The sequence below is a fragment of the Streptomyces sp. B8-7 genome (genome assembly GCF_058833805.1).
This window is the reverse complement of sequence record NZ_JBYRRL010000001.1, coordinates 1,207,814-1,265,484: the sequence shown is the minus strand read 5'-3', so window position 1 is coordinate 1,265,484 and position 57,671 is coordinate 1,207,814. Positions and strand designations below refer to the sequence as shown.

Sequence of the window (57,671 nt, the reverse complement as noted above, 5' to 3'; positions counted from 1 at the left end):
GGCGTCCTGCTGCACGGCGACGGCCGCCGGTACCGGGTCGGCGCCCCCGCACACCGAGGGAGCGCGAGGGGCGCACTTCACACAGTGCGCGCCTTCGCGAGCGCCCCCCGTCCGCAGCAGCACGGCCATCCCGTGGGCAACGCCGTGGACCAGGCCAGGCTCGGAGCCGCGCTGGCCCGGCTCTCCGCGACACCGGCCGAGCGGCTGCTGGCCCGGCCGGAGCTGACCGCGGACCGGGCCCTGGCCTCCCGCGGCCTGCCGGCCCGCACGGTCGACGGCTTCCTGCGCCCGCTGCTCGCGGCGCTGCTGGGCGATCCGGGCCTGAGCACGTCCAGTCGCTGCGCCGACCTCGCCCTGCAGGCGTTCGCGGCCGGGCGGCTGTGCGTACCGGAGGGCGGCGCCGAGGCGCTGCCGGAACTCCTCGCCCGCACCCTGCCGACCGGCACCCTGCACACCGGGATCCGGGTCACGTCGGTGTCCACCACCTCGGTGACCACGGCCGAGCACGGCGAGTTCCGCTGCCGGGCCGTCCTGCTGGCCACCGACGCCCGCAGCGCCGCCGGTCTGCTGCCCGGCCTGCGGGCGCCGGACTTCCACGCCCTGACGGTCGTGCACCACGCCACGGACGCGCCGCCGCCCGCGGGCGCCGCGCTGCTGCTGGACGCGGACCGGTCGGGCCCGGTCCTGCACACGGCGGTGATCAGCGAGGTCGACCCGACCCGGGCGCCGACGGGCCGGGCGCTGGTCTCGTCGACGGTCGCGGGCCCGCCCGGCCCGGGCCTGGACACCTCGGTGCGGCTGCACCTGGCCCGCCTGTACGGCACGTCCACGACCCGCTGGGAGACCCTGGCCGTGCACCACACCCCCGAGGCGCTGCCCGTCATGCGCCCGCCGCACGACGTCCGCCGGCCGGTCCGGCTGCTGGCGGGCCTGTACGTGTGCGGCGACCACCGGGACACCAGCACGGTGCAGGGGGCGCTCCACTCGGGCCACCGGGCGTCGGCGGCGATCCTCGCGGATCTGGGAGCGGGCGGCTGCCTGCACACGGCGGAACCGGTACGCCAGGCCGCCTGACCGGCCCGCAGCGGCTCCGGCCGGCAGCGGCTCCGGCCGACAGCGGCTCCGGCCGACAGCGGCTCCGGCCGGTCGGCCCGGCCGGAGCGCGGACCCGTCACGCCCGGCCGGCGCCGCAAGGGCGCCGCGGGCGCCCCGTGTGACTCCGCGGGATCCCGCGGGACCGCTCCGGCGCACCGGGCCCGGCGGTCAGCCCAGGGCGGCGATCCTGTCCCGGTAGCCGCGGACCGGGGCGGCGTCGCGGTAGGGCTCCAGGCGGCGTTCGAAGTCGCGGACGTACTCCACCGCCCGGACGGAGCGCATCTCCGCGGCCTGTCCGGCGGCCTCCGCCGCCAGCAGACAGGCCTGGTCCAGCTCGCCGAGCCCCAGCCGGGCGGTCGCGAGCACGACGCGGCAGAGCAGCCTGGAACGGGCGAAGGCGGGCGCGCGCAGCCGCAGGGCCCGTTCGGCGTGCTGCACGGCCGCCCGGTACTGCTGCAGGTCCCGGTGGCAGTGGCCGAACTCGTCGGCGAGCTGCGCCTCGTCGAAGAACCGACCCCAGTACGGCACCTCGTCCCCGGGCCGGGCCGCCTCCAGCGCGCGTTCGGCGCGGACCAGGGACGCCGTGCAGGCCCGCACCTCGCCGAGCACGCCGTGTCCGCGGGCCTCGGCCGCGTGCAGCAGGGACTGCACGGCGGGCGGCGCCGCGCCGCCCACGCCCTGCTGGGCGACCCGGGCCAGCTGCACGGCCTCGCGGCCGTGTCCGAGGTAGACGGCCTGGCGGCTCATGGTGACCAGGACGTACGACCCGTAGGCACGGTCCGCGGCGGCCTGGGCGAGCCGCAGCGCCTGCACGAAGTAGCGCTGCGCGAGCCCGTGCGCGGCGATGTCGTAGGAGGTCCACCCGGCCAGCCGGGTCAGGTCCGCGGCCGCCGCGAACAGCCGGCGGCCGGTCTGCTCCCCGTAGGTGCCGCGCAGCATCGGCTCGCACTCGTGCTCCAGGTAGCGCACCAGGGCCTGCCGGGCGTGACCGCCGCCGTACATGTCGTCCAGCGTGCGGAACAGGTCGCCGACCGAGCGCAGCGCGGCGATGTCGCCGCCGCTGACCCGCTGGCCGGCCCCGCGCTCGGCCCCGCCGCGCTGGCGCGGCACGGCCGGGCGGCCCTGGGCGGGGACGCGGGGCTGCTCGCCGCGGGCGACCCGCTCGTCGGCCCGCCCGATCAGCCAGTCCCGGCTGGGCACCACGAGCCCGGCCGGCGTGAAGGCGATCTTGCGGAGTTCGGCGTGGCTGCCGGAGTCCTTGCGCCAGAGGCCGCTGACGATGTCGACGGCCTCTTCGGGGCCGCCGGCGAACTCCAGCCCCGCGTAGACCGGGGCGCACGCGTCGAGGCCGAGGTCCTGGGCGGTGAGGCGGCGGCCCAGGCGGCGGGTGAACACCTCGGCGATCAGCGCCGGTGTGGTGCCCCGGGGCTGCTGGCCACGCAGCCAGCGGGTGACGGAGGTCTTGTCGTATCTGAGATCGAGCCCGTGTTCCAGGCCCAGCTGGTCCACACGGCGGGCGAGACCTGCGTTGGAGAACCCCGCTTCTGCGATGAGCGCGGCGAGCTGTCGGTTGGGGGTGCGCTGCGCGGGTCGTTCCGTCATGTGCGGTGCGGTCTCCTGCCTTCCCGGGCTTTCCGGAGTGCCGGGCCACGGGATGTGAACCGCGGTGCCTGGACGTTCCGAAGTGCCGGGAATTACCTGTGAGCAGCCCTTATGGCCTTACGAACGGCGCGAATGTAGCGGAGCGTAAGCGGGGCGTCGCACACTTCGACGCCCATTCATCCGATCGTGTGAGGATTGCCCGTAGAGCTGACGTGCGACGGGGAGTCGTACAGTGGCGTGGGCGTGTTGCGCGCCCGGCAGCAGTCTTGCCGGACCGGCCGGACCGGCCGGACCGGCCGCACCCGGCGGCCCTGTCAGCCCTGGCAGTGCCGTCGGACGTGCCGGACCTGGCAGACCTGTCAGCCCTGACCGACCCGTCAGCCCTGGCAGACCAGTCAGATCTGACAGACCCTGACGACATCGAGGAGGCGCTTGCCGTGAGTGAGCTGCGGTTCGTCCGTATGGGATTCGGGACCGAGGCCGTGGAGTACCAGGGGGCGTGGGACGAGCAGCGCCGGGTGCACGCGGCGCGGTTCGCCGACGAGGTCCCGGACACCGTGCTGCTCCTGGAGCACCCCCCGGTGTACACGGCGGGCCGGCGCACCGAGGACGGGGAGCGCCCGCTGGACGGCACCCCGGTCGTCGACGTGGACCGCGGCGGCAAGATCACCTGGCACGGCCCGGGACAGCTCGTGGGCTACCCGATCCTGAAGCTCCCGCGCCCCGTGGACGTGGTCGCGCACGTCCGGCGGCTGGAGGAGGCCCTGATCCGCACCTGCGCGGAGTTCGGCCTGCAGACCTCGCGCGTCGAGGGCCGCAGCGGGGTGTGGGTGCTCGGCGACCCGGTCGAGCGGCGTCCGGCGCTCGGCGGACTCGCCCTGGACTTCGACCCCCGGCTGCACGACGAGGAGTTCGACCCGCGGCTGAACGGCCCGGAGTACGCCCCGTCCAACGCGGGCCAGCGCCGCGAGGACCGCAAGATCGCCGCGATCGGCATCCGCGTGGCCAAGGGCGTCACCATGCACGGCTTCGCCCTGAACGTGAACCCGGACAACGCCTGGTTCGACCGGATCATCCCGTGCGGCATCCGCGACGCCGGCGTCACCTCGCTGGCGAACGAGCTGGGCCGCGACGTCACCCTCGACGACGTCCTGCCGGTCGCCGAGCGGCACCTGCGCGACGTCCTGGAGAACGCCGAGCCCAGGCCGCGCACGATCGAGAAGGCGCCGGCCGCGTAGGCGGGGCGGCACATGGACCACGGCCCCGCGCACCGGAGCCGGCCGCACAGGCCGGGCGGCCACGGAGTCAAGGCCGACGGCACCGTCGGCCGGCAAATCAACGGGCGTACCCTGGGGGACGCCGAGGAATCAATCGCTAGGGAGCCGGTCGTGTCCGCAGTCGCACCCGACGGACGCAAGATGCTGCGCCTGGAGGTCCGCAACAGCCAGACCCCCATCGAGCGCAAGCCCGAGTGGATCAAGACCCGGGCGAAAATGGGCCCCGAGTACCTGAAGATGCAGAACCTCGTGAAGGGCGAGGGTCTGCACACCGTCTGCCAGGAAGCCGGCTGCCCCAACATCTACGAGTGCTGGGAGGACCGCGAGGCGACCTTCCTCATCGGCGGCGACCAGTGCACCCGGCGCTGCGACTTCTGCCAGATCGACACCGGCAGGCCCGAGGCGCTCGACCGCGACGAGCCGCGGCGCGTGGGTGAGTCGGTGGTCACCATGGACCTGAACTACGCCACCATCACCGGCGTCGCCCGCGACGACCTGGAGGACGGCGGCGCCTGGCTGTACGCCGAGACGGTGCGCCAGATCCACGCGCAGACCGCCGGACGCGAGGCCGGCCGCACCAAGGTCGAGCTGCTCGCCCCCGACTTCAACGCGGTCCCCGAGCAGCTCGCCGAGGTCTTCGGCTCCCGCCCCGAGGTGTTCGCGCACAACGTGGAGACGGTCCCGCGGATCTTCAAGCGCATCCGCCCCGGCTTCCGCTACGAGCGCTCCCTGCAGGTCATCACCGCCGCGCGCGACTACGGTCTGGTCACCAAGTCGAACCTGATCCTCGGCATGGGCGAGACCCGCGAGGAGGTCGGCGAGGCGCTGCGCCAGCTGCACGAGGCGGGCTGCGAGCTGATCACCATCACCCAGTACCTGCGGCCCTCGCTGCGCCACCACCCCGTCGACCGCTGGGTGAAGCCGCACGAGTTCGTGGAGCTGAAGGAGGAGGCCGAGCAGATCGGCTTCTCCGGCGTGATGTCCGGCCCGCTGGTGCGCTCCTCGTACCGGGCCGGGCGGCTGTACCGGATGGCCGTGGAGAAGCGGGGCGAGTACGTCGCCGCGCAGGCCGTGTGAGGGGCGGCCCGCCCACGGCGAGCGCCCGACGGTGAACGTGCCCGCGGGGTGAACGTGCCCGCGGGGTGACGTGCCCGCGCACGCCACCGGCGGCAGCGAGTGTGTGAAATCAGGCACAAGTAATTACCGGCCAGTAGTGGCCGGTTGGACGTGGCCCCGGCCGTCCCCGCAGATGGGGCGCACGCCGGGGCCATGCCGTTGTCGGCGCACCTCCGAAAGTCGGCGCAGAAAGGTTTCACTGGTGTTTGACCCCTCGGTCACGCCCTGGTAACACCAGACAGTGACGCTTGACTCACACCACGTACACCCGTACCGAGGGGGCCCTCCACCATGCAGGCCGCGCCCGTACGCGCCACCGCGATCCCGTCCTTCACCGACGCGCTCCGCGCCGTCGAGTCCCTGCTGATGAGCGGCGGCCAGCGGACCGCCCGCCGCAACGCCTGGACCTCCGTCCTGGAGGACCGCCGCCGTGCCAAGGACCGGGTCGAGACACAGCGCTTCCTGGAGCAGGCCACCTCCGGCCGTTCCTGACCGGGCGCGCGCCACGGATGTCCCCGGCCCGCTCCCGGCCGCGGGCGTCCGCGAGCGGCACTGCCGTCGTCCGCACTCAGCCGGACACGTAGACTTCGGGGCATGGCGAGGAAGGAAAGCGCGGCGGAGGCCGCCAACCCCGGGCGACTGAAGCAGATCGCCCTGACCTACAAGATGACCCGCAGGGCCGACAAGAAGATCGGTCTTGTACTCGCGGCTGTCGGAATCGTCACCTTCGGTGTCTTCCTCGCGATCGGTTTCTTGATCGGGCACCCCATCTATCTCGGCATCCTGGGCCTGCTGCTGGCCTTCCTCGCATCGGCGATCGTGTTCGGCCGCCGGGCGGAGCGGGCCGCGTTCGGGCAGATGGAGGGCCAGCCGGGCGCCGCCGCGGCCGTGCTGGACAACATCGGCAAGGGCTGGACGACCACTCCCGCGGTGGCGATGAACCGCAGCCAGGACGTGGTGCACCGGGCGGTCGGCAAGGCCGGCATCGTGCTGGTCGCCGAGGGCAACCCGAACCGGGTGAAGTCCCTTCTGGCCGCCGAGAAGAAGAAGATGAACCGCATCGTGGCGGACGTGCCCGTGCACGACCTCATCGTGGGCAACGGCGAGGGCGAGGTCGAGCTGAAGAAGCTGCGCACGACCATGCTCAAGCTCCCCCGCGTCCTGAACGGCCCGCAGGTCACGGCGACCAACGACCGGCTGCGCGCCCTGGGCGACCTGATGAGCAACATGCCGTTGCCGAAGGGCCCCATGCCCAGAGGCATGAAGCTCCCGAAGGGCGGGGGCCCGAAGGGGCGCTGAGCCCCGGACCCGCGTGGCCGGCCACCGGAAGGACCGCACCCCCGCCGGGAGCGGACCGGACCCGCAGCCCCGCCGGAGCCGCCCGCTCCGCCTCCCTACCGACACCGAGGGGGCGCACGGTATGACACCGCGCGCCCCCTTCTGCGTGTGCGGGGCCCGGACTCACTCCCCCCTGTACCCCCTGTACCCCCCTGTACCCCCGTGTACAGGGCCGCTCACGGGTACGGGATGCGCACGCGTACGGGGCGCCCACGGGTACGGGACGGACGCGTGGGACGGACGGGAGGCGCGGGCCTCGGACGGACAGGACGCGCGGGGCCCCGTCGGGCCCACCCGCCTCACGGAACGCGCGGGCGCCCCGTCGGGCCCACCCGCCTCACGGAACGCACGTGCACCGCTCGCCACGCGCACCCACGAGCGCCACGCGTACCCGCGAGCCCACGAGCGCCGGGGCGAGCCTCAGATACGCACTTCCACCGTGCGGGCGAGGCGGTCGTGGAGGCCGCGGCCGTCGCGGTCCCAGACCAGCGCGGGGATCGCGAGGCAGAGCAGGACACTGCGGAAGAAGGCGCGCGGCGGGCTGACGGTCTTGGTGTCGGCGGCGACCACGCGCAGCCCGAACAGGCGCTTGCCGGGCGTGGAGCCGATCGTGCCGACGGTCAGGACGCTGAGCACGAAGAAGATCAGCAGCGCCCAGTTGCCGGTCGCCTGGCCGTAGCCGTCGGTGATCAGCCCGTATGCGATGAACAGGCACAGCCCCCAGTCGACGGCGAGCGCTCCGAGGCGCCTGCCGGGGCGGGCCACCGAACCGGGGCCCTGACGGGGCAGCCCGAGCTGCTCGCCCGGGTATCCGAGGTCGGCACCCGCTTCCTCCATGGCCGCGCGGGGCCCGGAGAGCCATGATCCGATTGCTTGCCTCTTGTCCACCCGTACACGGTACTGCGAGGGCCTTCCATCGGACGACGTCGGGGTGCGTCGGGGCTACGGTGGACGGTGGGCCGGTTAACTTCGGTGAAACAAACGAGTCACGCCCGAGAAATCACCCGTCCCTAGGGTCGGGACCAGCGTGTGCCACCGCACTGGCCGCACGAACGATCTACCACCCCGGCATGGCGGTCGGGAGTAGGAGGAGCTGGATGTTCCAGAACGCCGACGAGGCCAAGAAGTTCATCGCGGACGAGGACGTCAAGTTCGTCGACGTCCGCTTCTGCGACCTGCCGGGCGTCATGCAGCACTTCACCGTGCCCGTCGAGGCGTTCGACCCGGACGAGGAGCTGGCGTTCGACGGTTCGTCGATCCGCGGCTTCCAGGCCATCCACGAGTCCGACATGGCGCTGCGCGCCGACCTGTCGACGGCACGGGTCGACCCCTTCCGCCGGGACAAGACGCTCAACGTCAACTTCTTCATCCACGACCCGATCACGGGCGAGCAGTACTCCCGCGACCCGCGCAACGTGGCGAAGAAGGCCGAGGCGTACCTGGCGTCCACCGGTATCGCGGACACCGCGTACTTCGGTCCCGAGGCCGAGTTCTACGTCTTCGACTCCGTACGCTTCGCGACCGGGGCCAACGAGTCCTTCTACCACATCGACTCCGAGGCGGGCGCCTGGAACACCGGCGCCATCGAGGACAACCGCGGCTACAAGGTCCGCTACAAGGGCGGCTACTTCCCGGTCCCGCCGGTCGACCACTTCGCCGACCTGCGCGCCGAGATCTCCCTGGAGCTGGACCGGGCCGGCCTGAAGGTCGAGCGCCAGCACCACGAGGTCGGCACCGCCGGCCAGGCCGAGATCAACTACAAGTTCAACACGCTGCTCGCGGCCGCCGACGACCTGCAGCTGTTCAAGTACATCGTGAAGAACGTGGCCTGGCGCAACGGCAAGACCGCGACCTTCATGCCGAAGCCGATCTTCGGTGACAACGGCTCGGGCATGCACGTGCACCAGTCGCTGTGGAGCAACGGCGACCCGCTGTTCTACGACGAGCAGGGCTACGCCGGCCTGTCGGACACCGCCCGCTACTACATCGGCGGCATCCTCCGTCACGCGCCGTCGCTGCTGGCCTTCACCAACCCGACGGTGAACTCGTACCACCGCCTGGTGCCGGGCTTCGAGGCGCCGATCAACCTGGTGTACTCGCAGCGCAACCGCTCCGCCGCGATGCGTATCCCGATCACCGGCTCGAACCCGAAGGCCAAGCGCGTCGAGTTCCGCGCCCCGGACTCCTCCGGCAACCCGTACCTGGCCTTCTCCGCGCTGCTGCTCGCGGGCCTGGACGGCATCAAGAACAAGATCGAGCCGGCCGAGCCGATCGACAAGGACCTCTACGAGCTGGCTCCCGAGGAGCACGCCAACGTGGCGCAGGTCCCGACCTCCCTGCCGGCCGTGCTCGACTCGCTCGAGGCCGACCACGAGTTCCTCCTCCAGGGCGACGTCTTCACGCCGGACCTGATCGAGACGTGGATCGACTTCAAGCGCACCAACGAGATCGCCCCGCTGCAGCTGCGTCCGCACCCGCACGAGTTCGAGCTCTACTTCGACGTGTGATGCTCTCCCGGGCCGGAGCGGTGCTCCGCTGCCCCGGGCCGTCCGCGAGCCGTCGGCCGGCTCTCCCCGCGCGGGAGGGCCGGCCGGCGGCTTTCCGGCTCCGCGCCTGCGGTCCGGTGGAGAGGCGGGCCGGGCCGGTCCCCGCGCCGCCCGGCGCGGCGGGCTGAGTGGAGCCATGGGTTCCGGCGAGGCAGGCTTGGTGCATGAGGTCGCTCTTGCGCTCGCCCCCGGTGCCAGGAGCAGGCGGTCGTGACCGGGTCCTCTTCGTGCTGATGCAGTGCGTGCCCTTCGTGATCGCGCTGGCCGTGCTGGTCGTCGAACTGACGCCCGCGCACTTCATCTACACCGGCCCCTTCCTCACCGCCGTCCCGGCGCTCGCGGCGGTCTCCCTGGGGCCGAAGGGGACCACCGCGGCCGCGGCCCTGGCGGTGGCGATCAGCGCGACCACCGCGACCTACAACGGGGCGTGGGGCACCCTGCAGGTCTACAGCAACTTCCTGGCCCTGATCCTGGTCTCCGTGGCCGGGTTCATCACCAGCCGTGCCATGCAGGAGCGCAGGCAGCGGGAGTTCGACCAGGTGCACCGCATCGCCGTGGCGGCCCAGGACGTCGTGCTGCGGCCCGTGCCCGCGCGCCTGGGCCCGCTGCGGGCGGGCAGCCTGTGCCTCGCGGCCGGGACGGGCGCGCAGGTGGGCGGTGATCTCTACGAGGCGGTGCAGACGCGCTTCGGGGTCCGGATGATCGTCGGGGACGTCCGGGGCAAGGGACTGTCCGCGGTGCGGGCCGTCGCGGTGGTGCTGGGGGCGTTCCGGGAGGCCGTGCACTACGAGAGGGACCTGGTGGAGGTCATGAACCGGTGCGCGGCCGCACAGCGACGGGAACTCGCGGTGCCGGGTGCGTACGGTCAGGAGGTCCTGCTGGAGGGGTTCATCACGGCGCTGATCGCGCAGGTGCCGGAGGAGCCCGTGGTGCAGTTGGTCAACCGTGGGCATCCGCCACCGCTGCTGCTGCACGGCGGCAGGGCCGCACCGCTGGCCCCGGGCCTGCCGTCACCGCCGCTCGGCCTCGAAGACCTCGTCACCGACCTGCCCGACGCGCCGGAGAGCTATGCGTTCCTCCCCGGTGACCGGCTGTTGCTGTACACCGACGGCGTGATCGAGGCCCGCGACCGCGACAGCGCGTTCTTCGCCCTGCCGGAGGCCGTCGAGAGGATCGGCGCCGGCCCCGCCCCCGAGGAGTTCCTGGAGCAGCTGCACCGGGCGTTGACCCGCCACAGCGGCGGCGCCCTGGCGGACGATGTCGCGATGATCATGGTCGACCGGTTCGACGAGACGGACCGGGCTGATCCACCCGCGGTCTGAGCAGGCCGGGGACGGAGCCGGCCGATCCACCCGCGGTCGGACCGGGGTGCCCTGCCGGGCCGAGGTGCCCTGCCGGGCCGGGGCGCCCTGCCGGGCCGGGGACCGGGGTGCCCCGCCGGGCCGGCGCCCCCTCGGCGCGGGGCCGGTCCGTGGCGGGCCGGTGGCCGACCCGGCGGCCGGTGGCCTCCCTGAGCCCGGCCCGCCGTGTCCTCGCGTGGTACGGCCGGTGCCGTGCTGCTTTCCGCAACGGCGGGGCGCGGGCGTATGTTCGACAGAGGAGTCATTCAGCGGAGGCGACCGGCGCGCTCCGCATCCGGCGAGACGGGGGGCCGTATGCCGACGCACGAGCAGGGGCAAGGGCAGGAGCACGACAACGGGCACGGGCACGAGCACGGCCGTGCTCATGACCACGAGCACGGCCGCGGCCACGACGACCAGGCGCGCGAGTTCGACCTGAGCTGGGCGGACGACGCCGAGCACAAGGAGCCCTCGGCCCGCGCCCGGATGCTCGCCGAGCGCTGGAAGCATCAGCCGCCCGGCCCCGTCCCCTTCCGCCCGGACCCCACCCCGTCCCGGTCCCGCCGCGTCCACCGCTCCCCCTGGGTCTCCACGGCGATCGTCCTCGGCTGCGTGGTCCTGGTGATCCTGCTGATCGGCTACCTGAACACCTACTAGGCCGACAACTAGGCCGACAACACCTGCGGGCCGACCGGACCGGCCCGCAGGCGCCCACCCGGTCGTGGCCGGCCCGCCCGCAGGCGCACCGGGCCGCGCACCGCACGGGCGGCGGCCCCGGTGCGGCCGCGTACCGCGCCGGGCCCGGCGGACGCCGTTCCGCGGCGCGGCGCCCCCGCGGAGAACCGGCCCCTCCGCACGGAAGGCGGTCGCTCGCGGGCGGTGGGTGCACACTGGCAGTGGGGCGAGTGCCTGACGACGGGGCGAGGGTCCCCGGGTATGGAGTGATGGGCCATGCACAGTCGGTTTCGTGGTGACCGCCGGTTGACCGTACGGATGTCGGTCACGCTTTTTCTGCTCGGACTGCTGTACGTGGCGTTCGTGGCCGCGCTCGTGGTGCTGCTGAAGTCCTGGGTGCTGGTCGTGGTCGTCGCGGCGGGGCTGCTGGGAGCGCAGTACTGGTTCTCGGACCGGATCGCGCTGTTCGCCATGCGGGGCCGGGTCGTGGAGCGGGAGGAGTACCCCGAGCTGCACGCCGTGGTGGACCGGCTGTGCGCGCTGGCGGACATGCCGAAGCCGGCCGTCGCCGTGTCCGAGATGGACATGCCGAACGCGTTCGCCACGGGACGCAACCCCGACAACGCGGTGGTGTGCGTGACGACCGGGCTGCTGCGCAGGCTGCAGCCGGGCGAGCTGGAGGGCGTGCTCGCGCACGAGCTGTCGCACGTGGCGCACAAGGACGTCGCGGTGATCACCGTCGCGTCGTTCCTGGGCGTGATCGCGGGGCTGATCGTGCGGTTCGCCTTCTACTCGCAGCTGTTCGGCGGCGGGCGCCGCGACCAGAACACCGCCGTGATCTTCATCGCCGTGATGGCGGTGTCCGCCGCCGTGTACGCGATCAGCTTCCTGCTGATCCGGGCGCTGTCCCGGTACCGGGAGCTGGCCGCCGACCGGGCCGCCGCGCTGCTCACCGGGCGGCCCTCGGTGCTGGCGTCGGCGCTGACGAAGGTGAGCGGGGACGTCGCCCGCATCCCGACGAAGGACCTGCGGACCGTGCAGGCCTTCAACGCGTTCTACTTCACCCCGGCGCTCGGCGACGGCCTGGCCCGGATGTTCTCCACCCACCCGAGCCTGGAGCAGCGCCTGGAGCAGCTGGGGCGGATCTCCGGCGAGCTGGGTGAGGCCGCCGAGCCGGGTACGGCCGGCTGAGGCGGGGCCCGGATGAGGCTGCTGGACATTCTGCTGGGCCGCTCCAGGCCGGTCGCGCCGGACCTGGACCGGCTGTTCGGGCTGCCCTCGGCGGCGATCACGCTGGAGGCCGCGACCGGGTTCACCCCCACCGGGCAGGGCGCGGTGTGCTTCGCCACGGTGGAGGGGGCCGCGTTCGAGCAGACCCACCGCGAGGTGCGGGCGCTGCTGGACGCCGACGCGGGACGCGAGGGGCTGCCCGTCGCTCTGGAGGAGGACGCCTACGGCTACTCCTGGCTGGTCTCCCGGCGCTCCCCCGAGGCCCTGCCGCAGCTGGTCAACGACCTGCACGCGGTGAACACGTCCATGGAGGTCAACGGGTTCGGGCCGCAGCTGCTGTGCTCGCTGGCGGGCTTCCGCGACGACAAGGGCCGCGGTCTGGCCCTGGTCTACCTCTACAAGCGCGGCACCTTCTACCCCTTCGCCCCGCTGCCGGGCGAGCGCCGCGACAACGCGCTCGAACTGCGGGTGAAGGCCGCCCTCGTGGACGACCTGCGCATGGAGGAGGACCTGGGCCGCTGGTTCCCGCTGTGGGGCGCCCCCGGGCTGTGATGCCCGGCCGGGCCGCCGCCTGCGGGGCCGGGGTGCGGGACCTCTCCGCCGTGCCCGGCCCCGCGGCGTACGCGGTCCGGCGCAGGACACCCGGCCGCCCGGTGCCCGGCGGTACGCCGCCGCCGGTGCTCCGCGCGCCGCCCGGACCCGCGCGGCCCCGTCGGCGGAGCCCGGCCGCAGCCCGGCCACAGACAGACGGCGGCGAGCGCGGCGAGGACGGCGAGGACGGCGAGGGCGGCGAGGACGGCGCGGGCGACAACGAGCGCCGCGGACAGACGGCGGAGACGGCGGCGAGGGCGGAGACGGCGGCAAGGAGGGCGGCAAGGAGGGCGGCAGACGGACGGGCCGAGCGGCTGCAGAACGGCCACCAGGGGCAGGCAGCGGGCGGCAGGCAGCGGGCGGCGGTTCCGCGGGGCGCGGTGCGTGCCCGCAGGGGCGGGCGCGCACCCCGGCCGGGCCGGGACACGCAGGCGCCCCGGACGGGGCGGGGCGCCCCGCACAGACGTCAGCGGCTGTAGCGCATCAGCGCGCGGACCATGTGGCAGGTCGTGTCGGACGGCGGATGTATGCCGATCTGTTCGGCGGCGCTGCGGATGGTGTCGTTGCGGGCCTGGTTCGGGACGTGGACCCCCGAGTCCAGGAGGGCGATGGCGAGGCGCATCGCCTTCAGACGGCGGTTGTGGGTGATGTACCAGTCGCGCGGCCGGCCCGGCGGCAACGGACGCTTCACCACCGGCTCGTACGGCAGGTCGAGCAGCACGGGGCGCTTGGCGGTGGACTGGGTCGGAAGCGGCTTGGAGCGGGACGTCGACGCCGGCTTCGGTGTCGTCGTCGGGGCGGGCGCCGACATCGGCTTCGGATCTGCGGCGGCAGCGGGCACAGGCATCCTCCTGTCGCGATCAGGGTGGGGCCGAGGCCGTCCGGTGACCTCGGCCCCACCCTCGAACACTGCCTCAATTCTACTGCCCGCCACTGACATCCAGACAGTACGCCGGTCCGTCGGATCCGCAGGTGAAACGGGTCATGACACTGGAGTCACAGCCGCCCCGCGGGACGGACGAGGGCCCTCCGAAATTCGAACACGGCGGGGTTGGCACACACCCGGCGCGCGCGGTCGGGCCACCGCTCACCGCCGGCCGCCGCGTACCGTGTCGGCATGGAGATCTGGATCAACCCGGCCTGCTCCAAGTGCCGCAGCGCCCTCAGCCTGCTCGACTCCGAGGGAGCCGGGTACACCGTCCGCCGCTACCTGGAGGACGTGCCCGGCGAGGACGAGATCAGGGAGGTGCTGGGGCGGCTCGGTCTCGAACCCTGGGACATCACCCGCACCCAGGAGCCGGCCGCCAGGGAGCTGGGCGTGCGCGGGTGGAGCCGGGACGAGGCCGCGCGGGACCGGTGGATCGCGGCGCTCGCGGCACACCCGAAGCTGATCCAGCGGCCGATCATCACCGCACCGGACGGTACCGCCGTGGTCGCCCGGACGGAGGAGGCGGTTCGGGACGCCCTGGGCCGCACCTGACCGGTGGACCGCCTCTGCCCACTTCTGCCCGCTTCCGCCCACCGCGAGGTGGGGCGCAGCGGGTCCGGGGGCGGTCCTCGGCGGATCCCGTCCGGGCGCGGCGGGTCGTGTCCGGCGCTCCGCCCGTACCCCTGGCGGCGCCGCCCGCGCGCCGAAGGTGAAGGTCACTCAACTCCGCTGTGACACAGGTTACTTGGCATCACCGCCGTAACCGCTGAGTAACTCCGTTCGGGAGCCCGTACATAGCGGCGTACTCTTCCCGACTCCCAGGAGGCGCGCATGTCGCGTAGGAGGACTCTCAGCACGAAGAAGAAGGTGGCGCTGCTGGTGAGCGCGGCGACGGTGGCGGGTGGGGGCGCCTTCGTCCTGGCCAGCACCTCGAACGCCGCGCAGCCCTCGGCGGACTCCACGGTCTGCCAGGGGCTGGCCACCGCGCTCGGCAACAACGAGCGGTTCATCGAGGGCCAGCGGGCCGCGCCCGACGCCCAGTCGGAGGCGCGGATCGCCAACCGCGAGGCCGTCATCAAGCAGATCAAGGTGCAGCAGGAAGCGGCCGGCTGCGTCGTTGGGGAGTCGGCTCAGGGCTCCCAGTCGGCGCAGAACGGCCAGCAGGCGGGCGGCGGTCAGCAGATGGGCGGCGGCCAGGCCGGTGAGCAACAGGCCGGAGGCGACGACCAGCAGGCCGGCGACCAGCAGGCGGGGGCCGGCGAGCAGGCCGCCGCCGGGCAGCAGGTCTGCAACGGCTCCACCGTCACGCTCTCCGGCGAGGGCGGCGCCCCGGCGGCGTCCAGCAACCAGTTCCCGGCCGGTACGAAGCTGAAGGTGACCAACCTCGACAACGACAAGTCCACGACCGTCGAGGTCACCTCGGTCTCCGGCAGCTGCGTGCTGCTGAACAACGCCGCCTTCGAACAGGTCCGCGAGCCCGGCAAGTTCCTGATCCGCCGGGCCGTGATCGAGAAGGTGGGGTGAGGCTCAGCCGGACAGGAAGTCCCCGAGGCGGCGCCCCAGGCCGCCGGGCGCCGACTGCGGCAGCGCGTGGTGCGGGACGTCCGTGACCGTCCCGGTCTCCACGCGCGGCAGCAGCCCGGCGGCCCGGGCCGTCACCGTGTACGTGTCCTGGGTCCTGCTGTTCGCGGCCACGAGCAGCAGGACCGGCACGTCGATTCCGCGCGGCGCCTGCGGCGCCGGACGCGGCCCGGTCACCGGCCGGGCGGCGGGGAATCCGGCGGCCGCCTCCCGGAGGCGGAGCGAGGAGGGGTCGAGGGGGACGCCGCCGGTCTCCCACCGGAGGAACGCCCGCACCCGCCGCGGCGACGGCCGCACCGGCAGGGCGCGCAGCAGGTGGCCGGGCCGGAACCCGGCGAAGCGGCCGGTCGGGTCCGGTACGAAGCCGCCCGGCCGGTCCCTCTGCAGCTGCGAAGGTCCCGGGAGCTCGGGCGCCGGGGGCGCGACGGGACCTCACGGCGTGATGTCGGGCACAGCAGCGCCCGGAAACAAGCGGTTCACATGCGAGCAACGGTCGGGAAACCGCCCGTTGACAGGCTGCCGTGCATCGACGGCGGAGCACCGGTGCGGCAGTGCGGCAGCACCCGCGGGGCACGCCTGGACCCACCCCCGAAGGAAGTGGCTCGTGACCTTCAAGGCTGAGTACATCTGGATCGACGGCACCCAGCCGACCGCCAAGCTCCGCTCCAAGACCAAGATCATGCCGGGTTCGCCCGCCGGTCTGGACGCGCTGCCGATCTGGGGCTTCGACGGGTCCTCCACCAACCAGGCCGAGGGCCACGCCTCGGACTGCGTGCTCAAGCCGGTCTTCACCTGCCCGGACCCGATCCGCGGCGGCGACGACGTGCTGGTGCTCTGCGAGGTCCTCACCATCGACATGGCGCCGCACGAGTCCAACACGCGGGCCGCGCTGGCCGAGGTCGCCGAGAGGTTCGCCGCGCAGGAGCCGGTCTTCGGCATCGAGCAGGAGTACACCTTCTTCGACGGCACCCGCCCGCTCGGCTTCCCCGAGGGCGGGTTCCCGGCTCCGCAGGGCGGCTACTACTGCGGCGTCGGCGCCGACGAGATCTTCGGCCGCGACGTCGTCGAGAAGCACCTGGAGAACTGCCTGGCCGCCGGCCTGGGCCTGTCCGGCATCAACGCCGAGGTCATGCCCGGCCAGTGGGAGTTCCAGGTGGGCCCGCTGGCCCCGCTGGAGGTCGCCGACCAGCTGTGGGTGGCCCGCTGGCTGCTCTACCGCACCGCCGAGGACTTCGGCGTCTCCGCCACCCTCGACCCCAAGCCGGTCAAGGGCGACTGGAACGGCGCCGGCGCGCACACCAACTTCTCCACCAAGGCGATGCGCGAGGGCTACGACGCGATCATCACCGCGTGCGAGTCGCTCGGTGAGGGCTCCAAGCCGCTCGACCACGTCAAGAACTACGGCGCCGGCATCGACGACCGCCTGACGGGCCTGCACGAGACCGCCCCCTGGGACAAGTTCTCCTACGGTGTCTCCGACCGCGGTGCCTCGGTGCGCATCCCGTGGCAGGTCGAGAAGGACGGCAAGGGCTACATCGAGGACCGCCGCCCGAACGCCAACGTCGACCCGTACGTGGTGACCCGCCTGCTCGTCGACACCTGCTGCTCCGCCCTGGAGAAGGCCGGCCAGGTCTGATCCCAGGACCGTACGAGGCCCGACGGCCCGGCCTCGCAGCGGCTTCGCAAGGGGGCGTCCACCCGACGGTGGACGCCCCCTTCCGCGTAGGCCGGGCCCCACCGGGTGCGCACCCGCGATCAGCCGACGGGAGTGCGGGACGTACCCGGCTGCCGACGGCGGCGGCAGCCACGCGCCCCCGCCGGAGAGCGGACGAGCACCCCTCCCACCACGGACGGCCCCGCACCGCCTCTGCCCGCCGCAGAACCGCTTCCCCGCGGCGGCACGAACGGCCAGAGTCGACGGCATGAGACTTCTGGTGCTGGGTGGTTCGCAGTTCGTGGGGCGGTCGGTGGCCGAGACGGCGGCCGGGCGCGGCTGGGACGTGACGGTGTTCAACCGGGGACGGCGGGCCCCGGTCCCCGGGGTGCGCTCGCTGACCGGCGACCGCACCACGCCCGGCGGGGTGGCGGCCCTGGCGGAGGGCGAGTGGGACGCCGTCGTGGACACCTGGTCGGCCGAGCCCCGTGCGGTGCGGGACACGGCCCGGCTGCTGCGCGGGCGCGTCGGCCGGTACGCGTACGTGTCGAGCTGCTCGGTGTACGCGTGGCCCGCGCCCGCCGGGTACACCGAGAACGCGCCGCTGGTCGAGGGGGCCGCGGCGGACGCCGGCGCCACCGACTACGCCCGCGACAAGCGGGGCGGCGAGCTGGCGGCACTGGAGGCGTTCGGCGCGGACGCCTCGCTGCTGGTGCGGGCGGGGCTGATCCTCGGCCCGTACGAGAACATCGGCCGGCTGCCCTGGTGGCTGACCCGCATGGCCCGGGGCGGCCAGGTCCTGGCGCCGGGGCCGCGGGAGCTGCCGATCCGGTTCGTGGACGTGCGCGACCTGGCCGTATGGCTGCTGGGCGCGCTGGAGGGCGGGACCGCCGGCCCGTTCAACCTGGTGAGCCCCCCGGGGCACGCCACCATGGGCGGCCTCCTGGACGCGTGCGCCGAGGTGACGGGCGGCACGGCCGGCCTCCGCTGGACCGACCCGGCGGCGGTCCTCGGGGCGGGCATCGAGCCGTGGACCGAGCTGCCGGTGTGGACGCCCCCGGACAGCGAACTGCACGACGCCCTGCACGCACCCGACGTCACCCGCGCCGTCACGGCGGGCCTGCGCTGCCGCCCGCTCACCGAGACGGTCACCGACACCTGGACGTGGCTGCGGACCCTCCCCGGCCCGGCCCCCACCCGCCCGGACCGCCCCCGCGTCGGCCTGGCCCCGGAACGGGAGGCGAAGGTGCTGTCGGACACCAGCTGACGAGGTGCCTCGTCGCGGCGCGCACGGGGCCACGGTGCAGGCGGCGGGGCCGGTGAACGCGCTCCCCGTGCCGTCGTCCACGTCCAGGACCTCGAAGCCTCCGCCCTCGGCGCGGCGCTCCAGTTTCCCGCGGGAACAGCACACGCCTGCGGATCTCGTCGCGGGCCTCGTCGCCCGAGGGGAGCACCCGGTGCCGGGGCTGTCCCTCAGCACGCTGTTCGGGACGGTCTCGCGATCGGAGCCGAGTCCGGCACCGGCGGTACCAGCTCTGTGCCGTGGCCGGTCCGCTGGGCTGGCGCCTGCCCGGTCTGTTCGCGGTCGCCGGTGAGCCGTACTCGGAGGAGCTCCGGCCGGTGCAGCTCTGCCGCCACCTTGGGCGGGTTCTCGTGGCCGCCGTCCTCCCCCTGACCATCGCCCAGTTGATCGAGACCACCGAGGAGGCGAACCGGCTGAGCGCAAGTGAGAGCCACGGCGCGTGGCAGCCCGTCTCGGAGGGCTTCGTCGCGGAGTGCCCGGACTTCCCCTGACGGCCTGGGCCCACTTGCCGAGGCCCGGCGCTCCCAGCATTGAAGGGTGTCCTGCGACAGTGCTCCTTCGTGCGCCTCGAACATGGGCCGCCGCTACCAGACGACGATCCCACCGCCCTCGGCCCTGGCTCGCAGTGCGGCGGCAACGATGTTCCCGAAGCGCTTGGTGACGTAGTCGGCGTCGTAACCGCATCGTCCGGCCAAGTGGTTGAGATGCGGGCGGACGGCCTCACACTCGGTGAGGAAGTCGGCGATCTCGTCCCGTTCCACGTAGAGGTCCCCGCCGTCGAGTCGCGGGAAGAAGCGGGAGCCCAGGGACCGGATCGCCATGGAGCCCCAAAGCCGGGTTCGGGTGCTCTCGAAACCGGCCATCGTGTCGCCGGACTCGGGGTCTTCCAGAAAGTCGCGACCGCCGTCGGCGTCGTAGACGAAGGTGTGTACGAGGAGGCTCATGGGCCGATTCTCCTGACTGCGGCCACGCCACGTCGAACGCATTGATGTCCGAAACATCTGGTTGCCCCTCATGGGCGGTTCGAGCCGGTTCCTGGTGCTCGGAGGTGTCCGTCCGTGGCCTCCTCGGATCGGGGCCCGGTGGTGGGCCACGAGCGCCAGGGGTGATCGGTGGATGTCGGGGTGATGAAGCCAGCGGAGTTCGTCGTCGCGTTCGTCGATGAGGAGTCGGTACGGCGGCGAGAGCCGTTGCGGTCGTGCTGGACGTCGCGGTTCGAGCGGGCTCGACCGGTACGCGCGGTGAGGTCGTACGCCAGCCAGGGATCGGTGACCCGGGACTACTGGTCCGCGACCGCCGGCGGTCAGCTGTCCGGCGGGTTGCCGATCAAAAGGGACGGGACACTGGGGGTCGTAGCGTCGGGGCTGATGGCGATCTGCCGCGGACGACGTCCGTCTCGCCGGCCCTGCTCCGGGATGCCGGGACCGGTGTCCCGGAGTGCCGTGCATCGTGCTGTCTCCGGGGAGACGAGTCCGATGCCGGGGCCGAGGAGACGTGTCCGACGGCGACCTTGCTGCGATACGCCTCCGGGGTGAACTCCGGGTTCGGTCAGGGGTGTGACGGATTCCCGCGTGCTTGGTGCGGTACGAGACTCGGAAGGGAAACGGATGGTGCCCGGGGCTCCGGGAGTCGAATCGAGGTGGCCGATGAGTGCCTTGTCGTCGGGTCCGGGGCGGCGTCTGCTGTTGCAGGGTGTGCTGGTTCTCGCCGCCGGCGCCGGTGGGGCCGGGCAGGCCGTCGCACTGCCCAGAGCGGCATGCGACGGTGGGGCGGAGGTGGTCGAGGAGACGTTCCCCGGACGGCGGATCGTGGATCTCGTGGTGAAGTCGGCCGCGCTGGCGCGTCCTGCCGGGGTGCGGCTTCTCACTCCCGAGGACTGGCACGCCCAGCGGCCCGTGCGACGCTGGCCGGTGCTGCTGTTGCTGCCCGGCGGGGACGGTGATCACCTGGCGTGGACCCGGGACTACGGGATCCATCACCTTCCCGCGTTGCGGCACACGCTCGTGGTGATGCCTGAGATGCCGCTGTTCGGCTTCTGCACGGACTGGTGGAATCACGGCGAGGGCGGCCCGCCGGCCGTGGAGACGTTCCATCTGCGCGAGGTCCTGCCGCTCGTGGAGCGCCGTTACGGAGCCGGGACGAGGCGGGTGGTCGCCGGTCAGTCCCAGGGCGGGTTCGGCGCTGTGTCGTACACCGCGCGCCATCGGGGGACGTTCCGGGCGGCGGCAAGCTACAGCGGCTTCGTGCACCCGCTCCAGCACCCTCGCGCGGTACGGGCGGCGATGACCTATCTGGGCCTGGAGTGGACGGCGCTGTGGGGCGATCCGGTGCGGCAGCGTGCAGTCTGGCAGGCCCACGACCCCGCACACCTCGCCCACCGGCTCACCGACATCCCCGTCTGGCTGTCCTGCGGTGACGGGAGGCTTGGCCCACTGGACCCGCCTGACACCCCTCCGGACGAACACATCCCCGGTCTCGAAGACCCGGACGCGCCGTTCCCCACCGACGTCCTGTCACCGACCGAAGCGATCATGCGCGAGGAGAACGAGACCCTGGCCCCCGTGCTCCGTGCGGCCGGTGCCCTGGTGACGACCCGGTTCCACGCGGGGACCCACGATCCGGCCTACTGGTCACGCGAGCTCCGCGCCTCGCTCCCCACGCTGCTGCAAGCCCTCCACTGAACCCCGGTGGATGTCGATCCGTTCCCGGGCCCGGGCCGGGGAGGTCGGTGAACGCCAAGACGGGGAGGTCGGCCCGCCGCTCGCAGAGCGCCACCGGCTCAGGGCTGACGGCGCGGGCGGGGCGGGCGGAGCGCCGGCCAGAGTGCGTGCACGTCTTCTCCCAGGGCCCTGGCCGCCGGGAGGGCGGTGGCACGACGTGGGACACGCCCGAGGAGCGGTCCCGCCCCCTTGCGGCAGGAGTTGAACGAGGGTAATAGCGGAGCGGCCGACTCCCGCAGACCGTCAGGAACCAGCCGCTACGACAGAGCGGCACCCACAAGCGGTGGTGACGACCCGGCTCACTGCATCACCGCGTGAGACATCCGCTCAATAACGCAGTGAAACTTCGGCGTCCCCAGGCAAGTTGGCCAGGCCAGCCCGTTCAGCCGAAGCTTCACTGCATTCATGACAGGACCGTCACGGTCGGACCGGAGCCGTCCATCACCCCTGGGGTTGACAAATTCCTGCAGTCCGGGGCGCCATGAATGCCCTCACTTATGCGCAGAGAGGCACCGCTCTACCAGAGAAGGAACCTCTGATTGTCGGGCAGAGTGACAGTGTTGCAATCGTAGAGCACGAAGTTGGCGAAGCCTCCTGCGGTGCTGTCCAAGCAGCGGCCCGATACCGGATTGTAAAGGTTTCCGTTCGGCTTCCATACCCATGTCTGGTTCGCTTGCCCGTTGCACGGGTACATGCCGACCTGGGTTCCGTTGCGGGTACCTTCCCCTCGGGCATCCAGGCAATAGTTGGTATACCCGTGGGCCATATCCCTCAGTTCACTTCCTTGGAGTTGGTAGCGCTCATGACCCCAGGCATTATTGCCCTCCTCGACGCAAGGGTTCCAGAATGCACTGTAGGAAGAACTATCGTCCGCCCAGGCCATGCACCTATCTCGGTCTTGCGCCAATCGGACGTGGTTTTCTGCGGACCCGTACATGCCGTACTCGACGGCGAAGTGGTCCGACATGGCGGGGATGCGGCGGCCGGCCCATGCGTTCACATTGGTTCCGTGGGCGACCATATAGTCGAGCTCGCCCTGGGAAGCCTGAGTCGCTGCGTAGGTCCGGTGACGTACGGAACCCGCGGGGAGCGTAATCGTACTCGGATCACGATTGAAATCACCGAGAACGGCCCACTCCGTGTAACCTGCTGCAGCTGATACGTTTGCCGCGCCTGCCAGCAGCCCGTTCACATCACCACCGCCACGGGCAGACGCGTGTATGTTCCAGAAGACCGTGGGGCTCGGCGGGAGCCCGATGGGTGTATTGTCCGTGACTATCCCGAACATGGGCCTGGTTCCGTCGAACTGATCCGGAACGAAGAGTACGTTTGTCGCAATCGTATGACTTACCGTTGCCAGGTTCACGCGGTTTCCGCCGAAATCTGTCCGCATGAAGTACAGATATACCTCCATACCGCTTCTGGCTGTTCCAGTCCGCCACACGTACTCCCGGACCGTATATTGTTGGCCTGCTCGCCCCAGGAAGTTCCAGAACCTCCCCGTTACAGCAGTCGTCGGGAGGCTGGAACTGGGGCCGGCCTCCTGCAGGGCCACCACACTATGACTAGAGTACTGCGAGCTTCCTGCGACTATACCTCCGACGGTAGTCCACTTACCGCCTGAGCTTCCTTGCATGTTCCAATTGGCCGGAGTGTAGTCACCCACGGCGGCATAGGCGCGATGTGGCTGAACTATGGCCACAGCTGCCAGAGTGAGCACTACCGCAACAAGCATGCTGAGCAGGCGCCGCAGGTGCTTCGCTGAAGAAAACCGGCAATCGCCGCGTGTCGTGATATCGGGGAGAGGATTCGGCGTCATCTGAACCTCCGAACGAAATGGAATGGAATGAACACTTGCAACCCGTGCGCCGGGGCGGAGAAATTGGCCTAGCTCTCGCGCAGGTGGCGCCGGGGTGGTCGTCGTGAACCGTCCGAGGTCGTGGCAGGTCGAACTCCGGCGCTGAGCGAGCACTGCGGCCAGGCGCCGGGGCCTTGTACGGCCAGGACCCGTTCGGCCACCGTGATCTGCTGTTCCCGCGTGGCTTGGCGGGCGTTCTGGGCGAGTTCCTGTCCGCCGAACTCGGCCCATGTGGCCCACGTGTCGAACTGGAGCTGCAGCTCGCCGTAGCCACCGCTGCCGCTGCCGCTGCCAGCGACCATTCGCCGCCGCTCTCGCAGCCCGCCACGGCGTCCCAGGCCTCGGCCGGGGCCACGGTGGCGGTCGCCGCCGCGGCAAGGAGGCCCCCGGCGCTCAAGGCGCCGGCCAGGACCAGGGCGGACACGAGGCGACGGCGCCCCCGCCTTCGGGAAGCGGGCTGTATGCGACGGGGAGGGAAGGGAGGGCATGGCTGGATGGCTCCTTGCCGAGGAAGCGGCCGACGTGGTGTGCCGGGTGGCGGTGGATCAGCGCGGCGCCAAGCCTCGAGGGCCACCGCGTAGGGGAGGCACAGAGGCGTGGGCCGGAGCTCTGTCCTTCGACCAGGCGGACAGCCAAGCATCCGGGCACCGCCTCCCACATGGGTGACGCACACCCAAACCACGCGGCCGGGGCCGCGTCGCGAGGACGACGTGAGCGAGGCGTTCAGCAGGGTGCTCAAGGCCGAGTACATCCGCCGGCACACCTTCCGCACCCGCACCGAGGCCCGGATCTGGATCACCACCCGGATCACAGACGTCGACAACACCAGGCGGCTACGCAGCGTATGCGGATGCGCGAGCCCGATCGACTACGAACGCGAGTACCGGGCCGCCCTCGTTGAGGGACTGGCCCACGTCGGTCAGCAACTCGTCCAGAGCCATGAGCGGATCAACGCCGGGCCGCAGCGTACGCGGCTCAAGTACGTGTTCGGTGGGGTCGGGGTAGTGGATGCTGAGTCCCGAACGGGTGAACGTGGCCGCAGCCCGTTCAGTGAGGCGGTAGACACCTTCGAAGAGCGTCTCGGACGTGTAGCGGTGCTGCCTCGTCAGCGTGCGGGCGACGACACGCGGCACCAGGCGGTCTGCCCGCAGATGCGGTCGCAGCAGTACCAGGTCCCACGAGGCGTGCAGTTCGCCGGCCTTCTCTGTCAGACAGAGCGGGGCTGTGCCGAAGACGCCCACCGCCAGGCGGGCTTGTCCGGGCTCCATGGTGAGTTCGACGAAGTCGGCGTCGTCCCGCTTGCACTCCTTCACGCGGACCCGTACGCGCGGTGCCTGGTCGTCGCTGACCTCCATGACCAACGTGGACACGTTCGCGGGCTCGATCCAGCTCTCGCCGTTGATCCAACGGCCGCCCTCTGACCGCCACTTAGGCTCCTGGAGATCTGCCAGACACAGACGCATCGACAGCATGCCGTCCCTTTCCGATGTCGTGCGGCGGGGCGGGGCCGCGTATGGCCCCGCCCCGCCTGGCGTCAGCCCTGGATCACTTGCTGCAGTGGTCGCCGTTGTTGTCGCCGCCGCCCGGCATCTTGTCGAGCAGCGCGGCCTCGATGGCCGGGACGCCGGTGATCAGGCCGCCGGTGAACAACTCGTCCACGTTCATCGTTTTCTCCCTTACGGTTTTCAGTGGACTCCACAGCTGGTGCTGCGGAGTTGGACCCGTCCGGCTGCCGGACCCTTGCGAAGAAGGCCGCCGGACGGGGTGCCCACCGCTTCCGGCGGCGGGCCCTCCCTCGTCACAGGTGGGGAGCCTGGATGTGTGACGGGGAGGAGTCAGGTGGGTGTGGATGCGGCGGCCACGCCCAGGACGAAGCCGACCGATCCCGAGATGATGATGATCAAGAGCGGTCCGGCGTAACGGCCGACGACTGCGGCCAACCGATTCACAGCCGCTCTCCACGGCTGCGCTCGTTGACCTCGCGTACTGCAGCGCTCAGCCTTGCAGCCCCGTCCTCCGACGGCGTTGAGCGGTGCTGCGGGCAGAGACACGGCGAGAACCGGTTCGAACCCGGCGGCAGGTCCGCGCCCTCGTAGGTGTCGATCCTCAACACCCCGTCCATGCCCCGCTCCTCGGTCATCCGGGCCAGACGGGCCCGTGCTTCGCTTCTCATCCCTCAGCCCTTCAGACGACGGCTGCGGCGAGGTCTCGCCGTTCCCTGCTGTCTCTACGCAACCGCACGACCACGCTCAGCGGTACCGTTGCCGCAGCGCCAGGACTTGAAAGCCTTGAAAGTTCGGGAAAGCACGGGGAGTTGAGGGCATGGCCAAGCGTGAACCAAACGTGGCGCTAGGGCGCCTGCTCGCCGAAAGCCGCTGGACTCACCGGCAGTTCGCGCGGGCGGTGAACCGCATCAGCACCGAGACCGGAACTCCCCTGCGTTATGACGAGTCGGGGGTGAGCCACTGGCTCGGAGGCACCATCCCTCGTGGTGCGGTACGCGCATGCATCCTCGAAGCCCTTTCCCGCCGCCTCGGCCGCCCCGTCACCCATGCCGAGGCCGGGCTGCCCGTTCCACGCGATCGCTCCTACGCAACTGCGGATACCGTGGAAGGAGTGATCGACCTGGGGAGGCTGGATATGGACCCGTCCCGCCGCAGTGTCCTGGGGGCCGGCCTGTTCTCCGTGGCCGTCGCCATTCCCGGCTGGCCTGATGTGGTCGGGCGTGCCGATGCCGTCCAGTCCGGCCGCACGACTCGCATCGGCATGAACGAAGTGGACATGGTCATCGCCATGACCGAGCGGGTGTCGGAACTGGACGACGAGTTCGGCGGCCGTCACGCCCGCCCCATGGCGGCCTCCTTCATGGTCAACACCGTGGCCTCCTACCTGCGCGCCGACGCGTCCGAGGACGTACGCAAGGCGATGCTGTCCGCCGCCTCGGACCTGCTCTACCTGACGGGCTACATGGCCGTGGACGAAGGGCTGCACGGTCTCGCGCAGCGCTACTACGTCAAAGCTCTGGAGTTGGCGGGCGCTGCCGAGGACCACCTGACGTACTGCACCACCCTGCGGGGCATGAGCGTCCAGGCAGTCGACCTCGGCCACGGGGCGAAGGCCATGGAACTGGCCGACGCCGCTGCCGCCGCCTCCCCGAAAGCCGGCCCTCGGATGCTGGCCTTCCTCGTCGGCCAGCAGGCGCACGCGGCCGCGCAGACCGGCGACCGTGCGGGCGCACTTCGCTGCATCCGCGAAGCCGAGGCGGCCATGGACCGTGCCGAGTCACGCGGCAGGGCGTTCGGCTCGTACGACCCCTCTTCGCTCAACTACCACGTCAGCCAGGTGTGTTACGAACTCGGTGACAAGGCCGGAGCCGTCGAAGCCATGCAACAGGCGGACCGGCTCCGCCCCAGCGTGTACCAGCGCACACGCGTACACCGTCGTGGCCTGTTGGCAGAGCGGCAGTTGGAACTCGGCCACCTGGAAGCGGCCTGTGCCACCTGGCACCAGGCCCTCGACGACTACCCCAAGGTGCAGTCCGGCCGAGCCGATGAGCGCGTGAAGGCGATGTTCGGTCTCCTGCGGCCTCATCTGAAGAACGCGACGGCGCTCGACCTATACGACCGAGCACGGACGATCACGCCACCGTCGCTGGTCGCCTGATCCCCGTCGACCCTTCAAGCTCGGCCACAGAAAGTCAGCCACGACGGCGGGTGCGCCGAGAGATCACCCGCCACGTGTGCTTCCAGCAACCCCGCACCGTCCTCAACCACGCCGCTTCCTTCCGTTACGGCATCCGCCCTGCTCCTGCGTGGCCGTTTGGGAGCGGGCTGGTCTGCTCGATTGTGGCCTCCCCTGCGACCGCACGCCGACGACGATCGCGGCTTTTGGCTGCCGCGGCCTGACGTGGTGTTGTGCGGCGTTCGGCGAAGGCGGCCCGGCGGCGCCGCTGCAGGCCGATGCGGTTGCTTCCGGGATCGGGTTCGGCTCGCTTGCCTGCCACTGCGCGCCGAGTGGCCGGTGGGCGTCGCCAGCGGGGCGGCAGACAGGTGAGCTGCCCCGAGTTTCGTAGAGTCCGATCTTGATTGGTTCAGGCGGACTGCGGGGTTTGCTCCTGGCTCTGCCAGAAGGCTTCCTCGTACTCGGCCGGCGGTACGTAGTCGAGTGCGGAGTGAAGGCGTTCTTCGTTGTACCAGGTGATCCGCTGGAAGATCGCCCGTTCGACCTGGTCGACGTCCTTCCAGGGGCCCTGCATCTCGATCAGCTCGGCCTTGAAGGTCCCGTTCAGGGCCTCGGCCATCGCGTTGTCGTACGAGTCCGCGACGGAGCCGACGGAGGCGGAGACGCCGATGTCGGCGAGCCGGTCGGTATACCGAATTGATACGTATTGCGACCCGCGATCGCTGTGGTGTATCAGTCCGGAGTCCTTCTTGATCCGACGCCGCCAGAGCGCCATCTCCAGGGCGTCCAGCGGGAGTTCGGTCCGCATGTGGTTCGCGACCTGCCAGCCGACGATCATCCGCGAGTACACGTCCAGGACGAACGCCACATACGCCCACCCCGACCAGGTCCGGACATACGTCATGTCCGCCACCCACAGCTGATCGGGCCGGGAGGCGGTGAAGTCGCGGTCGACCGGGTCCGGCGGACGCGGCGCCGACGGCTCCGGAACGGTCGTGCGGCGGCGCCGGCCACGGATGACGCCCTCCAGGCCCAGCTCGGCCATCAGCCTCTCGACGGTGCAGCGGGCCACCGCGTGGCCCTTGCGCCGAAGCGCGCGGGTGATCCGGCGGGCGCCATAGGTGCCGCCCGACTCCGCATGGACCTGCTCGATCAGCGGGATCAGCGTCTCGTCCCGGAGCCGGCGGGCCGACTTCGGCCGCTTCTTGCGGGCGAAGTACGTCGACGGCGACAGCTCCAGCACCCGGCAGACGGGATCGACCCCGAGACCTCTGTCACGCAGGTGGTCGATCACCTGCTCGGCCTCGTCCGGGGACGGTCGGTCTCCTGGGCAAAAAACACCGAGGCGGCTTTGAGGATCTCGTTCGCCCGCCTCAACTCCGCTACTTCTTTGCGGAGTTGCCTGAGCTCATCCTGCTCGGCGGTGGTGAGCCGGTCGTCCCGCTCGCCGCGGTCGGCCTCGGCCTGGCGGACCCAGCCTCGCAGGGCCTCCTTGTGGATGCCCAGATCAGGGACTCCACAAATCGCAGTACAGCTCAACGCGCTGTTCGAACTCGCTCTCCACACCGGACTCCGCAAGGGCGAACTCCTCGGCCTGCGCTGGGAAGACCTCGACCTTGATCGGGGCACCGCTGCCGTCCGCCGCACATTGCAGCGCACCAGCACCGGCGGACTCACCACGTTGCCCACCAAGACCCGTGCCTCCGAACGCCGCATCGCTCTCTCCACCCGCTGCCTCCACTCGCTGAAGCACCACCACGAGCAGCAGCAGCGCGAACGGGAAGCCGCAGGCACCACGTGGCAGGACAGCGGGCACGTGTTCGCCACCGCGCAGGGCAGAGCGATCGACCCGACCAACCTCACCCGCGCCTTCACCACGCTCCTCCACAAGGCCGGCCTCCGCCGCATCCGCTTCCACGACCTCAGGCACTCAACCGCCACCCTGCTCCTGGAACAGGGCATCGAACTCGTCGTGATCAAGGAACTCCTCGGCCACGCCCACATCGGCGTCACCGCCACCGTCTACGCCCACGTCAGGCTCCGCCTCCAGCGCGACGCCATCGACACCCTCGGCAACGCCCTCAACCACCCCTGACCCCGCGCACGGGCGCACGGCAACGGCGGCGAACACCCCTGGTGTTCGCCGCCGTTGCCGTCAACTACTGCCGTCAGCGCTGATCAATCCCGATAAAACCGGCATTCCGGGAAGCCGGAATTCGCCGAAATGAACCTTCAGTTCGGAATCAAGGACGTTGAGTCACCCCTCTTCGAGCAATTCGCCCCTGATTTCACGATGAATGAACACCTGATCACTAACGCTCGTGTGCAGCAGCGATTTCAAACCCTGAATACTCTCAATCGGATTGACCGCCCGCGCCACTGGAGTTGCAATCTTCTCGACGAGGCCCACCCGAAGGTCATCCTCTCCACTCGCCTTCGCCGCTTCCCCGGATAGAAGGTCGAGATCTTCGCGGGAAATAGAGGTGATTGCGTCCGCCCTGAATCTGACGAGACATTTCGACTCCGGGAGCCATCCCGCCTTGACATTGACCGCTGGAGCGAATCCGACATTCACGTAGCACGACTCGTCCCAGCGGGACTCCTGGACGCCAACTACGCAGTAGAGATCGCCAGACACTCTGTACCAGTTCGCCGACTTCTTTCGAAATCCCAGCGGCTTGAAGACCTCATTGAGAGCCTCCAGGAGAATCGAGTTAATCATCAGCCGAACCTCTTATACGTATCGAGATGGCCAGTCCACCTCTGACCGGTCATATCCTCCAACTCGGCGACGTACTTCTGCAACTGTCGCCGCCCCGTCGCCTGGCTGCTCTTCGCGTCCGACTTCAACTCACGCACGACACGGTTCTTCCAGTCGACCGCATCAGGCCGGAGCCCGCTCGGAAGCGTGACTTCGAAGTCGTACTCAGCCCCCAGAGCATTCCTGTAGTTCAAGTGTGTCTGGCGCCCACGGGCCGCGTCCGCATTCTCCCCAGATGTGAACTGCCCCTTCTCGTTACGGGCGACACCGCAGTTGCTGTTGTGAACGAGTACCGGAGTCTGCCCGGCCAGCACATAGTACGTGTGCGCGCCGGGCGGGCGTCACCTGCATTTTCGCTGGTCAGCGAATTCCGGCCTGTCCGTGGGTGTGCGTGGAAGTGCCGTGCTGTGCGCTCGTGTTGCCGTCGGCGTTGCCGTCAGACGGCTGCGCGCGTGAGGGCGGTGGAGTGGGCTTTGGCCGGTGTCCTGCCCGGGTTGGGGTCGGGCATGGTCAGGGGGCCGTACGCTGGCCCGGCAACTCGGGCAGGTCGTGATCCTGCCCGGAATTTGAACGAGTGGCCCCCTGGCCTTGCCCGACGCGGGCCCCGGCCCGGGGAGGTGGGTAAAGCCCACGGAGCCGACCGACCCCACCCCCGGACCTCCGCCCTGGCCAACTCCCCGCCGCCGCTTCGCCGTCGGCCTGGTGCTCGCCGTGTGGGCACGTCCGGCTTCTCTTCGCTTCCGGCGCAACGCTGTGCTGTTCTGCGCGGCCTGGTCGCTGGCCGGCCCGCGGTGGCGGAGCCGAGAGCGGGCCGGGTGGGCGGCCGTGCCGCGCGCGACCCGCGTCAGCGGGTCGCCTTGAAGACGTAGAGAAAGTTTGGACGCATCCCGCTTCGGCGGTACGCCGTGGTCGGTGGCCGAGCGTCCGGCTGGGCCGCTGGCCTGGTGCGATGGCCTGCGGCGTGTGGGTGCTGTTCCGGTTTGCGGTGGTGGTTCTACTCGGCTCGGGTGACCTTGGCATGGTCGGTGAAGACGCGCCTGAACAGGTCGTGGCCGGTGCGTCCGGTGTGACGGAGTGCCCAGTCCTGCGCCGCTTCCTGCTCGTCATGGGCGCCGGATTCGGCTCCGCATCCAGCGGTGACGCAGAACGCCTCGTAGGTGATGCCGCCTTCGGGCGCGTGGCGGATGCTGTGAACGATGTGCCGGTATACCGCGCGGGGGCTCACTGGTGGCCCTCCGGGTGGCGTCGCATGTAGACGTTGCAGTCACTGACGGTGGTCATGTCGCCGACCGTGCGAGCCCGGTCGCGTACGTTGGCCAGCTCCGCGCACCCCGCGCAGCCCTCGACGGGTACCGGCTCCAGCTCCAGGCGCAAGGGGAGTTCAACTGGCGGGGTCGAGTACCTGGTCGGCTCCGTCATGCACATCGCCACCTCTCGAACGTCACATGGCCGACCTCTTGACAGGTCGGTGCTCTAGTTCAGTATTCGAGTGGCCGAAGCACTCCCGCTACGGTTCGCAGTGCACTAGTGTGCTTCCACTGACATCACGTCAACTCAACGGAGGGGCACGCCTTATGCCCAGTCCCAAGACGTTCACGAAGATCGCTGACCACTTCCGGGAGCGCATCCTGTCGGGAGAGCTTGAGCCCGGCGCCAAGCTGCCGACCAACCGGGAGATCGCCGGGCAGTGGCAGGCCGCAGCCGCCACCGTCTCCCGCGCCTTGCAGGCTCTCCAAGTGGAGAACTTCATCCGCACCACCCCCCGGGGCACCTACGTCGCCGATGACCCACGCTGGACGCTGTCGGCGCGGGACCGGCTGGCCCGGGTCCAGCGGGTGAAGTCGTTCCTGGCCGAGGGTGAGACGAGCCGGGTGACGGCCGCCGAGCTGATCATCCCGCCGCTGTACGTGGCGGAGATCTTCGACCTGGAAGCCGGGGATCAGGTGGTTCGGCGCGAGTGGCTGGCCGGACGGGGCAAGACCCGGACCGTGTTCGCCGTGACCTGGTACCCGGCCCCGTTCGCCGCCCTCGTGCCGGACCTGCTGAACACCGCCCCGGGCCGCAATCACGGATTGTCCGCCCGGGTTCTGGAAGCCACCGGGCGCACGATCACCCACGCCCGCGACGACATGCACGCCCGTCCCGCCGATGCCCGAGAGGCGAGCGCGCTGGGGCTGCCGGTCGGCTCCCCGATCCTGGCCGGCGTCCACCGGTGGTCGGACGCGGAGGGGATCATCGAGTACGGGGAGTGGTGCCTGCCGCCCCGGTTCACCATCGGCTACGAGTACCAGCCCTGACCGATCCACGCGAAGCGTCCCCGAAAGCCAGCCTGCGGCCTTCGGGGACGCTGCCGTTCACGTACCCGCCTCAGTTGGTGTCGCCGCCTTCGAGGCGTTCGACGCGCTCCTCCAGCTCCTCGATGCGCTCCAGGGCGCGTTCCAGCTTGTAGGCGAGATCCGCTACTCCGGCCGCCGCCGGGAACTCGTTCGGCGGGGCAGCCGACGCTTCGTCCGGCTCGTCCGCTGGCTGCACCGCGACCGGTACCTCTGTGCCGAACTCGCCCCCCACGACGACGTACGCCATCGAGCCGTTGCGCTGGTGGGCCTTCTTCATCCTGCCCTCCAGGGTGAGGAAGGTCAGGGCCTGGTCTGCGGATTCCGGGTCGCCGCCGATCGTGTCGACCACCTCGTCCACGGTGACCGTGGCGCCCCTGGCCAGTGATCCGTCTCTGATCTTGCGGACCAGGCGGCCGTGGGTGAGCTGGGTGGCGAAGCCGTGGTCGTCCCAGTCGCGTACGTAGACCTCGTCGCCGGGCAGCTCGCCGGGGAAGCGCAGGAGGAAGTTACCGGCCAGCAGGGCGATGGCATTGGTGACCACGTTGAGTGGCACCGCGTAGTGCTCCGCCAGGACCTCGCGGGCCGGGAGCCGGGAGCCGGGAGCCAGAGTGCCGGAGTAGATCTGCTGTGTGAGATCGCCGGCGACCTTCTCGAAGGCGTCCTCGAAGTCGGCCGAGCGCGTGACGAATGTGCCGCGCCCCTGGCGGGCGATGACCCAGCCCTCGTTCCTGAGCAGCCGGATCGCCTTCTGCACGGTCAGGCTCGACGCCTTGTAGGTCTGCATGAGCTGGCTCTGGGTCGGCAGGAGCTGGCCGGGCACCGCGAAGGCCAGCAGCCCGCGATCGACCGGGCCACCGGCGCCCACCTGCACCTGGTGGACGTGATGTTCGCCTTCAACGGCCGCGCCGAAGTGATCACCGTGAAGGTCCCGGAGCCGGGTCTCGGCAAGGGCCTGAAGGTCGGCCTGCCGGTCGTTTTCACCGGACTTGTCGCCTCGGCATGGGAGAACGAGATCAACGGCAAGGACCGGCACGGCATCTCCCTGCGCGCCGACGCCGTCACCGCCAAGGTCGGTGCCTGATGACCGGGAACTCCCTCGGGCTCGCGCTCCTGGCCGTGGTCGTCCTCGGCGGGCTCGGGCTGCTGGGCTGGGCCGGGTACTGCTTCGCCCGCTGGTACCGGGCCGATGCCGAGACCCGGGTCAGTCTGCGGCAGGCGCGGCGGATGCGGTGGGGCTGGAAGCGGCTCGCCCCGATGCTGGGCCTGGCGGTCAAGGACGCCACCCCGACCATGCTCCAGCAGTACGGCCCGCAGGACCAACCGACCAAGCCGCGTGTGCTGGTGCCGCGCCTGCGCACCCGCGCCGACGCCTTCGGCGTCACTGTCACCGCCGATGCCCTGCCGCAGGTCGGATTGAGCGCCTGGCAGGACGCTGGCGAGGGCCTGTGCGACGCGTGGGGGATGCGGCGCATCCGGATCAGTCAGCCCAAGCCCGGAGTGATCGTCGCGCGGGGGTTTCGGCGTGAGCCGCTGGAGGCGGTGATTCGCTCACCGCTCCTCGGCCCGGACGGCTCCCCCGTGTGCCGACCGGGGCAGTTCGTCTCCACCGATGACGTACTACTCGGCTGGGACGAAGACGGCACCCCCATCGTGCTCAACCTCGCCTACTCCGCCCACGCCCTCGTCGCCGGCCTCACCCGCTCCGGAAAATCGATCACCGTCAACACCCTGCTCGCCTACGCCTCGCTCATGCGGGACGTGCGTCTGATCGTGATCGACCCCAACCTCGGTGCGGTCGCGCCCTGGTGGCGTACCGCCTACAAGGTCTCCGACGCCATCCACCCCGACGAGCCGACCGAGATCCTGCGCTGGGTGCGCGAGGAGATGCAGCGCCGCGAGCGGCTGTTCTGGTCCGGCCGTACCGACCGCGTCACCGAGTTCAGCCCCGAGCTGCCGCTGTTGCTCGTGGTGATCGATGAGGTGGCGAACTACACGCGGCACCCGGACCGCAAGGCCCGCGAACGCTTCGAGGCCGAGCTGCTGGCCATCGCCAGCCAGGGCGCCAAGTTCGGCATCCGGCTGTGGCTGCTCACTCAGAAGCCCTCCGCCGACGTGCTGACCACCGCGATCCGCACCAACCTGTCCGCCCGGATCTGCCACCGCGTCGACACCGTCGAGGACTTCCTGCACCTTTTCCCCGACGGCCGGGAACTCGACATCACCGCCGCCGACCGCACCATGCCCCAGGGCGTGTCCATCGCCTCCGTCGGCGACATGCGCACCCCCGTCCGGCTGCGCTCGGTTTACCTGCCCACCGAAGCCTGCTGGCAGATCAACGATCTGATGTGCGCCGAAGAGCTCAAGGTCCGCGAGCTGCCCGACCGCCTCGACCTGGACAAGGCCGCGTGACCGCCGCCTCCTGGTTCCGCTTTGCAGTGATCCCCGGCAAGGGCGTGTAGTCGCCAAACCCTCGCCCTTGCCGGGGCTTCCCTCCCTTACCCGTCCACGGCACACGTGTGTGCCGCAGTGCAGAGAGGCCCCGCCAGGATGCCACCGCACGACCCCACCGCCACAATCCCCCGCCCCGAACGCGCCACGGCCGCGCTGCCCACGTTCACCGGGTACCGGGACCTGCTCGGCCTGGTACGGCAACTGTCCTCGCTCGGCGGGTGCGCCCAGCCGATCCGGCTCGAAGGCCAGCGCACCGAGATCGACGCCTTCACCGGCGAGATCCTGCGCGAACTGAAGTCCAAGGAACTTCCCGCCGGACACCTCCTGGTCCGCTGCGGCAACCGCCGCACCACCCGCTGCCCCTCCTGCGCCGAGCTCTACCGCCAGGACACCTACCAGCTCATCGCCGCCGGCCTGCGCGGCGGCAAGAACATCCCCGACCAGGTCGCCACCCACCCCCGCGTCTTCGCCACCCTCACCGCACCCTCATACGGCCCTGTCCACGGGCGACGCGTGGGCGGCTCCACCCGCTGCCGCTGCGGACGCACCCACACCAAAGGCGACCCGCTCCTCGGAACCCCACTCGACCCCGAGCGCTACGACTACACCGGCGCCGTGCTGTGGAACGCCCACGCCCCCGCCCTGTGGGCCCGCTTCATGCTCCACCTGCGCCGCACCATCGCCGCCGTTGCAGGTGTCCCGCAACGACTGCTCTCCAAGGTCGTCCGCGTCTCGTACGCCAAGGTCGCCGAGTACCAGCAGCGCGGCTTGATCCACTTCCACGCCGTGATCCGCCTCGACGGCCCCGCAGGCCCCTACACCCCGCCGCCCACCTGGGCCACCCCCGACCTGCTGGCCGATGCCATTCGGATCTCGGCCACCCGCGCCCGCATCGACGGGCCGGAGGTCAACGGCCGGGCCCGCTCCTTCGCCTTCGGCGAGCAGATCGACACCAGGGTCATCCGGTCCTCCGCCTTCCAGGGCGGGACCACGATCACCGAGGGCAAGGTTGCCGGATACGTCGCCAAGTACGCCACCAAGGGCACCGAGGCCGCGACCGGCACCCTCGACCACCGCCTGAGGAAGATCACCGACCTCTGGTTCGAGTCCGTGCCCGAGCACGCCGCCCGGATGATCCGCACTGCCTGGGCTCTCGGCGCCCGCGACGACCTCAAGCACCTGAACCTGCGCAAGTGGGCCCACATGCTCGGCTTCCGTGGCCACTTCTCCACCAAGACCCGCACCTACTCCACCACCCTCAGCGCCCTCCGGACCGCCCGAGCCGCCTGGCACCGCCGCCACACCCCTCCGCCCTCCCCGACCACCCTCGTCCTCGCCCACTGGACCTACGACGGCACCGGCCTCACCCCCGACCTCGAACGCCTCGCCGCACTCATCCACGGCAGCCCGACGCGCGAACGGGCGGTGACGGCCGGTGCGTGACGACGAACTCCTCACCGTCCCCGAGGCCATGGCCCGCCTCAAGATCGGCCGCTCCGCCCTCTACGACCTGATGCGCACCCGCCGCCTGGCCTCGCTGACCATCGGCCGCGCCCGCCGCATCCCCACTCACGCCCTCGCTGACTACGTTCAGCGCCACCTGGAAGAGGCCACCCGATGACCGCCCCCAAGCGCAAGAAGGCCCGCGCCAACGGCGAAGGCACCATCTACCAGCGCAAGGACGGCCGCTGGGAAGCCGCCGGCTACGTCCTCGCCGCCGACGGCACCCGCAAACGCGTCCGCGTCTATGGCACCACCCGTAGAGAAGCCGCCGACAAGCTCGCCGAGAAGATCGCCGACAGCAACCGCGGCCTCCCCGTCGCCACCGCCGACAGCACCGTCGGCGACTACCTCGCTTACTGGCTCGGCAGCGTCGCCATCCACCGGCTCCGCGAGAACACCCACACCCGATACGCCGCCTGCGTCCGCCTCCACCTCATCCCCGGACTCGGCACCAAGAAGGTCGCTCGCCTCACCGCCAAGGACGTCCGCACCTTCCTCGACCGGCTTCGCACCGCCTGCCAGTGCTGTGCCCAGGGGCTGGACGTCGAACGGAAGAGGTGCTGTGCGGTCGGCGAGTGCTGCCAGAAGGGGCTGTCCGCTTTGACCGTGACCTACGTGCACTCGGTGCTCAAGTCGGCACTGGAACACGCCGTCCGCGAAGACGAGCTGCCCCGCAACGTCGCCCGCAACGTCAAGACCACCCCGCACCAGCCCAGGCGCTTCCGGCCGCTCACCGCGGCCGAGGCCCGCCAGTTCCTCGACGCAGCCCGCGCCGACCGGCTTCATGGGCTGTACGAACTCGCCCTCCGCACCGGACTCCGCAAGGGCGAACTCCTCGGCTTCCGCTGGGAAGACCTCGACCTCACCACCGGAACGGCCAGCATCCGGCGCTCGCTCCAGCGCAATCGCACCGGCGGCCTCACACATCTCCCCACCAAGACCCGGGCGTCCGAACGCCGTATCGCGCTCCCGACCGAATGCCTCCGCTCCCTCAAGGAGCACAGGGGACGGCAGGACAAGGAACGCGAGACGGCAGGAACGGACTGGAGCGACAGCGGCCTCGTATTCACCACCCCGACGGGCCGGCCTCTCGACCCTGCCAACCTCACCCGCCGCTTCCGCACCTTCCTCAACCGGGCCGGGCTCCGGCGCATCCGCTTCCACGACCTCCGCCACTCGACCGCCACCCTGCTCCTCGAACAGGGCGTCGACCTCATCGTGATCAAGGAGCTGTTGGGTCACGCCCACATCGGCGTCACCGCCGGCGTCTACGCCCACGTCCGACTCCGCCTCCAGCGGCAAGCCATTGACACGCTTGGCAACGCCCTCGGCGGTCAGGACGACGACCCTGACGCCCCGCCCACTGCGGTCGCCGTCCGCTGACGTTGCCGTCATCGTTGCCGTCAGAGCACCCAGAAGGGCCTCGCCGTGACATTCGGCGAGGCCCTTCTGGGTCCTGACATTGGCGGCCAGCACTTCATTCCATCTGGCGCATCAGTGCCGCCCACCAATTGCAGCGCTCAGCGCTCCGGGGTATTCGGAGCTCCGCTCAGCGATCGACTGAATCCTCCATGAATTGCTCCAGGAACTCGCCGAGGTAAGACTGACGGTAAGTGCCGTCAAGAAGGCCCACAGCACGAGCCTCGTCGATTCCGATTAGACGGATCTCTCCACTCGGTTTTTCTGCAGCACCGAATTCGCCGAGGTCGATACCAGGCCACCGCAAATCCGGTGCGTGATAAATCTCCGGTTCCGCAGGAAATAGGGACAGAAGGCTCTCGTCGTGACCGACAACCCTCCAGGCCCCGGTCGAAACAAGTCGATCATCCGTGTAGATAGGGAACTGGCGCGCCGCCAAACGTTCCTCGCTTACGGGTCTCGGAACGCTAAATCTCCCACGGAGAAATCCAAGCGCCGTGCCAAATCGATTTCGCGCCACGACCGAAGCCATACGATACTCGCCACCACTAGCAGGAATAGCCAAGACGTCGCCGATCCGAGGCTTAGCGGGTTTCTTTGCGGTGTCGACAGTCAGCTCCGCAACCTCTTCGCCGGCAACGTCCTCCAGGGAAATACCGGATTCCTTGAGAGTTAGCAGCAAAGACGAGGCCAGCCCCGAAGGCGAGAGGGGCTGACCGCTTGCTCCTTCCGCGATGGAGGCCAGAAATGAAGCCGCGTCAATAAAGGTAGAGTCATTCAGCTCACCGACGAGCGAACGGCTCAGCCCTGAGTAACGCCTGCCACCTTTCAGCTTCGCTTTGAAAGCAAGCGGCGCCGGATAAACTCCATGCGATGCCCATCCAAGGAGTTCCAGAAGCTCCCCAAGAGACGGCCTCTTGCCGGCTTGCGCCGCGAACTCATTCGAGAGTGCAGCGAGTTTAGGAACGAAATCCTCGACGTCACTCACTAGCATCCTCCAAGCTTCCTTGCCTCGTAGCCTTCATACTCCGCCAGCTTGCTTCCAGCAAGCGGATTCTGGCGATTGCCACGGTAGTTGTTGCCGTCGCGACCGATGTTCGTACCGTACTGCTCGGAGAGTCTCTGTTCCATGAGGCGCGACTCGCCGTACGTCCTCGTACCAGGCATCACCCTCATCGAATCCCCGTTTGCGGGATTGAACCGGTTGTTGTTGTTGCCGTGACGATACTGAACACCCGCTGGGGTGTCGCCCGGACCAAACATTCCGGAGTAGTAGACGTTACCGCCACGATCGACAAGTACGTAATTGCTGTATCCAGGGCGATCAAGGTACTTAAACCTGGCATCTCCCCCGGAATTATGAACGAGAACCGGCGTAGCCCCCGCCAGCACATAGTACGTGTGGAGGTCCGCGACGGTGAGGTTGTACATGTCGCGGTCGCCGGGGCGGAGGGTGACGGCGGTGACGCGGACGTGGTGGTCGTCTGCGGTGTTGAGGGCGTGGCCCGAGCGGAGTTGGCCGGCGGGGACCCAGATGTGCAGGGTGTCGTCCCAGAAGGGGTGTTTGGCGGTGGTGTGAAGGGTGTCAGTGCTTCCGTCCGTGCGCTGGATCTCCAGGTCGACGAGGTCGTAGTCGTGGTTGATGAGGGTGGCGGTGACCTTGCGAGGACCCTGGTGTGTGCCGTCGGCGGGGTCGGCGGCCTCGACCTCGTCACCGGTCTCGACGTCGCCGATGGGCTTGGTCTCGCCGTCGGCCATCAGGACCGGGGTGGAGGGGGTGAAGCTGCAGTCCCCGCCTGCCCTGCGCTTCCCTGGGCCGTTGATGCGGCCGTTTCCACTGACCAGGCCGGCCGCCACTCCGGCTTCGACCAGATCGGTTGGACTGAACCAGTTGTCGCCGCAGTCCCAGCCCTTTTTGCAGGAGTACGCTTTCGCCACTGTGCGTTCCCAGGTCCCAGGATCGGACCCGTCCGCACGTGGAGCCATGCAGTAGTAGTCGTAGTGCAGCTTGGGGTCGCACACGTAGTTGACCCGTTCCCGGAATGCCTTCGCCACCTCGTTCACATGAGGATTGCTGGCGGGCATATACACGGTGGGATAGATCTCGACGTTCCACTCACCGCCGATGGAGACCAAGTTGTTCGCATCGCCGTTCGCCGCAGCCGGCAGCTCCCCGACGTATCCCGCCCCGCTGTAGCTGGGTACACCCACCCCGCCGGCACCGGGAGGCGCATGCGTGACGAACTCCTTCTTGCCTCCGTGCGAGCCTGTGCCGCCGATGGGATAGCCGATACCGCAAATGTCCGCGAGGCAGAGACCTGACGGATCGCTGTGGGTGACCGGGCTGTTGTTGGCGTAGGCATAGCCGTTCAGGGACAGCGGGTCGGCGATGTCCAGGATCGGGTCGGCGCTGATGAAGCGGCCGGTGTCGGGGTCGTACTCGCGGGCTCCGAGGTGGGTGAGGCCGGTGGTGCTGTCGTCGGTGCCGCCGAGGTAGCCGCGGTGGGACTGCCAGTGGCTGTCCGCGGTGCCGCGGGGGATGCCGAAGGGGTCGGTCTTCTGGCGCTGGATCGTCTGGCCCTCGGCGAGGCCGATGCTCGCGACGGCCGTGCCGTGGGAGTCGGTGGCCAGCGCGGTCAGCGTGCTGGTGGAGCTGCCGTAGGTGTGCCGCATCACCGTGGGGGCGCCGGCCTGGCTGTAGTAGCGCTGGCAGTAGGCGACCGCGCCGGTGGCGTCGACGGACAGCTCGGTGTCGGGCAGGTAGAGGGTGCGGGCGCTCGCGGTGGCGGCGATGACGCGGTTGCCGTCCGCGTCGTAGAGGTAGGCGGTCTGGTCGGAGAAGGCCCACTGCTGTGCGGCGCTGCCGTCGCAGGTGCTGACCTGCAGGTCGGTGCCGTCGCTGGAGTCCGCGCCGGGTACGGCGAGGCAGGTTCCGGAAGTGCCGTACGCGAGGGCGCCGTTGGTCACGGTCCACCGCTGGCCGGCGTCGCCGGTGCAGGGGGCGAGGGTGACGGGGGTGCCCGCGGTGGCGGCGCCTCCGGTGGGCGCCGCGCACTTGCCGAGCAGGGTCAGGGCGCCGGTGTCCGAGTCCAGGCGGAAGTTCTGCGCCTTGGTGCCGTTGCAGGAATGGATCTGCAGCGGGGTGCCGTCGTCGGTGTTCGCGCTCTGGAGGTCCAGGCACTTGTCGTCCAGGCCGATGAGCTGGCCCTGGCCGGCCCTGCCGAAGCCGGAGACGGTCTTCACCTTGCCGTCCCAGGTCCAGTCCAGGGCCTGGCTGTCGCCGCCGTAGACGCGGCCGATCGTGTTGCCGGCGTCGTCGTAGGAGAGGGAGGCGGCGGTGTCGACGGTGGCGGTGTGGGTGCTGATGCCGGTCAGCGTGTGCGGCTGGCCGCCCCCCTGCCTGCCGTACTCGTAGGTGGTGACGGTGTCGCCGGTGGTGTCGATCTGTCCGCCGTCGACCCGGACGGACGGGTCGTGCTCGGTCAGGCCCTTGCGGTTGCCGAGGGTGTCGTAGGTGTAGGTCTGCCAGTAGCCGTCGGCGGCGCCGGTGACATTGGTCGCGGTGACGGTGCCGGAGGTGTCGTTGTAGACCGGTGCGGGGTTCGACCTGCCGGGGGCCGTGCAGCCCTCGTTCGGTGAGGTCCACGCCTGGCCGAGCTGGCCGCGCGCGTCGTGGGTGAAGCACTGGCGGTCGGTGGCCCCGGCACCGTCGGTGTCCTTGACCTGGGTGACGTTGCCCGCGTCGTCGTAGAAGTAGCGGCGGTCGTTGACGCGGTGCGGGGCGGCCGTCTCCCGGTCGGTGACGGCGCGGTGGAGCCGGCCGGTGTTCTCGTCGAACAGGTTGGTCGTCCACACCCGGGTGGGCCCCTCGCCCGTGACGGTGCGCAGGACCTCGCCGTAGGGGCTGTACGTCGTCTCGGCGGTGTACCAGTCGAGACCGGAGGTGGAGGCGGGCAGGCCGTCCGCGTTGTAGCGGGTGATCACCTTCTCCTGGGAGAGGCCGCCCGCCGCCGGGACGGTGACCGACCTGAGGAGCCCGGTCCTGGTGTAGGTGTAGGAGTAGGTGTACGTGGCGTCCAGTCCGGCGGTCGCCGAGGAGGGGGAGCCCGGCGGGATGACGGTCTTCTTCCCGGTGGGCCGGTACTCCGTGTCGTAGCCGGTGACGGCGGTGGTGACCGGGACGCCGTCGTTGTAGCGGGTCGCCGAGACCGGCTGCCCCTTGGCGCCCGGGAGGGTGTCGTAGGTGAAGTCGGCCAGCAGGGCGCCCTGGTCGTCGTCCAGGCGCTTCTCGGTGGTGCGGCCCAGTTCGTCGTAGCCGGTCCACACCACGATGTCGCGGCCGTCCCTGGTGGTGACCGGCCGGTCCAGGTCGTCGTACGACGTGGTGGTGACACCGGTGTCCGGGTCGTCCGCCCGGACGGTGCGCCCTCGGGCGTCGTACGTCCAGGACCAGGTGTTGTCCTCGGTGTCGGTGGCCGAGACCCGGTTGCCCCGGGGGTCGTAGCCGTACGTGGTCGACGTGTACCGGGCCCGCAGCGCGTCGCTGAAGTGGTCGATGCGCACCGTGCGTTGCAGCGCGTCGGTGAAGCTGCGGGTCGCGGGGGCGCCCACCGGGGGAACGACGGTGGTGACGTCGTGGTCGTAGCTGCGGGTGGTGCGCTTGGCCGGCTTCGCGGCGCCGGCCTCGTAGGGGGTGGTGGTCAGCAGCCGTCCCTGGCCGTCGTAGGTGTTCACCGTGGCGCTGGGGACGTTGAAGTCCGACTCCAGCTCGAACAGGTGCGTGGACGGCTTGCCGGCGGCGAGATAGCCGTTGTTGGTGCGGCGGACGGTGCCGGCGGCGTTGTACAGGGTGTCGGTGACGATCCGGTCGCCGCCGACCGCGTCGGTCTGCGTCTGGCGCGGTCGGCCGAGGCCGTCGTAGACGGTCACCGCGTGCGCGTAGGTGCCGTTGTCGCGCAGGGTGGAGCCGGTGACGGCGGCCGGCTTCCCGACCGTGGTGTCGTAGGAGAACTTCTTGAACGGCGCGTCGGTGGCCGGGTTCTGCGACGCCGTCCACACGGCGGTGGCCCGGCCGAGGGCGTCGTAGGCCTGCGTGACCACGCGGTGGTTGGCGTCCTCGGACGTCACCGGGGTGCCCCGGCCGGGCTCCACCGTGGTGGTCGAGGTGTGGCCGCGGGCGTTGGTGGCGGTGATGGAGTGCACCTGCCCGGTCGGCGGGTCGTAGTCCGTCGACCCCGTGTTGTCCTCGGCGTCCTTGACCGTTCTGACGCGGCCGTAGGCGTCGTAGGTGGTGGCGCCGGTGTGGATCCAGCCGGTGCCGGCGCCGTCCACGCCCCAGACGTCCGTCGCCCGGCCTCTGGTCGGCGCGGTGTGGTACGGCTGGTGGTCGTAGGCCGTGCGGGAGGCGGCGATGACGTCGTCGCCGGTGGCGCCGGCGGCCTGGGCGCAGGTGCCGGCGGTGGTCCTGGTCTGCTCGACCAGACCGATCAGCCAGTCGCCGGTGTTGTGCAGGTACGAGGTGAGCGTGCAGGTCTCGTCGCCGCTGCGGCCGGTGTCACCGAGCGACTCCACCTGGTAGGGCAGGCCGTAGGTGTCGTCGAAGAGGGTGCGGGTCTCGACCGTCCGCGAGGTGCGGGTGTCGTCGGGGTTGGTGCCGCTGGCGGGGGTGACGGTGACGGTCCGGTCGACCCGGGTGCGGTACGCCTTCAGGTCGGGCACGTCGGTGCGGGCGCGCGTGGCCAGCAGGCGGGCCGACGGGTAGGCGACCGTGCGGGAGGTGACGGTGCCGCCGGTGCCGTCGTCGTTCGCCTGGCTGTAGGCCAGGGACTCGGCGGTCATGCCCTGGAAGGAGGGCTCGTCCCGGGCGATGTCGGCCCCGGTGGAGTCCTTGACGGTGACCGAGCGGGTGCCGCCGGGCAGCGGATCGCCGTCCAGGCCGCGGAAGTACCGGGTCACCGTCTTGCCCCGGACGATCCCGGTGGCGGGGTCGTTCTTCCCGGTCAGGACCGTGACCTGGGCGTAGCCGCGCCACTGGTCGTAGGTGCGGGTGGTCTTCCTGCTGAACTCGGTCTGGTTCTTCGCCCAGCCGGCGCCGTCGGCAGGGTACCGGTACTCGGTGACCAGGTCGGGAACGCCGTCGACGCGGGGCTTCTCCGTGATGGAGGCGACGACGTACTTGTTGAACCAGTCGATCGTCTCCTGCTCCGGATCCGGACTCCAGTAGACCGGGTAGCAGCGGGTGCCGTTGGCTTCCGGTTCCGGATGCGCGGAGGCGGCCGCGGACGGGCACGGCGCGGAGTACTCGACGTCGATCTCGCCGCCGTACTCGGTGACCACCCGGCGGATCCTCAGCCGGTCGAACGCCGGCCGGGGATCGGCCGGACCCGTGCTGACCCGGTTGGGCATGGCCTGGTTGTTGTGGGAGAACTCGACGGCGTTGTTCTTCAGCGTGCTTCCGTCGACCGCGTAGCCGGTGCGCTGGACCGACTCCAGCCACAGCGGCGGGGCCGTGTCGGTCAGGGTGCGCGGGAAGGACTGGATCAGCAGGTACTTGTCGACCTTCGACAGCGCCGTCGAACCGGGAGTGCGCTGCGCGTACGTGGTGACCGACGACAGCCGCTTGCGGGACCAGAACGTGGGCGAGGACACCGCGCAGCGGCTGCCGGAGGCCCCGGAGCAGTACAGGTTGGCCGGGGTGTCGTACCAGAGCCGGTACTGGCCGTAGTCCATGGAGGTGAACGCGTCTTCGGTGCACTTCAGGCCGGTCGCGGCCTCGTCGTAACACCGCTCGGCGACGGTGAAGTCGGCCCGGGCGACCGGCGCGGCCGTGAACAGGGTGTCCGAGCGCTGGCCGTAGTCGATGCGCTTCAGGTGGCCGCCGCGGTCGTAGGAGACGGGGGCGGTGTACTTCTCGTTCCTGGCGTAGTGGTTGGACTCCTTGTTCCACCACAGCGACATCGCGTTGCCGTTGACGTCCACGACGTAGTCCAGGTTCCACCGCCAGCCCTGCGCGCAGAACGAGGACGCGAAGGAACTGTCGTGGCAGGGCTCGCCGGAGTGGTTGCCGGCGACCGGCACGGTCAGGACCGAGTCGGTGGTCTCCCTGCCGGTGCTCCAGCCGGGCAGCCGGTTCAGGCCGAAGTAGTACCGGGTGCCGTCCCGGTTGGTGACCCGCCAGTACTCGCCGTCCCCGTCCCCGTTGGCCCTGGAGGTGTCCTTGAACCGCTCGACCCGGGAGCCGTCGCCGCCGGCGGTCACCCAGGTGTGGGTGGTGTCGTCGTACACCAGCTCCGTCGTCGTACCGCCCAGGGACAGGACGGCGTTCTCCGAACCCCAGCACAGATCCGACGTCTTGCGGGAGGCGTTGTTCGCCCCGCCCTGGGTGTCGTCGCGGCAGGAGCGGTACGTGCGCTCGATCGAGCCGGGCGTGTAGTCCCAGCCGTCGCCGATCCAGGAGGCCTGGTTGTTGGTGGCCGAGGTCCGCCCGTCGACGACCTGCGAGCTGTAGGAGAAGGCGATGTCCGGTACGGGGCCGGCCGGGACCGGCGGCACCGTCACCGGCTGCGACCAGGAGAACGCCCCGGACGACCCGCCCGCGCTCCAGGTGCCCGAGGCGGCCAGCGGCGTGGCCGTGTAGTCGCCCTTGGGGCCGGAGCCGGAGTCGCTCGCCGCGAGCACCATCGAGCCGCCGCCCGCGGCGCCCGCCTGCGGCAGCAGCGCCCTGAGGGCCTCGCTGCGCGCCGGCCCCGGACGGTACACGGCCGGCACCGCGCCCGAGCCGCCGCCGTCGGCCGGCGCGGCCCGACTCGGCTCGGCCGAGGCGGCGGAGGCCGAGGCGGCGGAGGCCGAGGCGACGTCCACCGTCGCCCTGATCCGGCCGGTGGTGCCGTCGTTCTCGGTGGCCAGCGGGACGGCCTGGTTGCACGCCTCGTCCTGCGGCGCGGTCAGGAAGCACTCCGGGTACGCCACGAACCGCATCCGGTCGGCCCAGTCGGCGCTGTAGAGCTGTTCGAAGTCGGAGTAGTCCAGGGCCACGTCCACCGACGACGCGGCCGCGGAGGCGGGCGGCGTCACCGTGAGCAGCGTTCCGTCGACCTCGGCCGCGGACGTCTGCGCGCTGTCGGCCACCTCGACCTGCCAGGTGCCGTCCAGAGCGGCGGCCTCCTCGGGCGTGGCGTCGGCCGGCGCGCCCAGCAGCACCGGCAGCGAGCCCGCCTGCTTCAGCTGCCCGGCGACCGGAGTGGTGAGGTCCACGGACGCGGGCCCGCTCGCCGGGGGCGTCGTGTGGGCCGGCTCGTACTCCGCCGGCGGCACCGTGGCCTCACCGGACAGGTCGTCCAGCGTCCCGGTGTCGGCGTCGGTCGCGGTCTGCTCCTCCGGGAGGTCGATCAGCTCGACTCCGGCCCGGTTACCGCCGGGTGACGGCAGCGCCAGCGCCTCGGCCGGCAGCAGACCCACCGTCAGCGCGCCCGCGACCACCGCGCCGACGCCCCATCGCCTCCGGTGCGCCCGACGGCGCGTCGCGGCGGTACGAGGCAGCGACCCACGGCCGGACCACGACAGCGAACCAAACACCGAAAAGCCCCCCAAGGCGCCGGCAGGAAGCGCGCCCGAATGGCCGCGCGCTCCGTCTCCCGAAGTCGACACGAAATACCGCCGAATCCTCTGCCGCAAGACACCTCGCGTCAAATGGAAATCGACCGAGGGTGACACTCGTCACATGGAAAGGGTGGTGAAATCGGGCACGTTGAACACCCGAGGATGATTTCCGACGTCGATCTCAAGGCACACATCACACGCACACATGTGTGAATGCGGTGAACACGGCCGCCCGAAGGCGACCACATCGGGCTTGAGCAGGGAGAACACCGGCTTCGGACGAGACCGGACGCGACGCCGGGACCGTCTCGCTTTACGAGACATCCATACGGCGGGAAGCGGCAGCGGTACTCGGTCGATGCGCATCCGATTCGGAACGGGCTGGCATCGGCCGGGCTCGTGGGGCATGATCTGCTCGCGCATTTCTGCCTGCCCGGAGAATTCCGCAGCGCCGAGCGCAATGCACAGATGAACCAGAGGTTAATTCCGGCCCAACGGGGGGCGCATTCCTTGTTTCCGGGTGGCTGCGTACAGGCGCACGGCCCTCGGTCCCGGGCCGGTTCTGCGGGGAGGGGACGACGTTTTCGTGGACAGACAATGGCTCCGTCCGACACGGCGCAGACAGCGGGTCGCCGTACTGGTGGCGGTCGCCGTGGCCACCGGGATCGGCCTGACCCAGCTGCCGGCCCTGCACCACGGCGACGCTTCCGACCGGACCGCCGGCGAACCGGCCGAGGCGGCGGGCCTCCTGGACGAGGCCGCCGCTCTCAAGAAGGCGCGCGCCTCGGGCCGGACGGTGGAGGTCACCGCGCTGCGCGACGCGAGCAGCACGACCTGGGCGCGTCCCGACGGCAGCTTCGAACTGGAGACCTACGCGGTCCCGTTCCGGGCCGAGGTGGACGGGCGGTGGCGGGAGATCGACACCGACCTGCACCGCACCGAGGCCGGCGACTGGGCCCCCGCCGCCGTCAACAACCCCGTCACCTTCTCCGGCGGCAGCCGCGGCGAGCGGGCCGCCCGCTCCGGCGACCGGACCGCTGTGCGGACGGCCGCCGTCCGGCCCACCGCCGTCCGGCCCACCACCGTCCGGAGCACCGCGCTCCCGGCCGCCTCGCTCCGGACCACCGCCGCCCCGCGAGCCAGCGTCCGGACCGCCGCCGCCCTGACCGGCACCGTCCCGACCCCCGCCGTCCCGACCGCCGCCTCCCTGACCAGCACCGTCCCGACCGCTGCCGTCCGGACCGCCGGCATCGCCACCGCAGCCGCCACCGCCCCGGCCGTCGCCGCGTCGGCCGTCGCCGCGTCGGCCGCGTCCGACGCGAACGACGCGACCGACGCGACCGACGCGTCCTCGACGAAGCTGGCGACGTTCTCCACCGGCGGTCACCAGCTCACCCTGACCTGGCCGGGGGCCCTGCCCGCTCCGGCCGTCGAGGGCAACCGCGCGCTCTACGAGAACGTCCTGCCCGGCGTCGACCTGTTGCTGACCGCCCGTGACGCCGGCTTCTCCCATGTGCTGATCGTCAAGAACGCCGAGGCCGCCGCCTCCCCCGGACTCGCCTCCCTCACCTACGGCCTGACCTCACCCGACCTGACCTTCACGCTCGACCCGGGCACCCACGTCATCCACGCGAAGGACGCGGAGGGCGAGGAGGTCGCGGTCTCCCCCACCCCCTACATGTGGGACTCCGCCGGCCAGCCCGCCGTCACCCGGGGAGGCGACCCCCGGCCGCCCAGGCCCAGCGAGGCGCCCGCCCCCGAGGCGGACCCCGACGTGGACCCCTCGGAGGAGCCCGAGGACACCGGCGGCACTCCCGAGCGGCCCGACTGGAACGACGACACCGCCGCGCCCCAGGAGGACGAGCCCGGCCCGGCCGCGTTCGGGAGCGGCGGCACGGCGTCCGCCGTGCGCCAGGCGGCCCTCACCTCGGCCGCCCAGGCCACCCGGGCCACCCGGGCCACCCGGGCCGCGTCCACCACGTCCACCACGTCCACCGCATTCATCGCGTCCGCCGCGTCCGCCGCGTCCGCCGCGTCGACCGCCTCGCCCACCCCGGCCGGCGACGGCGCCGCCGTGCCCGACCTCCCCGGCCTGGCCGGACCCCAGCCCGGCACGCACGACGCGCTCGTCGGCATCACTCTCGACGGCGGCGGCAGCCTCACCCTCACGCCCGACGCCGGGCTGCTCACGGCGGACTCCACCGTCTACCCGGTCTTCATCGACCCCTCGTTCAGCGGCCACACCAACAACTGGACCACCGCCTACCAGCCCCACCCCGGCTCCAGCTTCTGGAACGGCACCAACTTCAACGACGGCACCGACACCGCCCGGGTCGGCTACGAGTCCACCACCGCGGGTTTGTCCCGCTCCTTCTTCCAGATCGCCCTCTCCGGCTCGCTCAAGGGCGCCCATGTCTCCTCCGCGTACTTCTACGCCCTGGAGACCTACTCCTGGTCCTGTTCCGCCCGCAGCGTCCAGCTGTGGCACACCGGCAGCATCAGCTCCTCCACCACCTGGAACAACCAGCCCTCCTGGCTCGACCGGATCGACTCCCAGAACGTGGCCCACGGCTACAGCAGCGGATGCCCGGACAACTGGGTCAAGTTCACCGCCACCTCCCTCGCCCAGGACGCCGCCGACAACGGCTGGGGGTACGCCACGCTGGGCCTGCGCGCGGCCGACGAGACGTCCGCCTACCCGTGGAAGAAGTTCGAGGCCAGCAGCAGCAACTCCCCCTACCTGAAGATCACTTACAACCGCAAGCCCGACGAGCCCACCCACCAGACCATGACCCCGGGCCCGGACTGCGACATCAGCGGGGAGTCCTCCGTCGGCAAGTCCGACCTCACCTTCGCCGCCACCGCCACCGACCCCGACGGCGATCTGAAGTACCTCGACTTCGAGCTCTGGCAGGACGGCAGCAGCAGCAAGATCCTCGACGGCAACCGGACCGTGGACGCGAACGGCCACGCCAGCGTCACCGCCGCGGCCGCCCGGTTCACCAACGGCAAGACCTACTGGTGGCGGGTGCGCGCCATCGACTCCACCGGCTCCGCGTCCACCTACGCCCCGGCCGGCAACAACAACTGCGGATTCGTCTACGACGCGTCCAGGCCCAACTCCCCCCAGGTCGCCTCCGCCGACTTCCCCGAGGACGACGGGACCGGCGCCGTCTGGAGCACCGTCCCGTACGGCACGGCGGGCGACTTCACCCTCAGCGCCGCCGGATCGACCGACACCGTCAGGTACGAGTTCTCCTTCAACTCCACCGGCTACGGCGGCAGCGGCGTCCCCGCCGCGCCGGGCGGCAGCGTCACCAAGTCCCTCAAGCCGCACCACGCGGGCCCGAACGTGTTCTACGTGCGAGCCGTCGACGCGGCCGGCAACAGGTCCGCGGGAACCAAGTACCTGTTCTACGTCACCCCCCGCGACACGGCCGACGCCGCGGGCGACCTGACCGGCGACGGCCTGCCCGACCCCATCGTCGTGGACCAGTACAAGAACCTGCGGGTCTATCCCTCGAACAGCGTGGGCGACCTGCACGCCTACAACCGCGCCGCCTACGACCGGGACGGACTCGTCGAGACGAACGACGCCTACCCCGACGACTACTGGGCCGGCGCGCTGCTCACCCACAACGGCGACTTCCTGCCCGGGGACCGCCTCCAGGACATGGTGGCCCGGATGCCCGACGGCAGGCTGTACGTGTATCCCGGTGACGGCTACGGCAGCTTCGACGTGACCCGGCGGACCGAGATCCTGCTGCCCGAGGGCGCACCCGACCCCGCCGCCCTCGACCAGATCCTCGCCGTCGGTGACCTCGACGGCGACCGCCGCCCGGACCTGCTCGCCACCGAGGGAAGCCACTACTGGGCCTTCCTCGGCTACACCGGGGGCGCCTTCACCGAGGCCCGCCTGCAGAGCGGCGGCAGCGCCTGGAAGGACCGCGACCTGGTGTCCGCCGGCGACCACAACGGGGACGGCGCCGCCGACCTCGTCTTCCGCACCCTGTCCAGTGGACGGCTGACGCTGCGCTACGGCAAGCCCGGGAGCGGCGGCGGCACCGACGTCGGCTCCCTGGCCGGAGCGGGCAGTTCGCTGAACGGCGCGGACACCACCTACGCCTCCTCCGGCTGGACCACGTCCGCCGTGCGCCTGCTGCTCGGCACGCCCGACGCCAACCACGACGGCGTCCCCGACATGTGGGCCGTCATGAACGACGGCTCGGTGCGCATGTACAGCGGAGGCGTCTCCGCCGTCGGCTCGTCCGTCACCGTGGTCAGCAACGGCTGGGACGGCAAGTTCGCGATCGGCTGACCGGCCCGGAGGCAGGGCGGCGGGCCGGCTCGCCCGCCTCCCTGCCTCCGGGGCCTTCCCGCCCCCGTTCGCCCGTCCGTCTGCCCGCCTGTCCGCCTGTCCGTCGTCCGCCCGTCCGTCTGTCCGCCCGTGGGCTCGCGCGTTCTTCCTCGGGCCGGGATGCGGTGTTGCGTGACGGGCGTCGTGCGGCGTCCCGGTCCTGTGCCGATTTCCGGGACGTTTGAACACCCGTGGGACCGGACCCGTATGGGAAGGAGCCGCTTTCACTCCTGATCGGGCGCCTCGACGTTGCCCCGCAAGGAAGATCAGAGGAGTTCCATGGGACGCAACACAAGAAAACGCCGTACGCCGCTGGCCACCAAGGCCATAGCCGCATCGGCGGCCCTAGCGCTCGGTGGGGGCGGGCTGGTCTGGGCGAACTTCTATGCCTCGGCGCACGAGAAGAACAACCGCTGGGCCGAGCGCACCAAGTCGGCCGCCGCGCAGGTCGCCACGATCGACTGCCCGGACGTCGGCCAGCAGATCACCGAGATGCCGAATCGGGCGCGCGGCGAGGTCGACGGTGAACTGGCCACGATGGACCGGCAGATCACGGAGGCCTACCAGCGCCTGGCCACCACCCGGGACGCGCAGTCCAGGGACCCGTACTTCGTCCGCAACGCCATCCTCCAGCCGCTGAAGGACAAGCGCCGGGCGATCCTGGAACGCATCGAACTGGAGATCAACCGCGCCGGTGGCCGGGCTCCCGCCGATCTGAAGGACCTGGCCGCGTGTGCCGGCGCCCCCGCGGAGCAGCCGCAGACCAACGGCGGCCAGGGCGACGGCAACGGCCAGGACGGCGGTGCCGGACAGGACAACGGCCAGGACAACGGCCAGGACAACGGCAACGGCAACGGTCAGGACGGCGGGCAGCAGGACAACGGCGGACAGGCCGGCAACGGGCCCGTCGCCGACGACTTCGTCGACATCACCACCGTCAAGCCCAACGTGAGCCGGCCGCGCCTCGGCCGCAACGCCTCCAGGGGCGTGTTCACCAGCTCGTGCGGCACGAACGAGAACAAGAAGTTCAACACGGACAACGTGATCGTCGCGCCCGGCGTCTCCAACGGCGCCCACCACACGCACGACTACGTGGGCAACCAGTCCAACGACGCCTTCGCGAACAACGACACGTTCGCCGCGGCCGACACCACCTGCGCCAACAGGGGCGACAAGTCCTCGTACTACTGGCCGGTGTTGAGGCTGCAGGACGGCACGGAGGAGTTCGACCAGAACAACGACGGCGGCGGCAAGGAGGGCAACGTCGGCCGCATCCTGCAGGCGAAGAAGGCCCAGATCACGTTCGTCGGCAACCCGCGCTCCAAGGTCGTGGCGATGCCGAAGTTCCTGCGGATCATCACCGGCGACGCCAAGACCACCACCAACGGCCTGGCCAACGCCAACGCCTCCTGGAGCTGCACCGGGTTCGAGAACCGGCAGCTGAAGGAGAAGTACCCGCTGTGCCCCGAGGGCAGTGACGTGGTGCGCACCTTCAAGTTCCAGAGCTGCTGGGACGGCCAGAACACCGACAGCGCCAACCACCGCACACACGTGGCGTTCGCCGACCGGCGCGGCAACTGCCAGAACGGCTTCAAGCCGATCCCGCAGCTCGTCATGCGGCTCGTCTACGAGGTGGACACGCCGGTGATCGAGAACGGGCAGGTGCAGAACCCGTTCGCGGTGGACGGCTTCCCCGAGCAGCTGCACAAGGCGGCCACCGACCACGACGACTTCGTCAACGTGTTCGACGAGCGGCTGATGAACCGGATGGTCAAGTGCATCAACGCCGGGGCGCGCTGCCGCTGACGCGCCGGGCCCCCTGCTCGAAGGCGGGCGGCGGGATCCGTGAGGGATCCCGCCGCCCGCCTCCTCGCGTGCCCCGCGGCGGCCGCGCCGGCACGCATCGGCGGGTCAACGGCGGGGCAACGGCTGGTCGGTCCCGGCGGTGGGCCGGCGGGGCCGGCGGTGGATCGGTGCCGGGTCAGCGGTGGGGTCAGTGGTGGCCGCCCGTGTGCCCCGCCCCGTGCGCCTTGCCCTCCTCGATCAGTCCGCCGAGCGTGCCGCGCAGCGCGGACAGCACCTCGGACTCGCCGACCGCGACCCACTTGCGGCCGACCAGGTAGTGCCCGCCGTAGTCCTTGGCCTCGTTGATCCATTCGCGCTGGCCGCGGTCGGTCGCGAAGGTGGCCAGGACGAACTTGCCCCGGCCGGTGGCGCAGATCGCCTGACGGATCTCGTCGGCGTCGGTCTGCAGGTCCGGCTTGCAGTCCGTCGCGGCGGCCAGGTGCTCCAGGCTCCCGGTGGCGGTCGGCGGCACGGACTCGCCCCGCTCCTGGGAGACGCAGCCGGTCAGGGCCAGCAGAGCGGCGCCGGACAGGGCGGCGATGACGGGGCGGGGCAGCCTCATGGGGTCCTCCGGGCATGCGTCGAGCGGGGCAGGTGCCGCACTGCGATACGGCTGCCGCGCCCGCAGCGCTCAATCCGCTCGCCACGCGGTGCCGGGGCCCGCCCCGTGCCGGGCAGGACCGCCGGACGTCCCCCGCACCACCGGCCGGCGACGCCCTCCCGCGCGGGCCCCGCCGGGCGGACCGCCCGGCCGCCCGCCCGGCGGTGACCAACGCACCGTTCGCTCGTTCTGCTGGACGTGCAGTCACAGGATGTCGCTTCCCACCCCGCACCCTCCTCCCCCGCCGAACCGGTGGTCGACGTCGGGCAGGCCGAGGCCGCGCTCGTCGAGCACTATCCGCGGCTGGTCCGGCTGGCCTACCTGGTGCTGCCGCCCGGCCCGGACCGCAGCCGCAGGGTGCTGACCGCGCACGCCCTCGTCCAGCGGGCGCTGCCCCGCGGCCGCTCCACCGCACCCGCGATCCCCGCGCAGGCGCAGCCGGACGCCGGCCACCGCGCCGGTGACCCGGGCTACGCCTTCGTACGGCTGCGGGTGGTGCGTACGGCGCTGGAGGCGAGCCTTCCGCTCACCTTCCGGGCGTGGCCGCGACGGGCCCGGCTGCCGCTGCCACTGCCGCGGGTGTGGGGCCTGAAGCTGTTCCCGCGGTCCGGCGGTGCGGACGAACTCGCGCTGGAGCAGGAGCTGTCGGCACTGTCCGCCCCGGCTCGCGCGGCGTACGTGCTGCGCGGGCTGGAGCAGTTGCCCGACGCCGAGGTGCGCGACGTGCTGGCGGCCGCCGGGGCGGGCGACCCGGGCGCGGCGCTGGCCGGGGCGGACGGGGTGCCCGCCCGGTACGCCCTGCTGCAGTCCGCCGAGTTCGACGCCTGCTCGCTGCAGGCCCGGCCGACCGACCTCCTGCGGCGCCGCCAGCACCTCAAGGCGGCGCTCGCGGCGGCCGCGGCCGTCACCCTGTGCGGGGCACTGCTCGGACTGCCCGGGGACGGCTGGGACCGCGACGGAGCCGCCGCCCCGCCCTACGCCCGCAACCCCGCCGCCGAGGCGGCCCTGGACCCGGCCCGGCTCGTCAAGGTGGCCCCGGCCGCCTGGCGGAGCTCCGCGCGCACCGGCTTCTCGGTGTGGCCGGCCCGCGGTGACCTCACCGGCGACCGGGCGCTGCTGCGCCGTGCCCTCGCGGTGTGGGCGCGCCCCGGCGAGCGGGTGCGCGTCTCGGTGACGCCCGGCACCCCGGCGGGCGGCCCGCCCGGACCCGCCCAGCTGCTGTACGCGGGGACCGTGGACAACGCGCGCGTGGTGATCCTCCACGACGGGCTGCGCATCGCCCGGTACGCCGAGCCGAAGGACGCAACCGCCGGGGCCGCGCTGGACTTCGCGCGGGTGGACGGCGCGCAGGGTGTGGAGGCCAGTGCGGTCGTGCTGGGCCGGGCGGACGGCAACGTGCGCTACCTGATGGCACCGTGGGTGTCGAAGGCCGCGGAGCGGGACCTGATGAAGCCGGGCTCGGGGGCGATGCCGCTGGCCGTCACCGACGGGGTCACCTCGCCGCTGGCCAGCCCCGCCACCCGGGCCGGGGCGTGCACGTCCTGGAACGTGCTGGAGCTGACCGGGCCGTCCGGCACGGCGCTCGCGGGCGACCTCGGGGAACTGGTGCCGGCCCGGCTCACCACGGGGCGGCCGGACGCCCCGCACGACGCGACCGGGGCCCAGTCGCTGCGCGGGTGGGCGCCGTACGCCTGCTCGCTGGCGGACATGCGAGGGCAGGGGGTACGGGCGGTCAACGCCTGGAACTACGCCTCGCAGCCGCTGCCCGAGGACGCCGGGACCGGTGACTGGGTGTGCACCCGGGCGGAGACCTGGCGGGGCGGCGGGCCGCGGGTGCTGGCGCAGTTCCACACGCCGGGCGGGACGTACGGCGCGGTGGCGGCGAAGGCGCAGGACGTGACGGCGTGCGGGGCGCGGGAACCGGCCGTGCTGGCCGGGGTGCTGTGGAAGTCCGGGAGCGGGCAGTGGTATCTGCTGGCCGCGGGGGGCGGGGGTGTGGAGTCGGTCACCGCGAGCGGTGGGGTCAGCGCGTCCTCCGGCGAGGGGTTGCTGGCCGTGCGGGCGGAGCAGGGGGTTCAGGCGGAGCTGGCGGGGACGGTGCGGGGCGGGCGGGAGATCAAGGGGCTCGGCTGAGGGGGCCTGCCGGCCGGGGGGTGGTGGTGGGCGGTGGGGTCGACCTGCCGGTGGGGGCCTGCCGGTGGGGGCCTGTCGGCTGGGGGTGGCCGGCGGTGGCGGGACCTGCCGCTGGGGAGCTGCGGGTGCGCCGGGGCCGGGCACGCGGTTCCCCGCGCCCCTGGGGGCGTTGCCGGGCGGGGTGGTCGGTTGCTGGTGGACGGCGGTGTGCGGGGGTTTCCGGGGAAAGTGGGTGCAGGAGGGTTTCCCGGAGGGGTACCCGTCAGTACATTGACAGCATGTCTAACAAGCAGGGCCGTCTCCCCCGGCCGGTCGAAGCCGAGCGGATCGCGCTCAAGGCACGGAAGGTGTCCTTCGCCTGGGAGGACACTCCGCTGCACTGGGTGCCCGGCGATCCCTTCACCACGCACACGATCAACGTGCTGCACCTGCTGCTCCCGGCGGGCGAGCGCTGGTTCGTGCACGTCTACCGGCAGGTGCTGCCGTACATCCGGGACGAGCGGCTGCGGCAGGACGTCATCGGGTTCATCGGGCAGGAGGCGATGCACTCCCAGGCCCATGACGAGGTGCTGCCCCACCTGAGGGAACTGGGGCTCGACCCGACGCCGTACACCGCGCAGGTGGACTGGATGTTCGAGAAGCTGCTGGGCGACCGGACGCTGCCGCCGGGCAGGGCCCGCCGCTGGTGGCTGATGGAGCGGGTGGCGCTGATCGCGGCGATCGAGCACTACACGGCGTTCCTGGGCGACTGGGTGCTGAACGCCGGGGAACTGGACCGGCGCGGCGCCGACCCCACCATGCTGGATCTGCTGCGCTGGCACGGCGCGGAGGAGGTCGAGCACCGGTCGGTCGCGTTCGACCTGTTCATGCACGTCGACGGCGGCTACCGGCGGCGGGCGCGGACCTGGGCGCTGGCGTTCTCGACGCTGGTCTTCCTGTGGCAGCGCGGGGCGCGCTTCTTCATGGAGAACGACCCGACGCTGCTGGACGGCAGGGCCGGGTTCAAGGAGTTCTACCTGCGCGGCAGGCAGGGCACGCTGCCCGCGACCGGCGCCATGCTGCGGTCGATACCGACCTACCTGAGCCGGACGTACCACCCCTCGCAGGAAGGCTCCACCGCTCAGGCGGTGGCGTACCTGGCGGCCTCGCCCGCCGCGCTCGCCGCGCAGACCGCCACGGGCGGCGGCGCGGTGGGCGGTACGGCCCGGGGCGGCGCCGGCGGCGCCGGGGGTGCCGAGGGTGCCGGGGAAGGCAGGGCCGCCTGATGCCGAAGCCGCTGACCGTCGTGGCCGCCGCGGGTGCCGCGCTGCTGGTGCGGCGGGCGCTGCGCCGCAGGATCCGGACGTCGCCGCTGTGGCCGATGCCCGCCCTGGAGGAGCCGGTCTCGGGGCGGCCGCGCTCACGGGCGCTGCGGCTGCTGGTGACCGCGCACGAGCAGATCGCCGACGGGGTCGTCCGGCTCCGGCTGGAGGGACCGGAGGGGCAGCGCCTGCCGCGCTGGGAGCCGGGTGCGCACCTGGACCTCGTCCTGCCGTCCGGTCTCGTACGGCAGTACTCGCTGTGCGGCGATCCGGCGGACTCCTCCTCCTACACCGTCGCCACCCGGCTGGTGCCGGACGGGCGCGGCGGCTCGCGCGAGGTGCACGAGCAGGTGCAGGAGGGCGTCGAGCTGGAGGTGCGCGGCCCGCGCAACCGGTTCCCGCTGACCGAGGCGGGCGCGTACGTGTTCGTCGCGGGCGGCATCGGGATCACGCCAGTGCTGCCCATGCTGCGGGCACTGCCGGAGGGCACCGACTGGCGGCTGCTGTACTGCGGGCGCAGCAGGGCGTCGATGCCGTTCCTCGGGGACGTGGCCGAACTCGGCGGGGAGCGGGTCACCGTGGTCGCCGAGGACGAGGCCGGCCGGCCCGGCCTGGACGGCTTCCTGGCCGCCGCGCCCGAGGGCGCCGCCGTGTACTGCTGCGGCCCCGAGGGGCTGATGGCGGCGGTGCAGGAGCGGGTCCCGGACGTCCGGCTGGAGCGGTTCGCCCCGGCCGCCGCGACGGCGGGCGACCGCGCGTTCGAGGTGGAACTGGCGCGCAGCGGGCGGGCGGTGGCGGTGCCGGCCGGCACCAGTGTGCTGGCCGCGGTCCGAGCGGAGCTGCCGGACACCCTGTACTCCTGCGAGCAGGGCTTCTGCGGCACCTGCCAGCAGCGGGTGCTGGCGGGCGAGGTGGAGCACCGCGACGAACTGCTGACCGACGGCGAGCGGGGCGACTCGATGCTGATCTGCGTCTCCCGGGCCCGCGGCGACCGCCTGGTGCTCGACATGTGACCGCCGCCGTCGAACATCATGGCCGGTCCGGCCCGTTCGCGGCCGGATCCGATCGGTAAGGTGTTCGTATGTCTACCGGGGTGCGCCGCAGGATGGGAGTCGAGGAGCGCCGGCAGCAGTTGATCGGGGTCGCGCTCGAACTGTTCAGCCGTCGTTCCCCCGACGATGTCTCCATCGACGAGATCGCGTCGGCCGCCGGGATCTCGCGCCCGCTGGTCTACCACTACTTCCCGGGCAAACTCAGCCTGTACGAGGCCGCGTTGAAGCGTGCCGCGGAGGATCTCGCGGACCGCTTCGCCGAGCCCCACGACGGGCCGCTGGGGGCGCGGCTGCTGCGGGTGATGAGCCGCTTCTTCGACTTCGTCGACGAGCACGGCCCCGGCTTCTCCGCGCTGATGCGCGGCGGGCCGGCCGTCGGCTCCTCCACCACCAACGCCCTCATCCACTCCGTGCGGCAGGCCGCCTACGAGCAGATCCTGTCCCATCTCGGCGTCGGTGAGCCGCCCGCCCGGCTGGAGCTGGTGGTGCGCTCCTGGATCTCGCTCGCCGAGTCGACCGCGCTGATCTGGCTGGACGGGCGGCGCATCCCGCGCGAGGAGCTTCAGGTGCAGCTGGTGCACGACTTCGCCGCGCTCGTCGCGGTCAGCGCCGCCCACGACGAGGAGATGAGCACGCTGCTGCGCGGGGTGCTGGCCGGCGAGCCGGGCGACGGCCCCTTCGGCGACCTGATCGTCCGGCTGGCCGCGCTGGTGTCCTAGGGCGTGTTTCGCCGCGCCTCCGGGGGGGCGCGGCCGGCCGGACCGGTCCCGCGGGGCCGG

General features: G+C 71.2%; 48 protein-coding genes and 2 pseudogenes (1 of these 50 cut by a window edge). 30 read left to right on the top strand and 20 right to left on the bottom strand.

Annotation, left to right across the window (positions count from 1 at the left end; all coding sequences use genetic code 11):
- A protein-coding gene (locus AC5K6T_RS05235; RefSeq protein WP_493206060.1) for an NAD(P)/FAD-dependent oxidoreductase crosses the window boundary here: on the top strand, positions 1-1,074 show its 3' portion. 258 nt of this gene lie to the left of the window's left edge; 1,074 of the gene's 1,332 nt are visible here — the last part of the coding sequence; the start codon falls outside the window, past its left edge; it ends in the stop codon at positions 1,072-1,074.
- A gap of 189 nt (positions 1,075-1,263) precedes the next feature.
- Here AC5K6T_RS05235 and AC5K6T_RS05230 read toward each other — a convergent pair whose 3' ends face one another.
- Positions 1,264-2,697 carry an NsdA family TPR-like regulatory protein gene (locus AC5K6T_RS05230; protein WP_493206059.1) on the bottom strand — a complete coding sequence of 478 codons (1,434 nt, stop codon included), beginning with the start codon at positions 2,695-2,697 and terminating at the stop codon, positions 1,264-1,266.
- Between the two features lie 437 nt (positions 2,698-3,134).
- Here AC5K6T_RS05230 and lipB point away from each other — a divergent pair, with 437 nt between their 5' ends.
- From lipB to AC5K6T_RS05210, 4 genes are all read left to right on the top strand, one after another.
- The gene (gene lipB, locus AC5K6T_RS05225) at positions 3,135-3,935 is read left to right on the top strand and encodes a lipoyl(octanoyl) transferase LipB (protein ID WP_493206057.1); all 801 of its coding nucleotides are present in this window, start codon (positions 3,135-3,137) and stop codon (positions 3,933-3,935) included.
- A gap of 150 nt (positions 3,936-4,085) precedes the next feature.
- Entirely contained in the window at positions 4,086-5,051 is a 966-nt protein-coding gene (gene lipA / locus AC5K6T_RS05220; protein ID WP_493206055.1) for a lipoyl synthase, read from the top strand.
- A 330-nt stretch (positions 5,052-5,381) separates the two neighbouring features.
- Positions 5,382-5,582, top strand: coding sequence for an SCO2195 family GlnR-regulated protein (locus AC5K6T_RS05215; RefSeq protein ID WP_493206053.1), 201 nt, complete (start codon positions 5,382-5,384; stop codon positions 5,580-5,582).
- Positions 5,583-5,684: 102 nt separating this feature from the next.
- Positions 5,685-6,389, top strand: coding sequence for a DUF4191 domain-containing protein (locus tag AC5K6T_RS05210; RefSeq protein WP_493206052.1), 705 nt, complete (start codon positions 5,685-5,687; stop codon positions 6,387-6,389).
- A gap of 459 nt (positions 6,390-6,848) precedes the next feature.
- Here the strand turns inward: AC5K6T_RS05210 and AC5K6T_RS05205 are convergent, their stop codons facing one another.
- A complete protein-coding gene (locus AC5K6T_RS05205) occupies positions 6,849-7,316 on the bottom strand; it encodes an RDD family protein (RefSeq protein WP_493206051.1) in 468 nt (155 codons plus the stop codon).
- A 209-nt stretch (positions 7,317-7,525) separates the two neighbouring features.
- On the opposite strand from AC5K6T_RS05205, the gene glnA reads away from it, so the two are divergent.
- The 5 genes from glnA to pspAB all read left to right on the top strand — a co-directional run bounded on the left by glnA (position 7,526) and on the right by pspAB (position 12,771).
- A complete protein-coding gene (gene glnA / locus AC5K6T_RS05200) occupies positions 7,526-8,935 on the top strand; it encodes a type I glutamate--ammonia ligase (RefSeq protein WP_493206049.1) in 1,410 nt (469 codons plus the stop codon).
- Positions 8,936-9,138: 203 nt separating this feature from the next.
- A complete protein-coding gene (locus AC5K6T_RS05195) occupies positions 9,139-10,296 on the top strand; it encodes a PP2C family protein-serine/threonine phosphatase (protein ID WP_493206047.1) in 1,158 nt (385 codons plus the stop codon).
- A 453-nt stretch (positions 10,297-10,749) separates the two neighbouring features.
- Positions 10,750-10,971: an SCO2583/SCO2584 N-terminal domain-containing protein gene (locus AC5K6T_RS05190; protein WP_493207349.1), complete on the top strand. Its 222-nt coding sequence runs from the start codon at positions 10,750-10,752 to the stop codon at positions 10,969-10,971.
- 294 nt (positions 10,972-11,265) lie between these two features.
- Complete coding sequence (gene htpX / locus AC5K6T_RS05185; RefSeq protein WP_493206045.1) at positions 11,266-12,180, top strand: zinc metalloprotease HtpX; 915 nt, start codon at positions 11,266-11,268, stop codon at positions 12,178-12,180.
- A 12-nt stretch (positions 12,181-12,192) separates the two neighbouring features.
- Positions 12,193-12,771 (top strand): PspA-associated protein PspAB, encoded by a 579-nt coding sequence (gene pspAB, locus AC5K6T_RS05180; RefSeq protein ID WP_493206043.1) that lies wholly within the window; start codon positions 12,193-12,195, stop codon positions 12,769-12,771.
- Positions 12,772-13,276: 505 nt separating this feature from the next.
- Here the strand turns inward: pspAB and AC5K6T_RS05175 are convergent.
- Complete coding sequence (locus tag AC5K6T_RS05175; protein WP_493207347.1) at positions 13,277-13,621, bottom strand: hypothetical protein; 345 nt, start codon at positions 13,619-13,621, stop codon at positions 13,277-13,279.
- A 306-nt stretch (positions 13,622-13,927) separates the two neighbouring features.
- Between AC5K6T_RS05175 and AC5K6T_RS05170 the strand changes: the two genes are divergently transcribed.
- Positions 13,928-14,290: an arsenate reductase family protein gene (locus AC5K6T_RS05170; protein ID WP_493206041.1), complete on the top strand. Its 363-nt coding sequence runs from the start codon at positions 13,928-13,930 to the stop codon at positions 14,288-14,290.
- Positions 14,291-14,569: 279 nt separating this feature from the next.
- A complete protein-coding gene (locus tag AC5K6T_RS05165) occupies positions 14,570-15,262 on the top strand; it encodes an SCO2207 family protein (protein ID WP_493206039.1) in 693 nt (230 codons plus the stop codon).
- Positions 15,263-15,265: 3 nt separating this feature from the next.
- Here AC5K6T_RS05165 and AC5K6T_RS05160 read toward each other — a convergent pair.
- Positions 15,266-15,682: pseudogene (locus AC5K6T_RS05160) on the bottom strand (alpha/beta hydrolase); the annotation flags it as partial.
- A 241-nt stretch (positions 15,683-15,923) separates the two neighbouring features.
- On the opposite strand from AC5K6T_RS05160, the gene glnII reads away from it, so the two are divergent.
- The 3 genes from glnII (at position 15,924) to AC5K6T_RS05145 (ending at position 18,767) form a co-directional block, all read left to right on the top strand.
- Positions 15,924-16,955 carry a glutamine synthetase gene (glnII, locus tag AC5K6T_RS05155; protein ID WP_493206037.1) on the top strand — a complete coding sequence of 344 codons (1,032 nt, stop codon included), beginning with the start codon at positions 15,924-15,926 and terminating at the stop codon, positions 16,953-16,955.
- A 286-nt stretch (positions 16,956-17,241) separates the two neighbouring features.
- Positions 17,242-18,240: an NAD-dependent epimerase/dehydratase family protein gene (locus AC5K6T_RS05150; protein ID WP_493206036.1), complete on the top strand. Its 999-nt coding sequence runs from the start codon at positions 17,242-17,244 to the stop codon at positions 18,238-18,240.
- Positions 18,241-18,515: 275 nt separating this feature from the next.
- The gene (locus AC5K6T_RS05145; protein WP_493206034.1) at positions 18,516-18,767 is read left to right on the top strand and encodes a hypothetical protein; all 252 of its coding nucleotides are present in this window, start codon (positions 18,516-18,518) and stop codon (positions 18,765-18,767) included.
- Positions 18,768-18,860: 93 nt separating this feature from the next.
- Here AC5K6T_RS05145 and AC5K6T_RS05140 read toward each other — a convergent pair whose 3' ends face one another.
- On the bottom strand, positions 18,861-19,220 hold the full coding sequence (locus AC5K6T_RS05140; RefSeq protein ID WP_493206032.1) for a hypothetical protein: 360 nt from the start codon (positions 19,218-19,220) through the stop codon (positions 18,861-18,863).
- 702 nt (positions 19,221-19,922) lie between these two features.
- Here AC5K6T_RS05140 and AC5K6T_RS05135 point away from each other — a divergent pair.
- On the top strand, positions 19,923-20,957 hold the full coding sequence (locus AC5K6T_RS05135; protein WP_493206030.1) for an alpha/beta hydrolase: 1,035 nt from the start codon (positions 19,923-19,925) through the stop codon (positions 20,955-20,957).
- Between the two features lie 9 nt (positions 20,958-20,966).
- Here AC5K6T_RS05135 and AC5K6T_RS05130 read toward each other — a convergent pair.
- From AC5K6T_RS05130 to AC5K6T_RS05110, 5 genes and pseudogenes are all read right to left on the bottom strand, one after another.
- Positions 20,967-21,169, bottom strand: a pseudogene (locus AC5K6T_RS05130) (XRE family transcriptional regulator); the annotation flags it as partial.
- A gap of 344 nt (positions 21,170-21,513) precedes the next feature.
- A complete protein-coding gene (locus AC5K6T_RS05125) occupies positions 21,514-22,554 on the bottom strand; it encodes a ricin-type beta-trefoil lectin domain protein (protein WP_493206029.1) in 1,041 nt (346 codons plus the stop codon).
- Between the two features lie 329 nt (positions 22,555-22,883).
- A complete protein-coding gene (locus AC5K6T_RS05120) occupies positions 22,884-23,156 on the bottom strand; it encodes a transglycosylase family protein (RefSeq protein WP_493206028.1) in 273 nt (90 codons plus the stop codon).
- Between the two features lie 531 nt (positions 23,157-23,687).
- Complete coding sequence (locus tag AC5K6T_RS05115) at positions 23,688-24,224, bottom strand: hypothetical protein (RefSeq protein ID WP_493206026.1); 537 nt, start codon at positions 24,222-24,224, stop codon at positions 23,688-23,690.
- Positions 24,225-24,799: 575 nt separating this feature from the next.
- Positions 24,800-25,027, bottom strand: a complete 228-nt coding sequence (locus tag AC5K6T_RS05110; protein ID WP_493206025.1) for a hypothetical protein — start codon at positions 25,025-25,027, stop codon at positions 24,800-24,802.
- Between the two features lie 149 nt (positions 25,028-25,176).
- Here AC5K6T_RS05110 and AC5K6T_RS05105 point away from each other — a divergent pair, with 149 nt between their 5' ends.
- Positions 25,177-26,517 (top strand): tetratricopeptide repeat protein, encoded by a 1,341-nt coding sequence (locus AC5K6T_RS05105; protein ID WP_493206023.1) that lies wholly within the window; start codon positions 25,177-25,179, stop codon positions 26,515-26,517.
- Positions 26,518-26,944: 427 nt separating this feature from the next.
- Here AC5K6T_RS05105 and AC5K6T_RS05100 read toward each other — a convergent pair whose 3' ends face one another.
- Both AC5K6T_RS05100 and AC5K6T_RS05095 read right to left on the bottom strand, forming a co-directional pair.
- Positions 26,945-27,829 (bottom strand): IS3 family transposase, encoded by an 885-nt coding sequence (locus tag AC5K6T_RS05100; protein WP_493206021.1) that lies wholly within the window; start codon positions 27,827-27,829, stop codon positions 26,945-26,947.
- Positions 27,826-28,101 (bottom strand): transposase, encoded by a 276-nt coding sequence (locus tag AC5K6T_RS05095; RefSeq protein ID WP_493206019.1) that lies wholly within the window; start codon positions 28,099-28,101, stop codon positions 27,826-27,828. The genes AC5K6T_RS05100 and AC5K6T_RS05095 overlap by 4 nt, the downstream gene beginning before the upstream one ends.
- Here AC5K6T_RS05095 and AC5K6T_RS05090 point away from each other — a divergent pair.
- Complete coding sequence (locus AC5K6T_RS05090) at positions 28,034-28,630, top strand: site-specific integrase (RefSeq protein ID WP_493206017.1); 597 nt, start codon at positions 28,034-28,036, stop codon at positions 28,628-28,630. The genes AC5K6T_RS05095 and AC5K6T_RS05090 overlap by 68 nt on opposite strands.
- A gap of 162 nt (positions 28,631-28,792) precedes the next feature.
- Here the strand turns inward: AC5K6T_RS05090 and AC5K6T_RS05085 are convergent, their stop codons facing one another.
- The 4 genes from AC5K6T_RS05085 to AC5K6T_RS05070 form a co-directional block, all read right to left on the bottom strand.
- Positions 28,793-29,257: a DUF4304 domain-containing protein gene (locus AC5K6T_RS05085; protein WP_493206016.1), complete on the bottom strand. Its 465-nt coding sequence runs from the start codon at positions 29,255-29,257 to the stop codon at positions 28,793-28,795.
- On the bottom strand, positions 29,257-29,610 hold the full coding sequence (locus tag AC5K6T_RS05080; protein WP_493206014.1) for a hypothetical protein: 354 nt from the start codon (positions 29,608-29,610) through the stop codon (positions 29,257-29,259). The genes AC5K6T_RS05085 and AC5K6T_RS05080 overlap by 1 nt, the downstream gene beginning before the upstream one ends.
- A 680-nt stretch (positions 29,611-30,290) precedes the next feature.
- Positions 30,291-30,521 (bottom strand): DUF7848 domain-containing protein, encoded by a 231-nt coding sequence (locus AC5K6T_RS05075; RefSeq protein WP_493206013.1) that lies wholly within the window; start codon positions 30,519-30,521, stop codon positions 30,291-30,293.
- A complete protein-coding gene (locus AC5K6T_RS05070; protein ID WP_115069895.1) occupies positions 30,518-30,715 on the bottom strand; it encodes a hypothetical protein in 198 nt (65 codons plus the stop codon). The genes AC5K6T_RS05075 and AC5K6T_RS05070 overlap by 4 nt, the downstream gene beginning before the upstream one ends.
- A gap of 155 nt (positions 30,716-30,870) precedes the next feature.
- On the opposite strand from AC5K6T_RS05070, the gene AC5K6T_RS05065 reads away from it, so the two are divergent.
- Complete coding sequence (locus AC5K6T_RS05065) at positions 30,871-31,593, top strand: GntR family transcriptional regulator (protein ID WP_493206011.1); 723 nt, start codon at positions 30,871-30,873, stop codon at positions 31,591-31,593.
- Positions 31,594-31,663: 70 nt separating this feature from the next.
- On the opposite strand, the gene AC5K6T_RS05060 is transcribed toward AC5K6T_RS05065, so the two are convergent.
- Positions 31,664-32,503, bottom strand: a complete 840-nt coding sequence (locus AC5K6T_RS05060) for a GntR family transcriptional regulator (RefSeq protein WP_493206009.1) — start codon at positions 32,501-32,503, stop codon at positions 31,664-31,666.
- A gap of 3 nt (positions 32,504-32,506) precedes the next feature.
- Between AC5K6T_RS05060 and AC5K6T_RS05055 the strand changes: the two genes are divergently transcribed.
- The 5 genes from AC5K6T_RS05055 (at position 32,507) to AC5K6T_RS05035 (ending at position 36,969) form a co-directional block, all read left to right on the top strand.
- A complete protein-coding gene (locus AC5K6T_RS05055; protein ID WP_493206007.1) occupies positions 32,507-32,713 on the top strand; it encodes a hypothetical protein in 207 nt (68 codons plus the stop codon).
- Positions 32,713-34,041, top strand: a complete 1,329-nt coding sequence (locus AC5K6T_RS05050; protein WP_493206006.1) for an FtsK/SpoIIIE domain-containing protein — start codon at positions 32,713-32,715, stop codon at positions 34,039-34,041. Before AC5K6T_RS05055 ends, AC5K6T_RS05050 begins: the two co-directional genes overlap by 1 nt.
- 138 nt (positions 34,042-34,179) lie before the next feature.
- Positions 34,180-35,526: a replication initiator gene (locus AC5K6T_RS05045; protein ID WP_493206004.1), complete on the top strand. Its 1,347-nt coding sequence runs from the start codon at positions 34,180-34,182 to the stop codon at positions 35,524-35,526.
- Entirely contained in the window at positions 35,519-35,704 is a 186-nt protein-coding gene (locus AC5K6T_RS05040) for a helix-turn-helix domain-containing protein (RefSeq protein ID WP_493206002.1), read from the top strand. The genes AC5K6T_RS05045 and AC5K6T_RS05040 overlap by 8 nt, the downstream gene beginning before the upstream one ends.
- Positions 35,701-36,969, top strand: a complete 1,269-nt coding sequence (locus tag AC5K6T_RS05035; protein ID WP_493206000.1) for a tyrosine-type recombinase/integrase — start codon at positions 35,701-35,703, stop codon at positions 36,967-36,969. Before AC5K6T_RS05040 ends, AC5K6T_RS05035 begins: the two co-directional genes overlap by 4 nt.
- Positions 36,970-37,135: 166 nt before the next feature.
- Here AC5K6T_RS05035 and AC5K6T_RS05030 read toward each other — a convergent pair whose 3' ends face one another.
- Together AC5K6T_RS05030 and AC5K6T_RS05025 are read right to left on the bottom strand one after the other, a co-directional pair.
- A complete protein-coding gene (locus AC5K6T_RS05030; protein WP_493205998.1) occupies positions 37,136-37,993 on the bottom strand; it encodes a hypothetical protein in 858 nt (285 codons plus the stop codon).
- Positions 37,993-45,483 (bottom strand): ricin-type beta-trefoil lectin domain protein, encoded by a 7,491-nt coding sequence (locus tag AC5K6T_RS05025; RefSeq protein ID WP_493205996.1) that lies wholly within the window; start codon positions 45,481-45,483, stop codon positions 37,993-37,995. Before AC5K6T_RS05025 ends, AC5K6T_RS05030 begins: the two co-directional genes overlap by 1 nt.
- A 706-nt stretch (positions 45,484-46,189) precedes the next feature.
- Between AC5K6T_RS05025 and AC5K6T_RS05020 the strand changes: the two genes are divergently transcribed.
- Complete coding sequence (locus tag AC5K6T_RS05020; protein ID WP_493205994.1) at positions 46,190-49,921, top strand: DNRLRE domain-containing protein; 3,732 nt, start codon at positions 46,190-46,192, stop codon at positions 49,919-49,921.
- A gap of 318 nt (positions 49,922-50,239) precedes the next feature.
- Positions 50,240-51,766, top strand: a complete 1,527-nt coding sequence (locus AC5K6T_RS05015; RefSeq protein ID WP_493205992.1) for a DUF1996 domain-containing protein — start codon at positions 50,240-50,242, stop codon at positions 51,764-51,766.
- Positions 51,767-51,953: 187 nt separating this feature from the next.
- Here AC5K6T_RS05015 and AC5K6T_RS05010 read toward each other — a convergent pair whose 3' ends face one another.
- The gene (locus tag AC5K6T_RS05010; RefSeq protein WP_493205991.1) at positions 51,954-52,367 is read right to left on the bottom strand and encodes a hypothetical protein; all 414 of its coding nucleotides are present in this window, start codon (positions 52,365-52,367) and stop codon (positions 51,954-51,956) included.
- A gap of 237 nt (positions 52,368-52,604) precedes the next feature.
- Between AC5K6T_RS05010 and AC5K6T_RS05005 the strand changes: the two genes are divergently transcribed.
- The 4 genes from AC5K6T_RS05005 to AC5K6T_RS04990 all read left to right on the top strand — a co-directional run bounded on the left by AC5K6T_RS05005 (position 52,605) and on the right by AC5K6T_RS04990 (position 57,611).
- Positions 52,605-54,539, top strand: a complete 1,935-nt coding sequence (locus tag AC5K6T_RS05005) for a hypothetical protein (protein WP_493205989.1) — start codon at positions 52,605-52,607, stop codon at positions 54,537-54,539.
- Positions 54,540-54,817: 278 nt separating this feature from the next.
- Entirely contained in the window at positions 54,818-55,804 is a 987-nt protein-coding gene (locus tag AC5K6T_RS05000; RefSeq protein ID WP_493205987.1) for a metal-dependent hydrolase, read from the top strand.
- Positions 55,804-56,853 (top strand): PDR/VanB family oxidoreductase, encoded by a 1,050-nt coding sequence (locus AC5K6T_RS04995; protein WP_493205985.1) that lies wholly within the window; start codon positions 55,804-55,806, stop codon positions 56,851-56,853. Before AC5K6T_RS05000 ends, AC5K6T_RS04995 begins: the two co-directional genes overlap by 1 nt.
- Before the next feature lie 68 nt (positions 56,854-56,921).
- Positions 56,922-57,611, top strand: coding sequence for a TetR/AcrR family transcriptional regulator (locus AC5K6T_RS04990; RefSeq protein ID WP_493205983.1), 690 nt, complete (start codon positions 56,922-56,924; stop codon positions 57,609-57,611).
- The last annotated feature ends 60 nt before the right edge of the window (positions 57,612-57,671 follow it).

Bases quoted from the DNA above. Each gene is read 5' to 3' on its own strand.
- AC5K6T_RS05135 (WP_493206030.1), top strand. From the start codon at position 19,923: ATGAGTGCCTTGTCGTCGGGTCCGGGGCGGCGTCTGCTGTTGCAGGGT.
- AC5K6T_RS05140 (WP_493206032.1), bottom strand. From the start codon at position 19,220: ATGAGCCTCCTCGTACACACCTTCGTCTACGACGCCGACGGCGGTCGC.
- AC5K6T_RS05175 (WP_493207347.1), bottom strand. From the start codon at position 13,621: ATGTCGGCGCCCGCCCCGACGACGACACCGAAGCCGGCGTCGACGTCC.
- AC5K6T_RS05070 (WP_115069895.1), bottom strand. From the start codon at position 30,715: ATGACGGAGCCGACCAGGTACTCGACCCCGCCAGTTGAACTCCCCTTG.
- AC5K6T_RS04995 (WP_493205985.1), top strand. From the start codon at position 55,804: ATGCCGAAGCCGCTGACCGTCGTGGCCGCCGCGGGTGCCGCGCTGCTG.
- pspAB (WP_493206043.1), top strand. From the start codon at position 12,193: ATGAGGCTGCTGGACATTCTGCTGGGCCGCTCCAGGCCGGTCGCGCCG.
- AC5K6T_RS05065 (WP_493206011.1), top strand. From the start codon at position 30,871: ATGCCCAGTCCCAAGACGTTCACGAAGATCGCTGACCACTTCCGGGAG.
- AC5K6T_RS05110 (WP_493206025.1), bottom strand. From the start codon at position 25,027: ATGAGAAGCGAAGCACGGGCCCGTCTGGCCCGGATGACCGAGGAGCGG.
- AC5K6T_RS04990 (WP_493205983.1), top strand. From the start codon at position 56,922: ATGTCTACCGGGGTGCGCCGCAGGATGGGAGTCGAGGAGCGCCGGCAG.
- AC5K6T_RS05015 (WP_493205992.1), top strand. From the start codon at position 50,240: ATGGGACGCAACACAAGAAAACGCCGTACGCCGCTGGCCACCAAGGCC.
- AC5K6T_RS05195 (WP_493206047.1), top strand. From the start codon at position 9,139: ATGAGGTCGCTCTTGCGCTCGCCCCCGGTGCCAGGAGCAGGCGGTCGT.
- AC5K6T_RS05165 (WP_493206039.1), top strand. From the start codon at position 14,570: ATGTCGCGTAGGAGGACTCTCAGCACGAAGAAGAAGGTGGCGCTGCTG.
- AC5K6T_RS05010 (WP_493205991.1), bottom strand. From the start codon at position 52,367: ATGAGGCTGCCCCGCCCCGTCATCGCCGCCCTGTCCGGCGCCGCTCTG.
- AC5K6T_RS05210 (WP_493206052.1), top strand. From the start codon at position 5,685: ATGGCGAGGAAGGAAAGCGCGGCGGAGGCCGCCAACCCCGGGCGACTG.
- AC5K6T_RS05150 (WP_493206036.1), top strand. From the start codon at position 17,242: ATGAGACTTCTGGTGCTGGGTGGTTCGCAGTTCGTGGGGCGGTCGGTG.
- AC5K6T_RS05170 (WP_493206041.1), top strand. From the start codon at position 13,928: ATGGAGATCTGGATCAACCCGGCCTGCTCCAAGTGCCGCAGCGCCCTC.
- AC5K6T_RS05050 (WP_493206006.1), top strand. From the start codon at position 32,713: ATGACCGGGAACTCCCTCGGGCTCGCGCTCCTGGCCGTGGTCGTCCTC.
- AC5K6T_RS05230 (WP_493206059.1), bottom strand. From the start codon at position 2,697: ATGACGGAACGACCCGCGCAGCGCACCCCCAACCGACAGCTCGCCGCG.
- AC5K6T_RS05090 (WP_493206017.1), top strand. From the start codon at position 28,034: ATGCCCAGATCAGGGACTCCACAAATCGCAGTACAGCTCAACGCGCTG.
- AC5K6T_RS05215 (WP_493206053.1), top strand. From the start codon at position 5,382: ATGCAGGCCGCGCCCGTACGCGCCACCGCGATCCCGTCCTTCACCGAC.
- AC5K6T_RS05000 (WP_493205987.1), top strand. From the start codon at position 54,818: ATGTCTAACAAGCAGGGCCGTCTCCCCCGGCCGGTCGAAGCCGAGCGG.
- htpX (WP_493206045.1), top strand. From the start codon at position 11,266: ATGCACAGTCGGTTTCGTGGTGACCGCCGGTTGACCGTACGGATGTCG.
- AC5K6T_RS05085 (WP_493206016.1), bottom strand. From the start codon at position 29,257: ATGATTAACTCGATTCTCCTGGAGGCTCTCAATGAGGTCTTCAAGCCG.
- glnA (WP_493206049.1), top strand. From the start codon at position 7,526: ATGTTCCAGAACGCCGACGAGGCCAAGAAGTTCATCGCGGACGAGGAC.
- AC5K6T_RS05045 (WP_493206004.1), top strand. From the start codon at position 34,180: ATGCCACCGCACGACCCCACCGCCACAATCCCCCGCCCCGAACGCGCC.
- AC5K6T_RS05105 (WP_493206023.1), top strand. From the start codon at position 25,177: ATGGCCAAGCGTGAACCAAACGTGGCGCTAGGGCGCCTGCTCGCCGAA.
- AC5K6T_RS05035 (WP_493206000.1), top strand. From the start codon at position 35,701: ATGACCGCCCCCAAGCGCAAGAAGGCCCGCGCCAACGGCGAAGGCACC.
- AC5K6T_RS05120 (WP_493206028.1), bottom strand. From the start codon at position 23,156: ATGGTCGCTGGCAGCGGCAGCGGCAGCGGTGGCTACGGCGAGCTGCAG.